We start from the raw sequence: 54,135 nt of genomic DNA on the forward strand, positions 1-54,135 counted from the left end.
GGCCAGATTGGTTTTCATAATACCTCCTGTGTTTTTGGGTATTATATAAAACTCCGACCTACTGGCTAATAACCCACACTGTAATTTCTTTTAAAAACACAATAAATTTTCAAAATTGGACCAGTGTGGATTTAAGCGAGCAGTTTAAATCTTTATGAACTAGCTTTCAAAGAGGTTGGTTTTTCGGGAAGTTTTTTGCCAGACCAGCATGTTGTTTTTTTTTCTGTAGTGCAGATTAGCTGGTACCTGCCCCTTCTTACCTCTTTGAGCAATGACTGTTTGAAATATGGTAAGCCCAGTTCAAAAACCCAGTAACGACCGTCTGCAAAAACGACTGAATTTTCAACGCCATCCGAAGCCACCAAGGATGCATCATTAAGTAGACGTTCTTCATAATGAAATGGTAATGAAAATGTCAGATATAACGCACAAAGTACAAAGATTCCTGTGAGACTAACTGCCAGTGAACCACAATAACCAGAATAAACATTTAAATTTCTTTTGATAAATTTCTCATGCAAGATTACAAGCAGACAGAATACACAAGCTACCAGCCCAAATCCTACATGCAGATAAAACTGTCTTATTTCATCATTCCAGACGATGTTGTCCCATTTCGTGCTTAAGATTGAACCCAACAAGGAGATAATAAAAGCGGCAATTTGAGAACTGATAAAGTAGGAGAAAGCTGACTTTGAAGTTATTTTTTTCATAGAAACAGGAACCTCTTTACCTCGTTCCTGATCAGAGAAAAGACACAAAACGCACCATGCGCAAAAAACTGCAAGTCCAGATGCAATAATCTCGCGTAAAAACATATTAAACGTTTCCGATAATGAATAAGTAATTACCATATCCTCTCCGTAAGTCTACATATAATTCACACGTGACAAATAATTAAAGGCATTGCTATTCTATCATTATGCATTGCGTTTAAAATCATTTCTAATTCAGCAGAGTAGCGATACAGGCATTTCGCTATCCTAAAATCTGGTAGCTTTCCATTTCCTTGCTGAGATAAATCAAAATAATTCTATTTATTGCCTATTCGGATGCTGCAAAACCTTATAAATCCGGATGTATATCACTTAACAGTGAACCATTCGGTGACTTGCTCTCCGTGAGGTCCACCGGGTTTATCCAGTAGGGAACATTCTGCTTTTACCGTTTACTGCATACGCGAGCAGGAATTCTGTTGCAGTTCTGCATTTGCCTGCTTTTCCAGTGCTGTCATAACCCGGCGGAGCATCGCCAGAGCCTGAACAGGCGAGCTCCCAAACTGCACTTTCACTTCATCCGTATCATGATCCTGAATCAGGTCGAGGATGTTCACTTCGATCCCTGCCCCGTTTTCATCTTTTGCCGTGCACTGAATACTTACCCGGGTCACCGAATCCGTCAGGACTGGCAGTGGGTTAGTCTTGTCTACGTTGATAAAAGCCTTCTTCATTGCCCTGTTTCCCCTTGTCCTGAAAAAGTTACCGACCCGTCCGGATGGAGGGGTCGGTCAGAAAATCATGCCTGTCCCTTATTCATCTTCTCAGCATGCTTACGCAGGTACTCTTTCAGGTCAGCATGAGCATTGATGATATCGTTCATTTCATCATTGGTCAGAACAAGCGTGTAAGTATCAGTGCTGACAGATTCACCTTCTTTAAGCTTGGCTTCTTCAGCAATACGTTCAAAAATCGGGATCGCGGTGTCGGCAATGACGGTCACGGTCTTTTTGTTCAGAACGCTGGACATGGATGGTGCTTTACCTGCCGGGTTCTGTTTAGGAGCGCTGTCCTTTGGAGCCGGAGCTGGTTCCTGTACCGGTGGCGTAACCAGCGTCTCTGTATTGCTTTCATCATTCAGTTGATCCGGTACCGGGGTGTTAACGGTAGCATTACCTGCCGGTTGCTCATCACCGGAGTTTTCCGGAGTCTGCGGATCTGCCATGCGCTCTTCTACCTTGGCAGCTTTGACGAATTTCAGCGTGTTTTTCGTCGCTTTACCATAGATGGAGATCGCCTTGTTGATGTTATCTACCGCATCCTCACCGCTGTACATATACTCGTCCAGCGCAACGTACATGCTCACCTGATCGCTCACAAGCATGGTCTGTAGTTCAGAAGGCAGGTCCAGTACGCGAACCATCTGGCGAAGATGCTGCTCTGATTTACCACGTTTTTTTGCCAGTTCCGCAAAGGTCTTAGGCTCTTCTTTATCTTCAACAAGACGCTTAATTGAAAGCGCTTCAGCTACGACAGACAGCGCCAGGTTGGAGTTGCCGGTCAGGGTGAAGAGTTCTGCTTTTGAAGCGCTACCGCGAAACTCTTCGCAGCGAATACGAGTAATGCGTTCACGCCCTTCTGCTTCCAGCTGGCGGTTTGCAATAGCGATGGAACGGATACGGCAAGCCCCCTGACGCAGTACAGGTACGCCATTAACCATCTGAACAACGATAGGCGTCACGCTGAACGGGTCTTCCATGTAGGCATCGGCCAGGCTGTTCAGGTGTTCCACAACGTGAGGCATTGAATAGTAGAGCTCGCCCATACCGGCCGTGCGGGTGTTAAAGCCTTCCTGCTCTACAACAACCGAAGGGTCAATGATAAGGCCGTTACCTTTACGGGCACCGTTACCAGTGCGTTCCAGGTAACCACGAAGGCTGATTTCGTTGCTGTTGTTTTTTACTTCAGTTTCGATTGCGGACATTTTTGTTCTCTCTTTTGGTTGGTTGTTTAACTGCGCTACAACACAACAATACCAGGTTCGACATTTTTTCTAATAGGTTGCACAGAAGAAAAAGTAACTTTTCTTAAAAAAAATTCCTGAGACAATACTACTCGATCCGTCCGTTTTAAATCTTCACAACAGTGGGCCGTTTTTACGTTTAAGCAAAATAGCTGGTTCAGAAGGTGAGTCGGAGAGAAAAGTTACTTTTCCGGTTGTCTGGGCCAGTGATGAGAGAGTGGCAGGACAGGAATGGCTAAACCGGTGCGGGTCTCTTGTAAGTCGCAGGGGATTGAGGAGATATAGAGGTAAACCGGTACGTTCAGTTTTTGGATTGAGCCGGGCTTTTGGCCCGGGCTTAAGGAAGCGGAAATTTGAACGAACTGGCAGGTAATGATTTATGCCGCCGACAGCTGGCCGTCAGTGCTTTGCTGTTCTGGTTTGACAGTTGGGGGATAACCGGCAGTTAGCCGCTGGCATTCCGCATCACAGAAAGCCCTGAGGTTGCTGAAGACGGACTCCATGAAATCAGCATGAGCATACGAGTCTACAGGACGTGTCTTGTTATCTTTCATCTTGTTCTCCTCAATCATTATTAAAACCAGCGGATTTAGTTCCTGGCGCTCCATCTGCTGACCGGCTTTCCCAGAGAGCAGCGATGTGTCGGGTTCTGTTTCTCATTTTATCGTTTTCATCGGGCCCATCCGGCCGTATAAGAGACCGATTTGGCATGTTTAAGAAACGTACTGGCGACATTAAAAGCTGAGGTTGGCTTTGGAATAAAAGGATACTTTTCCCGTTTGTCAGGTCTTTCGCTACCGCTGCACGATGATTCTGTCAGGCATTCTGCGCCCTCCTTGGCTGTACATCTTGAAACAAGCGGTGGGATGTTCCCTTCCCCCTGCTCACCGCAGAATAATTGGCAAGTCCCGACGGTCGTTCCGTACGAGCCGGGTCCAAATAATGAATAAATACAACGCCACTTCAATTGTATTGACAATAGAAGTTAGGAGGATCATAGTGTCATTCATGGTGCGGCTTTCGCACCACCGCCCCGGCGGTACCGGGCAGAACTGGAGTACCTCATGAAACTTTCCCGTCAGACGACTTCTGATACTTCTGTTGATGGCCGTTCACGCGCATATGCCTGGGGCCGTGTCCATTATTTCATTATCGAACATGCACCAATGGCTGAGCTGGTCGCTATTGACGAGCTGCTGGAAAAAGCTGGCTGGAGCAATGACGGCTGTCCGAACTATGAGAAAGATGACGAGTTTGGTAATGCTGGTTACAGCTGTGGTTACTGGATCGATATTGACAGCGTGGGAAGCTTCAAGGCTGACTACAAACGTCTTAAGGGTGAGATTAGTGCGCATATCGCCTCAAAGGCGGCAGAGGTGGAGATCCGCGTACTGGACTCGATGTCCGACAAAGAATGTAAAGATGTTGCCTCGGTGGCATGTACTGTTCGCCGTGACTTACGTACGCAGTCCGAATCGCTTCATTCACTGCGTACTATCGTAACGGTTGATCATTACAATCCCTATGTGATCACCAGCCGCCCGCTGAGCATTTCCGCCTGGACACTTATCCACGACTGTCTGAAAACCGGCACCATCAATGACGTCTGTTCACGGTTGAGTTCATTAATCCTGCACTCTGAAGCCGCGATTGCCCGTTGTAAGGGAAGCTCCGACTACTCTTCGGAACACGCTCAGCTATCGTTTTTTGCTGGTAACGACTATGTCACCAGACGCACCCTTGTTGATGCAGCTCACGAAGAGGCTCTGCGAATGAACCGCCGCTTTGATGAACGTATTGCAATGAACGCGGATTCTGATGCCAGAAGGCTCCAGTGCGAATTCAACCTGAGCAACCATGTCGTACAGCGTCGGACCGTTGAATCTGCTCATATCCAGGCAATCAACGAAGACGTCACCCGTTCACAGGCGGAACCACGCTGCCCTGGAAAGCTTCTTCTGAAAATGACCAGTCATGAGGAAGTGCGGGACTCACTGAGCACCTGTTAGTCCAGCGACACCCCCTGCGGCTCTACTACCGGGCCGCAGTCTGCTCCGGCCAGATGGTGCCAGTGGCGTAATGAATTTGTTTAATAAGGCTGAGTATGATGAATAAAGAACAACTAATCGACAAACTGGAACGCGTGGTATGTGGTCAGTACTCCTACGAAATGCAGGAGCTTGCGTATTCGGCCCTCTGCTGCATTAAAGGCACCCCGGACGACTGCGCTAAGTTCCCTGTTACGCGTCCGCTGCCTGACACCTTAGTGGACGTATGGGACGAGATCGGGCAATACCTTGGCACAGGCAAAGCCATTGAAACTCGCAGTTGCGGCGTTTCGCTTCTGCTTCATGGACACTGCTACGATTCAAATCATGTGCTGTACTGGCGCAATGCTGGCGCACTTCCAGCAGCTTGCGATACGCCACTGGCTGGTGGGTCTCGCAAACTGTTCACCTGCTCAGCCTGTGGAGTGGACGGTCTGGATGAACCACCTGAAACCAGTTGCCACTGCTGCACAGAGGGGGCCCACTGGATTGAGAGCAGGCTCTTCACCTCCGGGCAGGCAGACCCTGAAGAATTTAGACCCGTGGCGGTCGTGAAAGAGTGTGCAGGCTCAACGCCGGATGATCGGCTCATCTGGAGCGTGATTGAACAGCTCAACGGCGAACTGGCGGAAGGCGATAAACTATTTAAGCAACGCTGACAGATCACGTCAGCATTTATATCAGACGAACTCCAGAATAATTTAAAGCAACCATGAACATGAAAAAGCCCAAAGCTGCATTACAGAATGCCATGAAAGAAGATGTGCCAGCTGTGACACAGATTCAGATGCGATCTACGGTTTCCAGAAAGGTTCGCTATGTAAAACAGGCAAATCGAGAGGGTCTGAAATTATCTGAGTGGATGTCGCGGCATCTCGACGCTGTCTGTGATACCGCAGATGAGATTCATAAAGGCAAACGCTCAACTCCGGTTGCGCCTGGGAAGATTCCCCCTGAGGTATACCAGGTGATATACGATCAGTGCGGCGGGTTCGTGGAGTGTGATGCTAATGCCCAGGTAATCTGGGAAGCCTGCCGTGATGCCATTCTTAACGGAGACAAAGGGTAAACGGCAGGTATCGCCTGTCATTTTTACCCTTGTGAGGAAAATCCTGATGAACCATGAGAGCCGAACTGTATACCTGAACACGGCCATTGAGGCCCTGTTGAAAGCTGAGGCGGCTCTGAACGAGCTGGCATTAGCCTATGTACTCAAACCAGGTGAAAAGGCAAGCGCATGCCATCCCCGAACCGGTACGCTTTCCACAGCTTCCCAGGTAAGAAAACTTCGCCGTGTTCTAGAAAAAAACAAGTTATGACGGCCCTTATACGCTGGCATAATGTACCGTGCTTCGCTCATCCCAGCAGTATGGGTTTTAAACTCTTCCATTTTTAAGAGTACGGGAAGAGCCTTATTATTGTCGCATACCCTACGGATGCATTGCAGTTCAAACCGCTGTTCGGTGCAATTATTGCTGTATCCGGCGGATTTGAAAATGACAGAAATAGTGATGTAAAGCTCCGCCATTAAAGAAATGCCCCGTAGTTTGGCGAATCAACTTTCTGAATTATCTCGATGAACACCATTTAAGGAAATCGAATGTGTGATTTTTGCAGGGCTGACGAAAATTACTTTCATATGGCAGAATGCGTGTATGACCAACTGGTTAAAGAGTATCCCGTAATGTGGCTGCGGGATTCAACCCGGATCGGGGCCTGCTACCTCTGTCGAGAACTGCTGTCGCCGGAGGGGATGGTCCTGGCGATGCAGAGCGCTTTCCCTGCGAAGGGATGGCGGCTGCGTATTTGGTACAATGAAACCATTGACGAAGAGATAGAACCGCAGCGTGGAGACTGTATTGAGCTGTCCTCCAGGGCGGACGCTCTGCTGTCCTTCATGTCGTTCCAGGAAAAGGTTTAGCGCTGCGGCCCCCCTCACAAAAAGGCGCTTTCCGCGACAAATCTGGTACGACCGGACAACGTTGAGTCAATTCTTGCTTCCCCGCAGAAGAATCCCTATGAAGTAAAGTAGAGGTAGGCATTACGCCCACCAGCAAACCTGATAACTGTTCTTTGCGTAACATCCTCAAACTTCTGGTGCCTTCGTAGACTGCGATGCGAATGCCCATGAGCTGAATTCACCGTATCATTTGACCGGATGCAGCGAGAACAGAAATGACAATGTTTGAACGATTTGCCAGACGGCCATAAAACTCTACTGGGTACAGAATAAGGACTGACCGCAATGGCTACGTTCTATGAGCTACCGACCAGTGAGAAGTCCATTGTTTCCGGTACGTGCCCGGACGAGCACCGGTGAAATTTTTCCCGACTGGATTACGCTAAGGCTTTTGAACGGTTTGCGTGAAGTGGGACTCTTTGGGTCTGGTTCTTGATTTATACAAAAGGCTATATGCCACAAGACGGGAGGAAAAAAGGGTTTCCCCGACTGGAGAAACCCTTTCAAAAGGTGCCGATGGCATACTAATCCACACCCCGAAAAGAGGGGGTTGCCCCCCTCTTTGTCAGCTACTTACCGGATTCGTAGGCCAGGATAGCAGATACCTCCCTTGTTCCGTCTTTCATCCGCAACTCGCAAAGCGAGTTTCGTGTGAGCCAGGTGAATATCAACAGCGTTAAACAAACTATTAATATGCACAAAACAATGGGTTGGTTCGGCATTTTCATGGCCTTCTTCTCCTGTCAACGCAAAGCAGAAGTGTCACCATCGGTGCGAAACAGAGATGTCATGCTTTGGTTCAGAGAATGCGTTTGACCGCCTCGCTATATACTTCCGAGCGTTCTCTTTTCCCAACAGAAATCACGAAAACGACAACTTTCTCGTCTATAACCTGGTATACAAGGCGATAGCCTGAAGACCGGAGCTTAATCTTGTAACAATCAGGCATACCACGGAGCTTGTTTGCTTCAATCCGGGGTGACTCAAGTACTTCAACCAGCTTCTTTTTCAACTGTTCACGTACCGTCGAGCCCAGCTTTCGCCATTCCTTTAGTGCCCGCTCGTCAAAATCCAGAAAATACGCCATCAGAGTTCATCCAGCGTCACACGTACTGGCTTAGGATTACGAAGTCGTTCTTTCACTATCTCCACAAGTTCAGCATCTTCATCACTCAGGAGTGTCTGTTTGAACGGCAAGCGTTCATTGTCAGCGATATACTCGAGCATGAGACGAAGCGCTTCAGAAGGAGTTACGCCCATTTTTTCAAGCGCGGCGTAAGAACGCGCTTTAAGTTCATCGTCAATACGTAGGTTAATGCTACCCATGTCTTACACCCCTTGTAATTACAAATGTCATTACAAGTATCGCACTACAACATGCTTAGGGCAAGTCACGAAGTAAGTCAGAAAGTAGTCGTAAGAACGGTGATCACTGTCCGCTTTGTGCCAGAAGCGGACTTTTTAAAAATATTGCGTGCCCAACAATTGGGCGCAGGTCACATCAAGTACCCTCAGAATTATAGAGAATACCTGAAATTTTTGTAGAGCGAGGTTTGTTACCCTGCCCGACCAGCGACATGTGGTTAGTTTAGTGATCAGAAATGTCGAGCGTTTGGTCGTTCATTGACGCGGGATCTTCCAACGGTTCCACATGAGTGGTGATATGGATAAAAGGCAGTGCGGTGCGGATATCATTCTCTATACGCTCGGCCCAGTCGTGCCCATATTGAACAGTCCATCGCCCAGGAACTAGGATGTGCATTGTCATAAACGCCCGCCCGCCAGCCTGGCGTGTACGTAGTGCATGGAAATCAAGCCCCTGTTCACGATATCCTGCCAGCAGTGACTCGATTTTTTTGAGTTCTTCCGTGGGTAGCGATACGTCCATCAGACCTGCAGCTGAACGACTCATAAGCTGATAACCAGTCCAAACGATGTTGGCTGCGACCAGCAATGCAACGATCGGATCGACCCAAAACCAGCCGGTCAGATAAACCAGTCCGACACCAAAAATGACACCGACCGACGTCCAGACATCGGTCAGCAGGTGATGAGCATCTGCCTCAAGAGTGATAGAGTTGTGCTGCCTGCCAGCCCTTAACAAAATGCGAGCCGTCACAAAATTAAGGATTGATGCGACTGTTGAAACCAGTAATCCGAGACCAATCTCCTCAAGCGGCTGTGGAGTTAACATCCGCTCAACTGCGGTATAGGCGATACTGGCTGCCGCCAATAGGATCAGAAATCCTTCGAAAGCACTCGAGAAATATTCGGCTTTGCCGTGCCCATATGCATGGTTCTCATCGGCCGGAAGCGCAGCCAAGGTCAGCATCCAGAGCGCCATTAGGGCTCCTGCGAGGTTAACTACGGATTCGATGGCATCAGATAGCAGACCGACCGAACCGGTCATTTTCCACGCCACACCTTTGAGTCCGATAGTGGCAATAGCCGTGGCAATGGAAAGCCAAGCGTAGTGCGTCAGCGGACGAGGTAACCCTTTTGTTTTAGTCATTATTAACTTCCTAAAATAGGACGACTAACTCACATTTCTATCCATGATAGATAATTAAACAATCATTTCGCCATGAATATTTTTTCGTTTTTATTAAATTTAATTAAAAAGTCTCTGCAAGTGCTGTTTCATCTTCTAGTAAACTAAATTTTATTTTTAGGGTTTTCTTCAACTTGAAGTAATATTATCTCACAACAGATTAGTCACTTAGGTTAACTGAGCGGCTTTTATATTTTTCAATTAAAATATGCAAAACTCCCATTGCACCATGTGCATAAAAATAGACCTCAATGAAAGTAGTAAAGAACTTATGCCAGTGGATTACTGTTTCAGCCAGATTTGACTGCATGGTATTCAACAAGAACCATAGGCCACCTGAAAGTGCTACAATTAGCAATGCTAGAACTCCAAATCCTTGGATTGTACTGGCAATACCTCCCGAATGTGCATCGGGCAGTCGGAAACTAGTCAACGTTTTTATATCTTGCTTAATACCACTAAAGTCAAGCCCTACCCATGAAAAATAATAAGTAAAACCTCTTTGAGTAAGCATCCAACTTAACATAATAAAACCACAAATAATCAGTCCTAACCCTGAAATAATGTGCATCCAGGTTATAACTCCTTCAAGACTATGTTCACCAATTGCTTCGGTCTCTGTCAGATTAGAGTTAATAATTTGTGATAATATTAGAAATGCCACAATGATGTGAAGAATACGAAAAAAAGGAGCGTAATCATGGGGTAATAGATTCCAGAGTCGCAATTTCATTAATGAGTCCTTAGTAAATTTATCGATGATCTTAATCATACAAAAGAATTATTAGGATAACCTTAATTCTTAAAATTGCAGCAGGCATTAGTTCACCTCTGATATGGCCACTTGCGAAATGGGAATGGTAACTGTTATTACTATGTGTTTACTTGCTGTTCTTGTTACGCAGCCCCTTAAACACATTACTTTCAAATATGATTTCCTGCTGGGTTTAAATATGTGTCTTTCTATAGTGCGGCAACCTATTTTTACACCAACTCATGAATTAAATAAGAATCATAAATTAAATGAGAGGTTTAATTCTCTTGCTTAACGCGATGATATTAAATGGAAATTTTAATTTTTGTAATTTATTAAACAGTTAGAATGAGACATGGTAAATACGATCTTCCTTTAGATAATTCTGATAGCACTTTTTCTACTGGGCAGTCTGCAATGTCCGCTTCACGCCCTGAGACATTCGACAAGCTTTTTATGGCTTCAGTAAGGGCGAGTGTCTCGCTTCGAGAGCCAGCAAATATTTCGCTTCGTCATAACAGGTTCTGGCCTTCCAGCAGCGGTAAATGATCCTTATCCATTTGAACGCCAGTGCCCGGATCGCAGACTGATGAGATTTGCCCTTTTCTCTAAGGCCCTGATAATACAGTTTGGCCCAGTATGATGAATTAACCGTCTTGGCAGCCCATTCAACAAAGGTCTGCCTGACGAACTTGGCACATTGCCATCGCCAGTGAACCCATGATTTTTGGCCGCTTCGTTCGGTCACCGGTGCTATACCTGCGTAGTTTTGAATTTCTTCAGCGCTGTTAAACCGGTCACGATTATCACCAAGTGCAGCAAGCATCCGTGGGCCCATGCACGGTCCCATGCCCGGAAGTGATTTGAACAGCCCCGCATCTGGCAATGTGTCAAACAGCGTTTCGATTCGTTCGTCATAGGTTTTGATGATTTCACTCACGACTTTAATTTGTGTCGCCAGTGCTGCTGCCATCAAAGCATTAGCCTCTATAACACTCGGGTCTGTAGTCAATGGGATCGCATTATCAATACTCGCAACACGTTGCTCGGTAAGGGCCATAGCGCGACCACCTTTGGCATTCAGAAAGTTGCGGATCGTGTCGCGTCTGGCTCGTTTCAGTTGTTGCAGACTGGGCCACCGGATAATCAGCTCACACAACAGTAAGCTACCCCGATGTGAGAACCACTCCAGTGGCTGAGGATAATACTGTTTAAGCGTGTTGATTATCCGGTTCACAAAGCGTCGTTTATCTTCAACCAACTGACGACGTTGCTCAACCAGTTGCTGAAGTAAGCGAATATCCGCATTGTCGGGTTCAATAGCTTTTATCTTCTGGGGGTAACGCAGCATTAACTCTAATGCCAGCTCGGCATCCTGCGGATCATCTTTAGCGCCGCTGGGCGAGAAGGCTTGCCGATAACGAGCCAGGGACAATGCGTGGACGGGGAAAACGGTGATAAAGGGGTATTTTTGAAGAGCATATACCACGGGGCCCTTCTTCAGTTCGAGAGCTATTGCGATTCTACCTTTTACTTTCTGGTGTAACTCAGTAAGCCAGGCATCAAGCGCTTCTGCTGTATGTTCAATCACATCGAATACGCGTTCACCGTTTTTAAACTGAACACAGACATCGTGTTTTTTATCAGCCCAGTCCAGACCAACGTGCGCAGCAAATTGATTAGTCACAGTCATCACCAACTCCTTTTTATCGGGGATTGGTATGCATTCCACGCTCTTCGAAAGAAATATAGCCAGCAGTTTATCTGCATGCCCTGAGTATTCGTTAGCGAACGTGGAGCACCTACTGGCTCGAAAGAAAAGCGGCGATCATCACATGATTCTCGCTCAATATTCGTAACCAGTAAGCGCATACCCTGAATCACTTCAAAGTGTAATTCTCAGGGTACGAATGACTATATCTCGCTCTTAGCGGACATTAGCATAGGCTATTTACCATAACGCCGCATTACGCGTACCGCTCAGACGGCCTGAGCGCGTTTCTGACGTGTCCCCGTTAAAAACAGTAACAAACCACCCGAAAATGCACGCCAGAAACGCTACGTAAGAATCTATCCTATGACTGGATATGCACTCAACTGAATAACGCCTGGTTTCAGTCCATTTTATCGGGATCAGCCTTCTTTCTGGGTAATTTAGGGGGCTTCACTTGCTGATTACTTTGCGTGCGGCGCGTGAGCCAAGGATGGTCAGCTTTAGGTTTTACGTAGAATTTTGAGCGTAAATCAAAACGGGCATTATCCACACGTTCATGGACACTTTTTTCATCATCCAGTGGTATAGGCTCCGGGCCATCAACATATTTTTCCCATCCCAACGCTTTCCCATCATACAGAACCTTAATTTCACCGTTAAAGCTTTCGCATACCGTGACAACCGAATGCCGAAGTCGATATCCCCGGCCTTCACTGCGAATCTGAAACGCACTGCTTTTGTACTGGAAAGTGAGATTTTTGGAGAGAACGCGCTTCGCCTGGAGGCTGAAGATATAACCCAGTTCCTCTTCAGAATGGTGTACATCAAGATGGGCGTTATCAGCAATACGAGGCGGCGTAGCAAACCGGTTGTTATAGGCTTCAATAAAGGTCGGCAACCATGCGTTTGCTGTTTCAATATCACTGATACCCTGAAGCCGCATTTCTTTGACCAGCCTGTCCTGCAGTGTCTGATTGGCACGCTCTACCCGCCCTTTTGCCTGCGGGCTGTTGGCATGGATTGGCTCGATGCCCAGTGTCTTTATCGCACGTGTGAACTGAGTCAACTCTCCTTCCCGCTCCGGGTTATTTACTCTGAATATACTGTGTCTGTCAGAATAGAGAGCCAGTGGTACGCCATGATCATTAAGGTAACCCCGGAGGGTTTCCATGTAAGCCCGGGTTGTTTCTGCAGGAGCGAATCGTAGCGCCATCAGAGCGCTGGTAGCATCATCGATAAAGACTATCAGTGTGCATTTGGGGCCCCGACCTTCAAACCAGTCATGAGGCGAGCCATCAATCTGGATGAGTTCACCGTAGGATGGGCGCCGCATCCGGCGCTGATAAATTCGGGCAAACTTACGACGACGTTCGCGCCATATGCCCTCCTCTACCATCCACTTCCTGAGAGTTTCAATGGATAAACACAAGCCGTGTATCTCGCGCAATTTTTCGCACGCAAGCGTAGGTCCAAAATCAGCGTAGCGGCCTTTGAGGAGTGAAATTACTGTTGCTCTGAATTCGGTAGAAAAGGAATTATTGGGACGCTTTCCACGTCGGCGGGAAACTAGACCAGAAGGCCCTTCATTTCTATACCGTTGCACCAGACGTTTAACCTGCCGAATAGAAATGCCAATGCGTGCCGCAGCTTGTTCCTGAGTAATATGGCGATTAAGTGACTCCTGAATAATGTGAAGTCGGTCGAGTTCCTTATGACTCATCGTAACAGTCTCTTTGATCATGAAAAATCCCCCAGAGAATTGTCTGGGGACATTTTAGAATGGTTCAAAGGGGACATTACAGCTTGGTGTTAACAATGGCCTTCTTCTCCTTGCATTTAAGCAGGCAAGAGGCTACTCTGAATGTGACTAGCATACAGGGGCCTCGGGTTAATTGAAAAATTACTCGGGGCTTTCTGCTTTTACCACAGTCAAACAGTGTTACCGCTGGCTGGGGCAAAAGCCTCCAGCACCAGCGTTATTATACCACCCTGCCCTGATCAGCCAAACACCCCGCCTACATAAATTACTGATTTTTCATTTATTTGACATGATTCACTTCCGGTTGTCGGCGAAAGTCATTTTATACTAAAGAAAAGGGTAACGGGCAGCTGCTGGGTCGGAACATACAGTGCAGTTCCTGCCCGTTTAATTTCCGGATGCAATGGTAGGATCAGGAGGCACTGCTTCCGTTGATTAGGGAAATCTTATGTGCCTGAATACGGCTGTATTCGAGATGGGATGCAATATTACAGATGCGCTCCAGTCGATCATGCAGCCTCGTGTAGGTCAGTCGATGAATACCGGACATTTCATCAAGTAGCCAGCGCTTGATGTAAGGGTTACAGGAAAGCCGGGCAAGATCGTCGTCATCCACTTCGTCAAAGAACCAGTACTGCTCCATCGGGACTACCTGAAATATCCACGGCCGGGGATAGTCCCCTGTGACAACCAAAAACCATGCAAGAAAGCATAGACACAGCTCAACGACCATAAGCATCGAAAATTGCGAATAACTTAGACCGGGCACATAGGGTGAACTATCCGCAACATACCCCCTGAGCAATTCCGCCACAAGGTAGCCCAATAGCGTCAAGGCCAGCATCAGGGTCAGGATTAATCCCCCATTAAACGCTACCGAAGCCTTTTGAACCCGATCAGGTGCTGTCCGGCTGCGATAGTTGGTCACTACTCTTTCTACAAGTGCCCTTATGGCAGCCTGTTCTTTACTGACATCAGCTCCGGAAAAACCGGACGGGCTTTTATTTAATTCAGTCATACCCCACTCCTGTTATGTGCTCTACTTAACAAACACGTAGATCATACAGAGCTCACGGACGCACTCCTGCCAGATAAAGGAGGGAATTTGGCTGTAAGACGGTTAGCCAACAGTTCAGGTTATGCGTGGGATCCGCCCAGTCAGAAAGGATTCCGTTAATAACAGGCAAGGTTAAAGGCAGATGGACGGTGAAATTGTGGGTGCTAAAAGGGGGTATTACTCTTTTTCCTGCATAGCGGTTTTTTCAGCCCGGGTGGCCAGACGAACATTTCCGAAAGGCTCACGGACAAGCAGTGGCTTCTCCTTCTTCCAGCCCCTGATAGCCGTTTCTCCAAACCGACGTGGTGCATTGCCGTTCCAGCGAGCAATCACATGGTTATCATGAATTTCAATAATGACAACGGGGTGGACAATGACCGTTGAAATGGTGGTATTTCCCATTTTGGTACGGGTTACAGACCAAACCTGCATCCCGGATTCCAGCTGGCTGATTTTCATATTATATCCTTAAGCCATCACGAACTGCGCCACAAACAATTAATGTGGCGCAATTTACCATAAACAATAAACATCAGATACCCGTGAAAAGATTTCCCTTTATTTTAAAATTCTTCTGGAGAAAAAATGATATTTCCAGAAGAGGTCAGCGAAATTCAGAAACGGCCATCACAATGGTGCTGCGCTGACGCTGGCGTTCTGCCTTGCGCTGCCTGCGGCGATAGATCTGTTTTGCGCTGACGTAAGGGCAGTCCTCACGGGTATACCAGCAGCAGCCGCAAGGTTCGGGCCGGGGTTTTCCGGCAAGTCCAAATGGTTTCATCAAGTCACCTTTTTAATGTTTTTAATGGAAAGATACTTACCTAACCCATTGTTTTATAGGAAATAACGTTGTTGCATAAACAGATACAGATAACCCTCAGGAGAAAACATGCAAAGGTTATCAGTGATAACCGCGTCCAGATACCGAGTGTCAGTCTGTAAACGTTTTATCACCAGAAAATGTGCTGCCGCAGCCTTAATGCCAGAACTACCGTTTACAACATTATGTATACCCGCTTTGAATAACGAACGAGCATGAATTACCTTTTCCCGGGCCGCTTCGATCTCAGCATTAATAACGCATTGCCGCGCCTGGATGACTGCCTCTCCGGTTAAATCGCGGAAATTCATTAGAGATGTGATCATGATTGACTCTCCAGATTATGTGGAATCATTATAACAACTGGCACCACGCCACAAATAACCTGAGATAAATTCTTTGAAATATTCCTATATATAAGGAATTACAGTCGGAAAAGAAACAATGAAATAGCGCCGACCGCTTAAAATCGATAAATTAAAATGGACGGCACTGGAATGAAAAACTGAAAGTAGTAAGACCGTAATTATCCTTCACGGATGTAAGCTTTAAAAGAGGAGTACTGGCAAAGCTTTGCCAAGTACTTCGGCGGTTGTGTCTACGATTTTACGGATGTCATCGATCTGCGAAGGCTTATTCAACACCACCGTAAAAAGCTCTCCTTCGTTATCAGCCTGCTCGCAGTTTCCGTATCGGCTCCCGTCGTACAGCTGCACAATACGTGACATAGAAGACTTTGTTTGTTTCATGGCTTTGCACCTGCTTTTAGGCAGTTTGGTTACTGGTTATCAGAAGCTGGTTTCATGCGCTTCCGGCTGGGACACGAACTGGTATTTGACGCCGCCAGGCACACCTACTGCTTCGGCAATAGAGTCGCAAAGCCGCGATAAATCATTTAGTGTCATCGGATATTCAATATCTACTGAATATAAAGCACCTGCATTTTCAGCATCTTCGATGTTTTTATACTGGGCACTAAATATAGCAATGGTCTGAATTTCGTGGTTATGCATGAACCGGTCCTTATTAAATTATAAAAGCCACCCGAGAGTGGCCTGAGTGGAAACTTAAATCTGTGAAGTATATTTGAGAGATTTTTTGCGATCCAGATGCCGGGCAACAATGGTTCCGATAACAAGTAGCGTGATGACCGCACTGAAGAAGGTGCTGTCAGGGACGCCCTGGAAAAAATCACTGAAACTGTAAACAATAAAAATCAATGCGCAAAAATAGAAAACGATACGAACATAAGGGGTAAAAAACATTTTCATCGGTTGCCTTCCATTCAGGGAGAATTCTCAGTAATTACATCACACCTGAAGAGAAACTATTTTCGTATAAATGAGCATTTTCGACATATCAGAGGGGGGTTTTACTCATAAATGAGGTAGTAAGGGTCACACTTGAGATGAAAGTTACTTTCCTGGCTGCGAACGAACTATCTCAAATGTTAGAGGTGTGCGTTCGCCTTAAGAGCTTCATGCCCTGAGGAGCTCAACTTGAGCCGATAGTATAAACCTGGCTCCAGATGCCTTACTGGCTGGCATAACTCCACGAGGCCCAGCCGGAACAGGACCGGAGAGCTCCTGCACGTCACATCATCAGGATTCCCCATAAACGTACGCCGTTCTCTGGCCCGTCTGAAATTGCCAGAGATATCATAGATCGTGCCGGATGCCATCCGTCTTAACACGTAAATCTGCGCCCTTGTAAGCTTCTGGGCGGAACTGCTTAAACCTGACATACCTTCCCGGCCTTATATAAAACAATCCGCCAGCAGCTCGACTGGCGGACAATGTTTGACTGGAAACAGCAAGGACATACTATTTGCTGACAAGTTTGATATTGGTTTCACTCATTCGAAGTCGAAACTCCTGAAAACCCTGCTCTACCGCTAACTCCAGCCACTCAACGGGAATGGTATAGCTACAATCAGACCCACCCAAAGCGGCATCACAAGCGTAATCCCAGTCCTCATCCAGTTTTGGATTCATCCCCTGGGCGTAAGCCACAGTATCGCGGGATGCGGGAGAGCCCTCAAGCTCAGCATTAGTGATCAGGTATACACCATGACTGTGCGCGAGAAGCACTTTTGGCACCAGATGTGTGCTGGCAATTTTTGAGGATGAGGGAAAGAAAACCCTACCAGCTTTACGCGCCTCTTCTTCAGTCTGTCCCTCAGCGTTAAGGAGGGCTCCCCCCGGATAGCATGCCGGGTCATAGATCTGATCTGGGGTGACCGAAAACGTTTTTGCGGTGCGAATTTCTTCGATCAGTTTATTGATATCTGCCATTTCAAATACGAGAGTGGTCACAGGCTTACTCTCCCTCTTCAGTGGACAACATCAGATACTTTGTTGCCAGCAGAAGCTCTCCCACATCCTTGAGGGACAATTCAGCTTTGCCTTCTACGGCAAGCTGCAAGCGCTGTCGAATTGCATGAACAGAATCTGAAGATAAAGATGCCATTTTGCGCAAAACGGCATTAGCCTTTTCTACAGCAGGATACAGAATTTCTGAGTTGGTATTATCTTCGTCATTATCAAAGATAATTTCAGAATCCATATTGATGTTATCTTCAAGCCAGCTTGAAAGCACTTCAAGTAATGACATCACCTTTTCAATTTGCATATCGCCTCCTCTGTTAACATGAAACAAATATAACAAAGTGGCTTACCCGGCTAATAACCTGAGCAGAAAGTTTTCGAACTTAGTTTGAAAACAAGTTTTCTGCTCAGGTTAATGTTAAAGTCGCTGGGTAAAAGATAAAAGGCACTGAAGATGATTTAAGCATCAAACAGACTAAATAGGATTCCGTCTTTTATAACGCTTTTAAAATAGAATGAATGAAATATAAATTTTGCGTTTAAGAATGAACGCTGTAGAGGATGATTTATCCTGTGATATGCAGTTTGTGGCCTTTAAAAAGGCTTTATTATGGACTTGAATTGCAAAGAGAGCACCGACATTTTTCTGGGGGCTCCCGCAGAGAAAAAGCTGTGAGGTTATGAAGACGTATAGGAGGTATTCGGCGAAATACTGTATGGCCACAGGAGAGCTTCAGCACCCATATCCTGCCGCCTCGCTCGCCTGTGGTGATTTCAATATGTTCTACGTCATACCACGTAGTTGTATTTCTCACTTTGTTTATGCTTCCTGACACCGCGTGAACGCAATCTTCGTCTGGATGCGTTCATAGATGGAAAACTGCCTTTCAATGGAATCGGCATTAGACAGTAATTCATGAAGCTCAGCAGAATCTGTATCAGGAACGATAGCGACAGAAACTCCATATTTACGCCCAGTTCTGATCAGGTGCGCAAGTTTTTCCTTCTCTGATTCTGTGAGCATTGCCAGATCCCTTCCGGATACCTGCTCGATAAATGGACCAAGGTTTTTCGGAAAAAAGGGTTCGGCATCAGAATTATGTACCGGGAGCGTTTGCGGCTTATCGAAGCTATTGGACATGAAAAGAACCTTTATAGTTAGAGAGGTGGAGACTGAATGCGTAGCCCATTAAAATTAGTAGTGCCACACTCGAATGCTAATCATACTTTATGATGGCTATGGTAGGAATGGCCGTCAACTTAAACCGCCAGAAGCGAGCCATTCACCGTTAAAGTAACTTTCCCGTATGATGTTCTTTTTATGGAATGAGTTGTTCACACTCCTCTTTAAGAGCCGCCCTGGAACGAGATCGACAGACTTTGCTTAATGAAGAGCGTAATTGATGTTCATCAACCCCATCAGCGACAAACTGACCAATTTTCTTTTCAAGACGCTGCATTGCCTCATAAAGCTTGGCATCAGTATTATTTTTAAGAAACCTCAGTATATAATCAGCAATAATTTGAACAGGAGTAAAGTTACACATCATGTATCCTTAATAAGTTGTGTAAAAATAAAACCATAAAAAACATAATCAGAAGTAGATTATTATACTTGAGTAAGCTTTTCAGCTAACAAGCTGGAGAAGCAGATTCCGGTAAATTACTACATATTTGATAAAAGTTACTGAATAAAAAAGCCCAGCGTACCGGGCTTTCATTCAATTTGATTCTAAGAATCTGACTCGCCGCCTGATTTTTATACCAAGAAGAGCGAACAAAACGCCAACGAATGCGACGGGACTACCTACTTTAAGACAATTAACCGACGCTTTTGAAAAGGTATGTGATTTAGACATACGTTTTTGCTCATAACGAATCGCAAGTGGTGAGACGGATTTATCTAAAGCTGTCTTTTCCAATGCATAACGAACTTTCACGGGAATATTTGACTGTAATACACCAGACATATACGCCCTAACAACATTCTGTGTTAACTTCACATCTGGCTTGCCGAGTTTTATATGTAGTTGCGCCTTTAAATAGTTTACAGATACCTCTTCGCCTGAGGGCCAATTACTATCATTTAAATATGCGACAAGTTTATCGTATTTTTCATGTTTTACATATTTCTTGATAACCTTTACAGTCGAAGCTGAAGTGGCATCAGTCTCTTCCGAACCTAAAGCAGATGTAAAAACTGACAAGCCGATAAGAAAAGCGCCAGCAATTAGAAGCATCGGGAATATCTCACCTATTTCCTCCCCCTTTAAAATTTTAAAGGCAGTTGAAGAAACTACTAATAGCCCCATAATCCCTAATAGCAACTTAGAATATGTAGTTAGGAAGCCTCCAAATGCATCGCCAAAATCCGAAACCACTAACTTATCTTCACCTTCAGATGAATTGAAGAATGACAAGGGCACATCAATATCAAAGTCCAGAACTGAAGGTGAGAGGTGTAATGACAGCAACCACAAGCAAAGACCAAAAATCATTATCAGCAGGCCCGCACCAAATATCGCGAAACCTGAATTTCTAATCTTTATAGACCGGTGAAAAAGAAATGACAGTTCACGGGAAAAATCGTCACTACTCTTAAGGTTACGCACCATGATCTACCCCTTTTTGTGTCAGTCGGGTGCGCAAATTCTCACGCATGGCAAGAACCTGTTTTTCTGTTTCCCTGAGCTTAATAGCCCCTTCTCTCTGGATTTTAACAACATCGCCAACCGTCTGGATAAGCGTATCCTGCACCTCTTTAAGGGTGCTTATATCAATAACCAGCCGTTGGTTTGCTTTCATAGTTTCTACTGCATTGCGATGCAGTAATTTTGCATTACTACGGAGTAACTCATTGTGGCACTGTTGCAAATAGTCGGTGGTGATAAACTTATCATCCCCTTTTGCTGATGGAGCTGCACATGAACCCATTCAAAGGCCGGCATTTTCAGCGTGACATCATTCTGTGGGCCGTACGCTGGTACTGCAAATACGGCATCAGTTACCGTGAGCTGCAGGAGATGCTGGCTGAACGCGGAGTGAATGTCGATCACTCCACGATTTACCGCTGGGTTCAGCGTTATGCGCCTGAAATGGAAAAACGGCTGCGCTGGTACTGGCGTAACCCTTCCGATCTTTGCCCGTGGCACATGGATGAAACCTACGTGAAGGTCAATGGCCGCTGGGCGTATCTGTACCGGGCCGTCGACAGCCGGGGCCGCACTGTCGATTTTTATCTCTCCTCCCGTCGTAACAGCAAAGCTGCATACCGGTTTCTGGGTAAAATCCTCAACAACGTGAAGAAGTGGCAGATCCCGCGATTCATCAACACGGATAAAGCGCCCGCCTATGGTCGCGCGCTTGCTCTGCTCAAACGCGAAGGCCGGTGCCCGTCTGACGTTGAACACCGACAGATTAAGTACCGGAACAACGTGATTGAATGCGATCATGGCAAACTGAAACGGATAATCGGCGCCACGCTGGGATTTAAATCCATGAAGACGGCTTACGCCACCATCAAAGGTATTGAGGTGATGCGTGCACTACGCAAAGGCCAGGCCTCAGCATTTTATTATGGTGATCCCCTGGGCGAAATGCGCCTGGTAAGCAGAGTTTTTGAAATGTAAGGCCTTTGAATAAGACAAAAGGCTGCCTCATCGCTAACTTTGCAACAGTGCCCGTTTTTCCGATGTGCCGAAATGCCCGCTTACCAGGGTGTGCAGCTCATTCAGAATATAATCATACATCTGATAATGCGCTTTCCACGGCTCCTGTGTGGCATTGACATAAAACCCGGCACCCTGGCCGAGATCGTACTCTTTATCATCCGCCACCTGACTGCCGCGCGGACTGGTATCCGGCGCGACAATCACCAGGCCGTGTTCCGCTGCGTAACGCTGTGCCCCGGCTTTGGTGATAAAATTCTGCTCGTTGCAGGTCAGCCCGGAAAGCCAGTACAGCACAGGACATTTCTCTGTTTTTGCCTGCGGCGGCAGAAACACGGAAAAAGTCATCGGCGTGCCGGTCACCGCAGAGTGGTGACGCCAGACTTCCTGGCTGCCGCCGAAACAGACGTGATGTTCAATCCGTTCCATAGTATCTCCCTGAATACGTTATCAGTAATGAATGACTGTGCGGATGGATTTGCCGTCGTGCATCAAATCAAAAGCTTCATTGATTTTATCCAGTTCCATGGTGTGCGTGACAAACGGCGCCAGCTCGATTTTGCCGCTCATGGCATCTTCCACCATTCCCGGCAACTGGGTACGCCCTTTCACGCCGCCGAACGCCGTGCCTTTCCAGACCCGGCCGGTCACCAGCTGGAACGGACGGGTTGAAATCTCTTTTCCGGCACCCGCCACCCCGATAATTACCGACTGCCCCCAGCCACGGTGCGCACTTTCCAGCGCCGACCGCATCACATTGACATTGCCGATACATTCAAAGGTATGATCCACACCCCATTTGGTCATTTCGACCAGCACCTGCTGAACAGGTTTGTCATAATCATTGGGATTAATGCAGTCTGTGGCGCCGAACTGTTTTGCCAGCTCAAACTTGGATGGATTGGTATCGATGGCAAAGATGCGCCCCGCTTTTGCCTGACGTGCGCCCTGCACCACGGCCAGCCCGATACCGCCGAGGCCGAATACCGCCACAGAATCCCCTTCCTGTACCTTCGCGGTATTGTGTACCGCGCCGATCCCGGTGGTCACGCCGCAGCCGAGCAGGCAAACCTGCTCCGCATTGGCCTGCGGATTGATTTTCGCCAGTGATACTTCCGCCACAACGGTATATTCGCTGAATGTCGAGCAGCCCATATAGTGATAGAGCGGCTGACCGTTATACGAAAAACGGCTGGTGCCGTCCGGCATCACGCCTTTGCCCTGGGTTTCGCGGACGGCAACACAGAGGTTGGTTTTACCGGAGGTACAGAAATCACACTCGCCGCACTCGGCGGTGTACAGCGGGATCACATGGTCGCCCGGTTTCACACTGGTCACGCCCTCACCGACCTCAACCACCACCCCGGCACCTTCATGGCCGAGCACCACCGGGAACAGACCTTCCGGATCATCACCGGAAAGCGTGTAGGCATCGGTATGGCATACCCCGGTGTGACTGATTTTCACCAGCACTTCACCTTTCTTCGGCGGTGCCACATCAATTTCAACAATTTCAAGGGGTAAACCCGGCCCGAAGGCGACTGCTGCGCGTGATTTCATAACGGTTCCTCTGTGTCTGAGGCTTATCATGGCAGGCGATAAGCACGAATGCCGTCCACCATACCGCACAACAGCGCTGCCTGTATAGCGCCGGTCAGCAGGTGGCCGCCACCGGTGCCGGTTTTCTGATCAGCAGACAGATTGCCAGCAGCAGACCGTACAGTGCCGTGCCAATCAGCCACACCGTACCGTCCGCACTCTGCTGTGTCTGACTGAAAATAAAAGCAAACAGCAGCGGGCCCGCCACGCCGGTCAGATTGGTCAGGCTGACCAGCACACCCTGTAGTTTTCCCTGATTTGCCGCCGATGCCCCGGCAGAGATAATGCCCTGCAATGCAGGCAGTGCAATTCCGCCGCCTGCCAGCAGGATCAGGACCGGATACACCATCCATCCGGAAGTGATAGCAGACATCAGTAAAAACGCGGTGGCATCGGCAATAAATCCGGCGAAAATAATGGTTTTCTCACTCAGCCGTTTTGCCAGCGCCCCGGCAACCACCGCCTGAAACAGTGCATGCATCGCCCCGAGTCCCGCCAGTGAAAAACCGACCGCCGCGCTGTCCCAGGCAAAGCGGCTCTCCGTAAACAATACCCAGACAGTGGCCGGGATCTGCCCGATAAGCTGCGCGGTAAAAAAGACAAACAGCAACAGCGCCAGAGGTTTAAGCAGTGTGATAAAGCTGATACCTGCGCTTTCTTGTTTCTGCTCCGCCGGTTTTTCTTCTGTCTGTACCGCCGGTTTAAAGATAAAAAAGACCATCAGAAAGGTGCAGGCATTCAGTATTGCCGCAATGACAAACGGCAGATGCGGTGAGATATCCCCCGCCAGTCCGCCGATAGCCGGCCCGGCAATCAGCCCGGCACCAAAGGCCGCACCGAGACGGCCGAACCAGGCGGTACGCTCGCTGACCGCCGTGCTGTCCGCCACTACCGAAGCCGCAACCGCGCCGGTGGCACCAGTGATCCCGGAGATAATCCGCCCGAGATACAACATCCACAGCACATTGGACAGTGCCAGCAGTGTGTAATCAAACGCGGCACCCGCCAGGGATAACAGCAGCACCGGTCTGCGCCCCAGCTTATCTGACCATCTGCCCAGCAGCGGAGCAAAACAGACCTGCATCACCGCATACAGCGCCAGCAGAATGCCGTAATGGTTTGCCACATCCGCTTCCGGGAGATATTCCCGCAGCAGTGACGGTAATACCGGCATGATCAGACCAATTCCCATCGCGTCCAGCAGTGTAATCACCAGCGCGATGACAGCGGGTTTATTCATTTTTCAGATCCTGTGTTAATTCCCTATCATTGATAGAGTTGGAATATATCTCTATCAATGATAGAGTGTCAATCTGAAAATCGGAGGAGACGGTCATGGCACGGCTGAACAGAGAATCGGTTATTGATGCGGCACTGGAACTGCTGAATGAGACAGGGATTGACGGGCTGACGACCCGCAAGCTGGCGCAGAAGCTGGGAATAGAACAGCCGACACTTTACTGGCATGTGAAAAATAAACGGGCGTTACTGGATGCGCTGGCGGTGGAGATCCTGGCGCGTCATCATGATTATTCACTGCCTGCGGCGGGGGAATCCTGGCAGTCATTTCTGCGCAATAATGCAATGAGTTTCCGCCGGGCGCTGCTGCGTTACCGTGACGGGGCAAAAGTGCACCTCGGCACCCGCCCTGATGAAAAACAGTATGATACGGTGGAAACCCAGTTACGCTTTATGACAGAAAACGGCTTTTCACTGCGCGACGGGTTATATGCGATTTCAGCGGTCAGTCATTTTACCCTTGGTGCCGTACTGGAGCAGCAGGAGCATACTGCCGCCCTGACCGACCGCCCTGCAGCACCGGACGAAAACCTGCCGCCGCTATTGCGGGAAGCGCTGCAGATTATGGACAGTGATGATGGTGAGCAGGCCTTTCTGCATGGCCTGGAGAGCCTGATCCGGGGGTTTGAGGTGCAGCTTACGGCACTGTTGCAAATAGTCGGTGGTGATAAACTTATCATCCCCTTTTGCTGATGGAGCTGCACATGAACCCATTCAAAGGCCGGCATTTTCAGCGTGACATCATTCTGTGGGCCGTACGCTGGTACTGCAAATACGGCATCAGTTACCGTGAGCTGCAGGAGATGCTGGCTGAACGCGGAGTGAATGTCGATCACTCCACGATTTACCGCTGGGTTCAGCGTTATGCGCCTGAAATGGAAAAACGGCTGCGCTGGTACTGGCGTAACCCTTCCGATCTTTGCCCGTGGCACATGGATGAAACCTACGTGAAGGTCAATGGCCGCTGGGCGTATCTGTACCGGGCCGTCGACAGCCGGGGCCGCACTGTCGATTTTTATCTCTCCTCCCGTCGTAACAGCAAAGCTGCATACCGGTTTCTGGGTAAAATCCTCAACAACGTGAAGAAGTGGCAGATCCCGCGATTCATCAACACGGATAAAGCGCCCGCCTATGGTCGCGCGCTTGCTCTGCTCAAACGCGAAGGCCGGTGCCCGTCTGACGTTGAACACCGACAGATTAAGTACCGGAACAACGTGATTGAATGCGATCATGGCAAACTGAAACGGATAATCGGCGCCACGCTGGGATTTAAATCCATGAAGACGGCTTACGCCACCATCAAAGGTATTGAGGTGATGCGTGCACTACGCAAAGGCCAGGCCTCAGCATTTTATTATGGTGATCCCCTGGGCGAAATGCGCCTGGTAAGCAGAGTTTTTGAAATGTAAGGCCTTTGAATAAGACAAAAGGCTGCCTCATCGCTAACTTTGCAACAGTGCCTTCTGAAACGAAATTACAGATTACGGTTAAAATATAAAAAAAAGCCACCAATCCTGCCGGATACGGTGGCTTAAATACAGAATTAATTAATTTATTTCAGTATGTTATCACACATCAGCTGAAGTGTATTGATAAACCTTGCTGCATGAAAACCATCACAGACTGCATGATGAACCTGTACAGAAACAGGTAATAGTACGCGGTCACCTTCCTGCTGAAACTTTGCCATTGTAAAAACCGGGGAAAAATAATCATCATTTCCGGTGATATTCAGATTAAATCCGTCAAAACTCACCCAGGGTAACGATGATATATTCAGGTGATTCTCCGGTAAATTTCCCTGCGGAAACAACCTGGTATCATGCTGATATTCTGCTGTTACCGCGTTATAACCCGCCATAAACTCACTGAGATCCGGAAAATAACGGCAGGACAGTGCGGAGAATGTTTCGGTTTCTTTATGAAAGACAGTAAAGACCGGGTCTGACTGTTCCCAGTAAATCAGTTCATTATCTTTCATTGCCATCCGGAACTCCGGAAACTGATTAACAGCCCGGGAGATCAGGTAAATCATCAGCGGATAAAACTTATAACCGGTTTTCGCCAGTGCAGTACGCAAAGCGGTAATATCGAGTTTGGTGGTCAGGCTGAATCCGCATTTAATCTGCTGACGATAAAGGGCAAAATGTTCCCTGCGATTCCAGGTATTCAGGTCAATCCGGGTAAAATTCATGGTTATTCCTTCTGATTAATAGTGAAAAATATTAATAATCAGAAGGCAGTCTGGTTGTCTCAATGGGTAACATTCCGTCCTCCGTAAGCTGTCTGGTATTCAGTAATAATACCCGATACGGGCTTAATCTGTATTAAGCCCGGTTTTATTTATTCCGGCCACTCATCCGCAAATACATAGCGGATCAGTTCTGCGGATTCACGGGGCGGTGCTCTCAGCACATCCGCCATTAAATCAATTTCCATCTGACAGGTTTGCAGCTTGTCTTCCGCCAGCACATACGGATCATCCGTCAGGAAACTATCGCCGTATTTATCCACCGACCCCTGTATTTGTGCCGAAAATAATGACTGAATTTCATCAGCGGAATAATGCGCAACCGGAGCCCCTTCACCGGCTGAATTCACCAGATCCAGCAACGCTCTGTTACCGATAATAAAGTCACGGTACCCGGCGGAAGCCTTTTTCATATCCGGCGGGCCAGACACTTCCGGATGCAGCACACGAAAGCAGAAGTCACCGGAGGTATCCTGCGCCAGTGCTTTCTGCAAAAATTCCAGCCGCATTTTCCCGTAATTAATCACCGCGTCATCCCCCGCGAGATAAAGCAGTTTTTTAATATTTTCGGTGGCCCACTGTTGCAGGCGCATATAGTACTCTAAACAGGGCACTGTTGCAAATAGTCGGTGGTGATAAACTTATCATCCCCTTTTGCTGATGGAGCTGCACATGAACCCATTCAAAGGCCGGCATTTTCAGCGTGACATCATTCTGTGGGCCGTACGCTGGTACTGCAAATACGGCATCAGTTACCGTGAGCTGCAGGAGATGCTGGCTGAACGCGGAGTGAATGTCGATCACTCCACGATTTACCGCTGGGTTCAGCGTTATGCGCCTGAAATGGAAAAACGGCTGCGCTGGTACTGGCGTAACCCTTCCGATCTTTGCCCGTGGCACATGGATGAAACCTACGTGAAGGTCAATGGCCGCTGGGCGTATCTGTACCGGGCCGTCGACAGCCGGGGCCGCACTGTCGATTTTTATCTCTCCTCCCGTCGTAACAGCAAAGCTGCATACCGGTTTCTGGGTAAAATCCTCAACAACGTGAAGAAGTGGCAGATCCCGCGATTCATCAACACGGATAAAGCGCCCGCCTATGGTCGCGCGCTTGCTCTGCTCAAACGCGAAGGCCGGTGCCCGTCTGACGTTGAACACCGACAGATTAAGTACCGGAACAACGTGATTGAATGCGATCATGGCAAACTGAAACGGATAATCGGCGCCACGCTGGGATTTAAATCCATGAAGACGGCTTACGCCACCATCAAAGGTATTGAGGTGATGCGTGCACTACGCAAAGGCCAGGCCTCAGCATTTTATTATGGTGATCCCCTGGGCGAAATGCGCCTGGTAAGCAGAGTTTTTGAAATGTAAGGCCTTTGAATAAGACAAAAGGCTGCCTCATCGCTAACTTTGCAACAGTGCCGCGCGACGAGCAGCAGCACCAGGAGCAGAAGCACGTCGAGAAAAAGCAACAGCAGATCGAGCAGCGCCCACGGCGGGCCGCTCGCATCGGATAAGTCGAAAAATCCGGCTAAAGTGGCCGAGCTGCACATCAGGCCGCGCGGTTTTCCTCCCTGATCGCCGGCGCGGTTTCTTCCTCCCTGAACCGCATGCAGACTTGCCGCCTCGGACACCCCGAGGCGGTTTTTTTTCGCCTCGCTCGAGCATCGCCGCATCCGACGATGCCGAGACGACCAGGCCGCGCACGTCGAGCTGCAGCATCGCCATTGCCGACGATGGCACCAGGTCGCCGGCGGTGGCCACCGACCTCGAGCTCGCATCGCCACATCCGACGATGCGCGCCGGCGTCGACCATCGCCAGGTCTGACGATGGCGGCCGCCCTGCCCTGGATCTCGCATCGCCATTTCTGGCGATGAGATCCACGGAGCGGCCATTTAGACCCGCCAATAACGACCCGGCCAAGATAAATCGCATGACGGCCTTTTTGGCCGGGGGTAGCATGACCGGACACTTTGCGTATGCCCAAAGGAGCCCGCAAGTATGCGCAGGACGAAGCCAGTAGCCGCGCCGATGGTGGCGCGGGTCTATCTGCGCGTCAGCACCGACGCGCAGGACTTGGAACGCCAAGAGGCGATCACTACGGCCGCGAAGGCCGCCGGCTACTACGTCGCCGGCATCTACCGTGAGAAGGCATCCGGCGCACGCGCCGACCGGCCTGAGCTGCTGCGCATGATCGGCGACCTACAGCCCGGCGAGGTGGTCATTGCCGAGAAGATCGACCGCATCAGCCGCCTACCTTTGCCCGAGGCCGAGCGCCTGGTGGCCTCGATACAGGCCAAAGGCGCAAGCCTGGCCGTCCCTGGCGTGGTCGATCTATCCGACCTGGCGGCCGAGGCCCAGGGCGTCGCCAAGATCGTGCTGGAAGCCGTGCAGATCATGCTTTTTCGCCTGGCCTTGCAGATGGCCCGCGACGACTACGAGGACAGGCGCGAACGCCAGCGCCAAGGCATTGAGTTGGCCCGCCAGGCCGGGCGGTACAAGGGCCGCCGTGCTGATCCGAAGCGCCGCGCCCAAGTTGTCGCGCTGCGCAAGTCCGGCTACAGCATCAACAAGACCGCCGAGCTGGCCGGGTACAGTGCGGCCCAGGTGAAACGGATATGGGCCGAGGTCAGCCAGGCCGAAGCGAAGCAGCACGGCGCGTTCGTGGAGGACGCATTGACGGAAGCCGATGCCCTGGCCGCTGTCGGCCAGGATGAGCGCCAGGAGGAAAGGGCATGAAGAAGCCGAACCAAGACGACGAGCCGTTTTTCATCACCGAGGAGATTGCGGCCGAAATGATCGCCGGCGGCTATGAGTTCGAGCTGCCGCCCATTCCTTGCACCATCCGCCTACGCGACGTGCTGGAGCGCATGACCGATGCTGAGCTAGCATTGCAGCCGGGCGAGATCGCCGACCAGGAGCGTGAACGCTGCCGGCGCAAGCCGTGTTCAACCTCATGATCTGGTCATGGTATTTTTCATGGCACTGAGCCTGATAGTTCTTGCAAATTGTTGTCACTAAAGGGTTTTGTGTGCTTGTTTACAATCGAGTGGGAGTGACGGGCACTGGCTGGCAATGTCTAGCAACGGCAGGCATTTCGGCTGAGGGTAAAAGAACTTTCCGCTAAGCGATAGACTGTATGTAAACACAGTATTGCAAGGACGCGGAACATGCCTCATGTGGCGGCCAGGACGGCCAGCCGGGATCGGGATACTGGTCGTTACCAGAGCCACCGACCCGAGCAAACCCTTCTCTATCAGATCGTTGACGAGTATTACCCGGCATTCGCTGCGCTTATGGCAGAGCAGGGAAAGGAATTGCCGGGCTATGTGCAACGGGAATTTGAAGAATTTCTCCAATGCGGGCGGCTGGAGCATGGCTTTCTACGGGTTCGCTGCGAGTCTTGCCACGCCGAGCACCTGGTCGCTTTCAGCTGTAAGCGTCGCGGTTTCTGCCCGAGCTGTGGGGCGCGGCGGATGGCCGAAAGTGCCGCCTTGCTGGTTGATGAAGTACTGCCTGAACAACCCATGCGTCAGTGGGTGTTGAGCTTCCCGTTTCAGCTGCGTTTCCTGTTTGCCAGCCGGCCCGAGATCATGGGGTGGGTGCTGGGCATCGTTTACCGCGTCATTGCCACGCACCTGGTCAAGAAAGCGGGCCATACCCACCAAGTGGCCAAGACGGGCGCGGTCACCCTGATCCAGCGTTTTGGATCGGCGCTCAATCTGAATGTTCACTTCCACATGCTGTTTCTCGACGGTGTGTATGTCGAGCAATCCCACGGCTCAGCGCGTTTCCGCTGGGTCAAGGCGCCGACCAGCCCAGAGCTCACCCAGCTGACGCACACCATCGCCCACCGGGTGGGTCGCTATCTGGAACGGCAAGGCCTGCTGGAACGGGATGTCGAAAACAGCTATCTGGCCTCGGATGCGGTGGATGACGACCCGATGACACCCCTGCTGGGGCACTCGATCACTTACCGTATCGCTGTCGGTTCACAGGCGGGGCGAAAGGTGTTCACTTTGCAAACTCTGCCGACCAGTGGTGATCCGTTCGGTGACGGGATTGGCAAGGTAGCCGGGTCCAGCCTGCACGCCGGCGTGGCGGCCAGGGCCGATGAACGCAAGAAGCTCGAACGGCTGTGCCGGTACATCAGCCGCCCGGCGGTATCCGAGAAGCGGCTGTCGTTAACACGAGGCGGCAACGTGCGCTACCAGCTCAAGACGCCGTACCGGGACGGCACCACGCACGTCATTTTCGAACCATTGGATTTCATTGCAAGGCTGGCCGCCCTGGTACCGAAGCCCAGAGTCAACCTAACCCGCTTCCACGGGGTGTTCGCACCCAACAGTCGGCACCGGGCGTTGGTCACGCCGGCAAAACGGGGCAGGGGCAACAAGGTCAGGGTGGCTGATGAACCGGCAACACCAGCACAACGGCGAGCGTCGATGACATGGGCGCAACGGCTCAAGCGTGTTTTCAATATCGACATCGAGACCTGCAGCGGCTGCGGCGGCGCCATGAAAGTCATCGCCTGCATTGAAGACCCTATAGTGATCAAGCAGATCCTTGATCACCTGAAGCACAAAGCCGAAACCAGCGGGACCAGGGCGTTACCCGAAAGCCGGGCGCCACCGGCTGAGCTGCTCCTGGGTCTGTTTGACTGACGAGCCTGAAGGCCAACGATACCAATCAAAATGCTGCGTTCACAGCGCCGCGGCAGGGATCCGCCGTGCTGGTTGTCGGAAAAGGAGCCGCTAGTGGGAAAGAGGAGGGTAAATTTTCAGCGTTGCTGGCTCCCCGTCAGCCGGATTGGGTTGCATCGCAGGGGTGTCGAAAGAGTCAACTGCGGTCCAAAGCTGTTGGACTTGGGTGAAAAGGGCGTTTATTCTTCCTATACGTTGTCGGCAGCGGGCCAAAAAGGAATACGTCCATGCCCATCGAGGTGAAACCGGCTGTGAGCGCGGGTTCAAGCATATAGCCCGACAGGCGCGTATCCTTGCCGATCACGACACGATGGCGGTGGTCACCGCGACGAAAGACACGGCCAGCCGCCATGCCGACGCGCAAGGCGGTTTCCGCCGTCATCGCGCCTTCGTTGGCTTTGCCACGAATACCGTCTGTGCCGAAATATTTGCGCACCATAAGGTCGATTATCCTGTCGTCGGGTCGCCCTCAAAGGGGACATGCCTGCTGAACCGCGAATATAGAGAAATATCCCGAATGTGCAGTTAACGAATTCTTGCGGTTTCTTTCAGCGCCGCCAATACCGCCAGCCCGTCGCGCAAGGGGCGCGGCTCGTGTGTGCGGATGAAGTCAGCTCCACCTGCGGCGGCGGCAAGCTCTGCAGCGAGTGTCGCGGCCCCGACATCCCCCGGACCACGGCCTGTGAGCGCGCGCAGAAAGGATTTGCGCGAAACAGACAGAAGCACCGGCAAATCGAAGCGCAGCCGCAATTCATCGAACCGCGCCAGCACCGAGAGCGAGGTTTCGGGAGCAGCCCCCAGAAAAAACCCCATGCCGGGATCAAGGACAAGGCGGTTGCGTTTGATACCGGCACCCGTCAGCGCCGCGATGCGCGCGTCAAAGAACGCCGCAATGTGATCCATGATGTCGCCAGCGGGTGCCTCGCGCCGATCTGCCTGCCCGTCTTGCACCGAATGCATAACGACGAGTTTGGCAGATGATTTCGCCAATTGCGGATAGAACGCAGCGTCTGGAAAACCGCGAATATCATTGAGATAGGCCACACCACGCGACAAGGCATAGGCTTGCGTCGCGGGTTGATAACTGTCGAGCGAGACGGGAATGCCATCTGCCTTGAGCGCGTCCAGCACCGGCGCGATACGCGCGATTTCTGTGTCGGACGAAACAGGCGCGGCGTCGGGATTGCTGGATGCCGGACCGAGGTCGATCACATCTGCCCCCTCGGCCATCAGCTTACGCGCCTGCGCAATGGCTGCGTCTGGCGCCAGATACCGGCCTCCATCGGAGAAACTGTCCGAGGTTATGTTGACGATGCCGAAAATGATGAGCGATTTATTCATGGGGGCTTCTATAATAATAATAATCGAGCATGAGTCTCATACGGATGCTCGGGTCGAAAGGGAATCCCCAGGCGAGTAACCTGTTTGCGGTGATCCATTAGCTGCAGGAGCAGAATAGCATACATCTGGAAGCAAAGCCAGGAAAGCGGCCTATGGAGCTGTGCGGCAGCGCTCAGTAGGCAATTTTTCAAAATATTGTTAAGCCTTTTCTGAGCATGGTATTTTTCATGGTATTACCAATTAGCAGGAAAATAAGCCATTGAATATAAAAGATAAAAATGTCTTGTTTACAATAGAGTGGGTATCGGAGACGAAGAAGGACAAGGTACATGCTGACCGATACCAAGCTGCGCAATCTCAAGCCCAGGGACAAACTCTACAAAGTGAATGACCGGGAAGGTCTCTATGTGGGGGTCGCCTCAGAAAACGGAATCTATGGTCACTCCCGTTTTTGCAACACCGATTTTGACGACAAGTTGGCTTGCTTGAATCTATCCTGCGTCTGAATGGGATTTTATTCCCGCGCCTCGATGAGTTCCGCGCCTGATGAACCTCCAGAAAATATACGGCTTCAATGAGCCTTTCCGTTTTACAGGTTCCTCAACAGGCCGGTGGGCCGTTAGTATCATCAATATCAGTATTCGCAAAACCAGATGAATGATTGTTTAAACTGGTGTATTTCTGCCTTTATGCTTCGTAAGTTTGCTGTCGCGCCGTCAGTGCCCAGGCTATTCTGGCCAGCTTGTTTGCCAGAGCACAGGTGACGACAAAGTTGCTTTTCCGACACAACAACTCCCTGACCCAGTCGGCCAACTTGCCAGACTGGTGTTCCAGTTTTTGTATGAATACCCTGGCACACTGAACCAACAAAGTTCGGATCTTTTTGTTGCCCCGCTTGCTAATCCCTAACAATGTCGTCCGACCTCCCGTGCTGTACTGTCGGGGTACCAGCCCTGTTGCCGCCGCAAAGTCACGGCTGCTGGCGTACTGCTTCCCGTCGCCAATCTCAGTTGAAATAGTACTGGCAGTCAGCGTTCCAACGCAGGGAATACTCAGCAAGCGCTGTCCAACCTCATCTTCGTCCAACTTTCGTTTCAACTGAGATTCCAGATCTTTAATCTGCTCAACAAGATAGTGATAATGCTGTTGTAATTTCAGCAGTAACTGGCTGAGATAAAGAGGCAAACTACTGTCCTCAAGAAGGGTACTCAGTCGACTAATAACGGCAGCACCTCGCGGAACGCTGATACCAAATTCCAGCAGAAAAGCATGCATCTGATTAGTTGTTTTCACCTTATCCTGAACCAGGGATTCACGGACACGATGCAGAGCTCGCATTGCCTGCTGAGATTCGGTTCTGGGCTGCACGAAACGCATAGATGGACGTGATGCTGCTTCACAGATAGCTTCAGCATCAACGAAGTCATTTTTGTTGCTTTTAACGAATGGGCGGACAAATTGCGGTGATATCAGCTTTGGAAAATGCCCTAACTCTTCCAGCTTGCGTGCCATAAAGTGAGAACCGCCACAGGCTTCCATCGCGATGGTTGTTGCCGGGCATGTCGCCAGAAATTCGATTAGCTTTGGTCGGGTGAATTTTTTACGGTAAACGGCCTTCCCACGATGATCCTGACAATGAATATGGAAAGAGTTCTTACCCAGATCGATACCAATAAGCGCAATGTTTTCCATGATGGTTCTCCGAATGAAAGCCTGTCCTCAGCATAGTACTGGGAAGGAGGGAGTGACCATCTCATTAAATAAAGCACGCTAAGCCGGTTGCAGCGGTCGTAGCGGCCTGAACTTGCCCGCGCCGATCTTGGCGCTGCTGCGCCAGAGGTAATCGCCGGTGAGGTTGATGTGCTCCCAACCGAGCGGCGACAGGTACTGCAACAGCGCGTCATCAATGGCATGGCCGTTGCCACGCAGCGCGTGCGCAGCCCGTTCCAGATAGACCGTGTTCCACAACACGACGGCAGCCGTTACCAGATTGAGGCCGCTAGCCCGGTAGCGCTGCTGCTCGAAACTGCGGTCGCGGATTTCACCCAGGCGGTTGAAAAACACTGCCCTGGCCAGCGCATTGCGCGCCTCGCCCTTGTTCAGGCCGGCATGCACGCGGCGGCGCAGTTCCACGCTTTGCAGCCAGTCCAGGATGAACAGCGTGCGCTCGATGCGGCCCAGCTCGCGGAGCGCCACGGCCAGGCCGTTCTGGCGTGGGTAGCTGCCGAGCTTTCGGAGCATCAGGGAGGCCGTCACCGTGCCCTGCTTGATCGAGGTGGCCAGCCGCAGGATTTCGTCCCAATGGGCGCGGACGTGCTTGATGTTGAGCGTGCCGCCGATCATGGGTTTCAGCGCGTCATAGGCGGCGTCGCCCTTCGGGATGTAGAGCTTGGTGTCGCCCAGGTCGCGGATGCGCGGCGCGAAGCGGAAGCCCAGGAGGTGCATCAGGGCGAAGACGTGATCGGTGAAGCCCGCCGTGTCGGTGTAATGCTCCTCGATCCGCAAGTCGGACTCGTGGTACAGCAGGCCGTCGAGCACGTAGGTCGAATCGCGCACGCCGACGTTCACGACCTTGGTGTGAAATGGCGCGTACTGGTCAGAAATGTGGGTGTAGAACGTCCGCCCTGGGCTGCTCCCGTATTTCGGGTTGATGTGGCCGGTGCTCTCGGCCTTGCTGCCGGTGCGGAAGTTCTGGCCGTCCGACGATGAGGTGGTGCCGTCGCCCCAGTGCTCGGCGAAGGGATGGCGGAACTGTGCGTTGACCAGATCGGCCAGCGCCGCCCCGTAGGTTTCGTCGCGGATGTGCCAGGCTTGCAGCCAAGCCAGCTTGGCGTAGGTCGTGCCGGGGCAAGACTCCGCCATCTTGGTCAGGCCCAGGTTGATCGCGTCGGCGAGGATCGTGGTCAGCAACAGGTTCTTGTCTTTGGCCGGGTCGCCCGATTTCAGATGCGCGAAATGCCGAGTGAAGCCCGTCCATTCGTCCACCTCCAGCAGCAGTTCGGTGATCTTGACGTGCGGCAGGATCATTGCCGTCTGGTCGATCAGCGCTTGGGCGGTGTCGGGTACCGCCGCGTCGAGCGGCGTGATCTTCAAGCCTGACTCGGTGATGATGGCGTCCGGCAGCTCGTTGGCCGTCGCCATACGGTTGACGGTGGCAAGCTGTGTTTCCAGCAGCGTCAGCCGGTCGTTCAGGTACCGGTTGCAGTCGGTGGCCACGGCCAGCGGCAATTCGCTGGCCTGCTTGAGGCTGGCGAATTTCGCGGGCGGCACCAGGTAGTCCTCGAAGTCCTTGAACTGGCGCGACCCCTGCACCCAGATGTCGCCGGAACGCAACGCGTTCTTCATCTCCGACAGCGCGCACAGTTCGTAGTAGCGCCGGTCGATGCCGGTGTCGGTCATGACCAGCTTCTGCCAGCGCGGCTTGATGAACTCGGTCGGCGCGTCGGCGGGCACCTTGCGGGCGTTGTCGCTGTTCATGCCGCGCAGCACCTCGATGGCGTCGAGCACGTCCTTCGCGGCGGGAGCGGCCCGCAGCTTGAGCACGGCAAGGAATTCCGGCGCGTAGCGGCGCAGCGTGGCGTAGCTTTCGCCGATGCGGTGCAGGAAATCGAAGTCCTCGGGCTGCGCAAGCTTCTGCGCTTCGGTGACGCTCTCGGCGAAGGCATCCCAGGACATGACGGCCTCGATGGCGGCGAACGGATCGCGGCCCGCCTGCTTGGCCTCGATCAGCGCCTGGCCGATGCGGCCGAACAGCCGCACCTTGGCGTTGATCGCCTTGCCGGACGCCTGGAATTGCTGCTGATGCTTGTTCTTGGCGGCGTTGAACAGCTTGCCCAGGATGCGGTCGTGCAGGTCGATGATTTCGTCGGTGACGGTGGCCATGCCCTCGATGGCAAGCGCCACCAGGGTGGCATAGCGTCGCTGCGCCTCGAACTTGGCCAGGTCGGCGGGCGTCATCTGGCCACCCTCACGGGCGATCTTGAGCAGGCGGTTCTGGTGCACCGACCGCTCGATGCCAGAAGGCAGGTCGAGCGCCTGCCACGCTTTGAGGCGTTCGATGTGTTCCAGCATGTGCCGCGAATTCGGTTTGACGGGCGATTGGCGCAGCCAGGCCAGCCAGGTCGTTTTGCCGTTGTCCCGACGCTTGAGCAGATCGTCGAGGCGGCGGCGATGCGCGTCCGACAGCGGTTCGGCCAAGGCATCGTAGATGCGCCGGTTGGCGCGGGTGATTGCTTCGGCGCTCGCCCGCTCGACGGCGTTGAGGGCAGGCAGAATGACCGACTGCTGCCGCAGGTGCTCGATCAAGGTGCTGGCCAGCACGATGCCCTTGTCGGTCTGCAAGGCCATCTCGGTCAGCAACTGGACGGCCTGCCGGTAGTGGCCCATGGTAAAGGGCTGGAAGCCGAACACCGTTTGCAGTTCGACCAGGTGCTCGCGCCGGGTCTGCTCCCGCTGCCCGTATTCGTCCCAGCTTTCGACGCTGACCTTGAGCTGGTCGGCGACCAGTTTCAACAAGGGCGGAAACGGCGGCTCATCGACGCCCAGGATGACACCAGGAAAGCGCAGGTAACAGAGCTGCACGGCGAAGCCCAGCCGGTTGGCCGGGCCGCGCCGCTGCCGGATGATGGAGAGGTCGGTTTCGCTGAACGTGTAGTGACGGATCAACTCATCCTTGGTGTCCGGCAACGCCAGCAGGCTTTCGCGCTCGGCGGCGGACAGGATTGAACGACGTGGCATATTTACTGATCCGTTCTCAAGTATTGATACAGGGTTTCGCGACTGATTCCGAATTCACGAGCCAGCTTGGCACTGTTGCAAAGTTAGCGATGAGGCAGCCTTTTGTCTTATTCAAAGGCCTTACATTTCAAAAACTCTGCTTACCAGGCGCATTTCGCCCAGGGGATCACCATAATAAAATGCTGAGGCCTGGCCTTTGCGTAGTGCACGCATCACCTCAATACCTTTGATGGTGGCGTAAGCCGTCTTCATGGATTTAAATCCCAGCGTGGCGCCGATTATCCGTTTCAGTTTGCCATGATCGCATTCAATCACGTTGTTCCGGTACTTAATCTGTCGGTGTTCAACGTCAGACGGGCACCGGCCTTCGCGTTTGAGCAGAGCAAGCGCGCGACCATAGGCGGGCGCTTTATCCGTGTTGATGAATCGCGGGATCTGCCACTTCTTCACGTTGTTGAGGATTTTACCCAGAAACCGGTATGCAGCTTTGCTGTTACGACGGGAGGAGAGATAAAAATCGACAGTGCGGCCCCGGCTGTCGACGGCCCGGTACAGATACGCCCAGCGGCCATTGACCTTCACGTAGGTTTCATCCATGTGCCACGGGCAAAGATCGGAAGGGTTACGCCAGTACCAGCGCAGCCGTTTTTCCATTTCAGGCGCATAACGCTGAACCCAGCGGTAAATCGTGGAGTGATCGACATTCACTCCGCGTTCAGCCAGCATCTCCTGCAGCTCACGGTAACTGATGCCGTATTTGCAGTACCAGCGTACGGCCCACAGAATGATGTCACGCTGAAAATGCCGGCCTTTGAATGGGTTCATGTGCAGCTCCATCAGCAAAAGGGGATGATAAGTTTATCACCACCGACTATTTGCAACAGTGCCCCCGAACGGACGTTAGATTTCGAGTTCTAGGCGTTCTGCGATGAAGGTTGGATCCCAGCCGGGATTGAAAGTGTCGACGTGGGTGAATCCGAGCCGCTCGTATAGGCCACGCAGGTTCGGGTGGCAGTCGAGCCGCAGCTTGGCGCACCCCTGCGTTCGCGCGGCATGGCGGCAAGCCTCGATCAGCGCGGAGCTGACACCCCGGCCCGCATGTGTCCGTCGCACCGCGAGCTTGTGCAGATATGCGGCCTCCCCCTTGAGGGCGTCGGGCCAGAACTCGGGATCCTCGGCCGACAAGGTGCAACAGCCGACGATGCCGTCGCTGCAACTCGCGACTAGGAGCTCGGATCTCAGGACGAAGGTCTCCGCGAATGTCCGGTCGATCCGCGCGACGTCCCAGGCGGGCGTTCCCTTGGCGGACATCCACGCCGCAGCGTCGTGCATCAGCCGCACAACCTCGTCGATATCACCCGAGCAGGCGACCCGAACGTTCGGAGGCTCCTCGCTGTCCATTCGCTCCCCTGGCGCGGTATGAACCGCCGCCTCATAGTGCAGTTTGATCCTGACGAGCCCAGCATGTCTGCGCCCACCTTCGCGGAACCTGACCAGGGTCCGCTAGCGGGCGGCCGGAAGGTGAATGCTAGGCATGATCTAACCCTCGGTCTCTGGCGTCGCGACTGCGAAATTTCGCGAGGGTTTCCGAGAAGGTGATTGCGCTTCGCAGATCTCCAGGCGCGTGGGTGCGGACGTAGTCAGCGCCATTGCCGATCGCGTGAAGTTCCGCCGCAAGGCTCGCTGGACCCAGATCCTTTACAGGAAGGCCAACGGTGGCGCCCAAGAAGGATTTCCGCGACACCGAGACCAATAGCGGAAGCCCCAACGCCGACTTCAGCTTTTGAAGGTTCGACAGCACGTGCAGCGATGTTTCCGGTGCGGGGCTCAAGAAAAATCCCATCCCCGGATCGAGGATGAGCCGGTCGGCAGCGACCCCGCTCCGTCGCAAGGCGGAAACCCGCGCCTCGAAGAACCGCACAATCTCGTCGAGCGCGTCTTCGGGTCGAAGGTGACCGGTGCGGGTGGCGATGCCATCCCGCTGCGCTGAGTGCATAACCACCAGCCTGCAGTCCGCCTCAGCAATATCGGGATAGAGCGCAGGGTCAGGAAATCCTTGGATATCGTTCAGGTAGCCCACGCCGCGCTTGAGCGCATAGCGCTGGGTTTCCGGTTGGAAGCTGTCGATTGAAACACGGTGCATCTGATCGGACAGGGCGTCTAAGAGCGGCGCAATACGTCTGATCTCATCGGCCGGCGATACAGGCCTCGCGTCCGGATGGCTGGCGGCCGGTCCGACATCCACGACGTCTGATCCGACTCGCAGCATTTCGATCGCCGCGGTGACAGCGCCGGCGGGGTCTAGCCGCCGGCTCTCATCGAAGAAGGAGTCCTCGGTGAGATTCAGAATGCCGAACACCGTCACCATGGCGTCGGCCTCCGCAGCGACTTCCACGATGGGGATCGGGCGAGCAAAAAGGCAGCAATTATGAGCCCCATACCTACAAAGCCCCACGCATCAAGCTTTTGCCCATGAAGCAACCAGGCAATGGCTGTAATTATGACGACGCCGAGTCCCGACCAGACTGCATAAGCAACACCGACAGGGATGGATTTCAGAACCAGAGAAAGAAAATAAAATGCGATGCCATAACCGATTATGACAACGGCGGAAGGGGCAAGCTTAGTAAAGCCCTCGCTAGATTTTAATGCGGATGTTGCGATTACTTCGCCAACTATTGCGATAACAAGAAAAAGCCAGCCTTTCATGATATATCTCCCAATTTGTGTAGGGCTTATTATGCACGCTTAAAAATAATAAAAGCAGACTTGACCTGATAGTTTGGCTGTGAGCAATTATGTGCTTAGTGCATCTAACGCGCTGATCACCGGCGGTTGAAAACCGTCCGGTGGATTGGCAGGTTATGCTCCTTCATTTCATTTCTGGTTTCCTATAGGGCAACCAGGCTGTCCTTGCCGGCGCTGGGAACGCAGACGATGGCATCAAATGCCTCGCTCAAATTCGTTTCTACAGAGGCGCTTTGGGACCGCATTCGCTTTGCTTCCATGGGGTCATCTGTCAATGTCAGGCATGAATCCTCCTTACCACAGGCATCGATGACATACTGTTCCACACTATCCTCACGGATTGCATCGGCAGGCGTGGTCACAACAGAGAATCCAAGAGGACTGTCGGGCGATGGGAAATGCATTTCCGGCACGGTGAGTCCAAGATGGGTGAATGCAATCGCACGGTAATCCCCCTCCTCCCTCTCTGCGAGATGCTGTCCCATGGGAACAGCCGTAAGCTCGCCTGAAAAGGAAACTGGAGTTTTTTGTAAATGATTGTTGTGCGCCAGCAGAATTATCCTTACATCCGGATTCGCTCGAACCATTCCATCCACCACGCCCGCCATATACGAGTCACGTACGGAAGTATCTCCCTCAAGAGAGGTACCATCGAAGAAAGCTTTCATTACACGCAAGGTTTCCAACGTATACTCTATCGACTCTATTCGATCAGAGGCTTTTCGGAAAAAATCGCTGTTGACGTGATTTTTCAGGACAGGGGCAAGCGACGCCAAACGGAGCTTCAATCTGGTTACCCCTGAGATAGCTTTCTCCTGCTGAGCCGTTTCCAACTCCCCCCATTTTGCCGATGAAATAACCGCCGACTGGCCATCAATGGACGTCAACAACTGAGTCAGCGCATCAACGTGGGGTTTCATGAGGTGGTCGATGACCTGGATAATTTCGGCCAATTGCGCTAGGTCGTCCCTTGGATTCAAGGTGTTGGGTAAATCGATTCCGACTAACTGCAGTTTTCTTCCTGATTCGCGTAGATATGATTTAACCCAAATCAGCACTGAGCCATACAAAGAAAAGGTCAGGGTATCCGAAAATCGCTCAAGTTCATGAGCACCGGCTGTTGAGTTGAGCCATTCAGATAGCCGGGATGCCTGAATCGCCCCACATTCCAAACCAATCGCATTAAGCATGCTTCCTCCACAATGGAGAGGCCCAGTTACAGGACGTTGCATAACTGCCAGCCGCGACCATTGAGGTCGCGGCATTTCTCTCATGACCGCTTTTGGCGCAATCCGAGCGATCTACTCGGCAGCTGTCGGCCCTTGGGGTCTTGTTTAGGGAACTGGCTCAGATGTTCGTGAGTGATCTTCCAGACATTCGCTTCTCTACGAAGGATAGTTGTTCCTCGCCCACCGCCTTCCAGAGCGCTACCATTTAAAATTGCCCTCCACCGGAAGTGATAGGTGCATCCGGCACAATCTTTCGACTGGGCAACCCACTCCAGGTTTTCTAACCAATAATTTTCAAGAGGAAATTTTTTCCAGGTTTCCTCAAAGGCTTGCCGTATCTGCTTCAGTCCACAAAATGATCCGTCATTGAACCAGAATATCGCATTTGGTGAAATTAACGGCACCAACTGATCGAAGTCGTGCATATTAATCAGTTTGCTCGACTTCACGCGGGATCCAGAACCAGGCGACATAGAGGGCCCGTAGGAAGAGAATCGTCAGCGCCGTTCCCACGACGATGCCGCCCATCATTGCGTAGGCACGATTGCCAGCATGAACTGGCAAAGCGCCGAAGTGCTTGCCAGCCTGGACACGTTTAACCTGACCGAGAGGTACGGTTGCGATGCGGAGATCATATTTGTTAATTAACGCGCTTGCTTAATTAACAATGGCCACGGGATTCTACTCGGAATCCCTTCAAGGCGAGGGGCGAAAATCGGCCCCAGGCGGCGAGTGGGCTAAGCAATTTGTGGCATCCGCGACGCGAATAAAGACCAGTGCGGTCATCGGCTACAGTCGGTTCCATGCGCCATGATGGCACTGCCGGCAGGCGACGTTAATCGATGATCTCGGCACCTTCTGCGTTCAGACGCGCCAGGCCCTCCTTCATTTCCCGCAGCCGCTGGGCCGTGTGTGCTTGCCACTTCGTCACTTCAGCAATTACGCGCAATGGATCGCGGGAGCGATAAGACAGGGTCGGGTTACCCGGGAACTTCTTATCCGTCAGGTTCGGATCCTCCTCGATGGCGCCGGTCGGTTCGACGACATAAATTCGTTCCGTTCCGCTGCCACCCGCCAATTCGGCGCCCCAGATCGCCGCATCGAGCGTGCCTGTAAAATACACCCACGACAGGGATTTCGCGTCTGTGAAATTCGATCGATAACCGACGGCGATCAGATCACCGGGTGCAAGAGCGGCTTTGGTTCCATGGAAGAACGACTGGGCAAACATGGTTGCGGTAGCAGACATAGAGTCCCCCTTGATGTTAAGCGCTTCTGTTCACAGTGTCGCGGGGCCCGTATTTTCGGCGGGGCGCACCCTGGATACATAGTCGTTGATAGGGTGCGGGCGAGCATCCCGCATGCCATGCGTCGGATCAGGGCGAGCCAAAGTGCCGTTGAAGATAGTCGACACCGAACGAAACGATATCCCGCGCTTCGAACAAGTAGCAGTGCGCCTGACCGACCAAGCCCTCCCGATGGCGTCGCAGCTCCACATAGGCATTGGTAATTGTCTCGACGGCGTCCGGCTCTCCTTCGATAGCGAAACAATCGAGAATGCCGTTGGAGTCGAAATCCTCGGCGCGTTTCCATCTCACTCCGCCGTCCTCGCTGCGGATCGGCATTTCGTAGCTCACGCGTCGCTTGTTCGGGATGCGGGCAATGGCCTCGGCGTAGTGCAGGACGGTAACGGAATCGAGCGGGGCTCCGAGCAACAGAACCTTTCCGGCACGCTCGACGAAACGCTCCAGCGGCGATCCAGGTCCGAAAGCCTGCCCAAGTTCGTGAGGCCGCGTCAGAGTGCCGGCCAGAGGCCCTACCGCGACCATCGAGGCATCCGGGTGCGCGCTGCGCCGGGCGCCGGGTGTCTGGAGGAGGAACCGGTTGAGCAGGCCGAAGCCGCGATACGTGCCTGATATGGCTGGATCGAACGGCGGCCATCGGTGGCGCAGTTCCGCATCCATCCGTGCGCCATTGAGCGTTTCTTCGTAAGGCGACCGGTCCCACGAGGCGTATCCCATCAAGCTTCCAGTGGGGCCGACGGCATCGAGCAGGGCAGACACTATCGATGCTGCGCCTCCATCGACGGGGCCGATCGCCTTCAGCGATGCGTGAACCATGACGAGAGCGCCGGATTGGACACCCAGCCGTGAAAGGTCCGCCGCAATTGTTTCCCTTGTGTTCATTCCGCTGCCATCCTCTATATCCTGCATTCCCCAAGTGGCGTGTCGTTTGAGGTGAAGATAGCCTGTATCCGAGCGCTAGACAAGGATTTTCTGCCGCAAGCGGCACCTGCGGTCGCGCAGACTGCTGGATCTGGACGGATCAGACCGCGAAGCCGCTGTTTCCTTGCCCAGGGGCGGCGTTTTTCAGCGCAGCGGACAGATCTGTCCAGCCGCTTTCGTTCAGTTTGAGCGTGGATCGCGATCATGCGCATAGCGGTGGCGCTCGCAATCGGCGGATAGCGGCGAGGATGGCGCGTACCATCGTGCCGGTGACAGCGACCTCGGCCAGCTGGAAGGTGATGGTGCGGGCGTGACGGACCACACGTGCCCCGATCTTGATCAGCTTCAGTTGCAGGCTGGTCAACGACCAGTCGGCCATGGCCTCGGGCAGCTCGATGCAGCGCAAGAAGGTGGCCAGGTTGTACGCCAGGGCGTGCAGTTGCAGCCGCACCTCATTGTCGCGGAACTTCCGGCACGACAGCCGCGTCCAGCGAAAGGCGTATTTGCCCTCTTTGATGTGCTGCTCGGCGGTGCCGCGCTGGTTGTAGAACCGCACCACCCAGTCCGGCTCCATCGGCAGGTTGGTGACGATGAAGCCGACACGCGGGAACAGTTCGCCCGGATGCCATTCGATCTTGGCGATCACCCGGCGTTCCTTGTCCCAGGACGCCGCCTGATACTCGAATTCCTCGAAGAACCGCTTGACCTTGGTCAGTGACGGCCGCCCGACAGGGCGCGTTAGCCGATGCGCGATCTTGTCCTTGAGGACCGCGTTTGCGGGCAGCCGGATGGCGTAGAAGAACCGCGCTTCTTCCAATCGCTCATAGATCGCCGGGATCGCGTAGGCAGCATCGGCCCGGAAGAACCTGCCACCAAGGTCGCGCTCCGCGTAGCGCGCAATTACGGGGTCGAGAACATCACGCCAGCCATCGGCGCTGTGGACGTTGCCATGGCGCAGGGCGCAGCGTTCCAGCATCCCGAACTGGTTGAACAGAAAGTTGGGGTGATAGCAGCTACAGTCGAAATGGCCATTCCAGGCGGACCCTTCCTGGTCGCCATGGGTCGGGCTGACCGAGCTGTCCATGTCCAGAACGATGTACTTCAGCCCGTTACGGTCATGGAACCGGTCGATCCATTGCCCGTTCAGGTCGGCCAGCGCGGCACGGTTCCCGGCCAGAGCCAGCGTCTCGGTCTCGAACCGTCCCATCTGCGATGCCGAGGCCGCTTGTGCATCGACCGCTCTGCCGCCGACAACTTGGCGCATGACCGGATCGCAGGCGAGACGGTTGGCGTCGTTGACATCCTCGTATCCGGCCAGCCGCCCAAAGACTGATTGCCGGAACAGGCCGTCGAGCCGATGGACCGTGTTCTTGCCAGAGCGAGTATCGCGCAGCGCCGCTGACGCCAAATCGGACAACCCGAGCGCGTCATCAAGCTCGCGCATCACCAGAAGGCCGCCGTCGGAACTGAGCTGCGTGCCGCGAAATTCCAGCCGCACGCGAGGGTCGAAATCCACCCGATCTGCCCGTTGCAAGCCCGCACCCTCTGGGTGATCCATGAAACGCGCCCCTCGCAGCCTTCAACACCATGTTTTATATAGGAAATATAATGGTCAGGACAGCGAAATCAGCGCCTTACTTGGGAAATGTGGGTTAAAATCATGCCTCTCGACAAAATAGCGAATAAGACTAGCTCTAGCCAGTGAGAACTCCGCGACAAAGTGAGCACCCTCGCCAATGCCGACAATTCGGGCGCCCTCAACTACGGGATTAAGAATCTCAAACTCATTGAACTCCAGCTTTTGAGGCTGTAAAAGTGTTCTGGTCGTTCTCCATGTCATTTTTTTATCCTTTTGCGTTTATTGCTGAAATCGTCATACTTTCGCTTCGCCAATAACCAGGCTCACAGAGCATAACGCCCCAGTTAACCGACATCAACGTGCGCAGCACGTTGATGTCCGGTTGAACGCCCGGTTAGGCTGACGACAGATGCGAAGGCAGATGAGAACACGCCGAGATACCAGTTGGTAGAGATGGTGCAGCCATTCATGACCACTTCCCCTTGATTTTGAAGCTTTGAACAGTGCGCAGGCTTTCGAACGCCTGGCGTGTTTGGACCATGTACACCGCAGGGCCGTCAGGTGTGAGGATGTTTTTTTCTTGAACGAACCCGGCCTTCTCGTAGCAGCGAATGGCGCGATGGTTGCTAGGAGATGGATCGGTTTGGATTTTCGTTACGGCCGGGTCGCTAAACAGGAGTTCAACGAGCGAGCGTACGAGCTTTGTACCCAACCCCTTGTTTAACTGTGATGGATTAGCCAAAGACTGGTCAATCCCGCGGACCCCTGGATCAGTTTCGTCTTCCCACCATCCATCGCCACTTCCAAGTGCGATGTAGGATTGGGCGTAGCCGATGGGTTCGTCATCTAGCATTGCGATGTAAGGCACTACAGCTTGCTTTGCCAGAACTTCGGGCGAATAGTGTTCTAAGACTTCGTCAAGAGTTGGGCGTTCATCCTCGCCGCCCCACCACTCGACTATGTGGGGGCGGTTCAGCCAAGCATGGAGCATTGGCAGATCGTTCTCGGCCATGACTCGTAGAACTATTGCGGCATTGTTGGCGGACATGAGATGTTGATTCCGTGCGGGCCTAACTTTGTTTTAGGGCGACTGCCCTGCTGCGTAACATCGTTGCTGCTCCATAACATCAAACATCGACCCACGGCGTAACGCGCTTGCTGCTTGGATGCCCGAGGCATAGACTGTACAAAAAAACAGTCATAACAAGCCATGAAAACCGCCACTGCGCCGTTACCACCGCTGCGTTCGGTCAAGGTTCTGGACCAGTTGCGTGAGCGCATACGCTACTTGCATTACAGCTTACGAACCGAACAGGCTTATGTCCACTGGGTTCGTGCCTTCATCCGTTTCCACGGTGTGCGTCACCCGGCAACCTTGGGCAGCAGCGAAGTCGAGGCATTTCTGTCCTGGCTGGCGAACGAGCGCAAGGTTTCGGTCTCCACGCATCGTCAGGCATTGGCGGCCTTGCTGTTCTTCTACGGCAAGGTGCTGTGCACGGATCTGCCCTGGCTTCAGGAGATCGGAAGACCTCGGCCGTCGCGGCGCTTGCCGGTGGTGCTGACCCCGGATGAAGTGGTTCGCATCCTCGGTTTTCTGGAAGGCGAGCATCGTTTGTTCGCCCAGCTTCTGTATGGAACGGGCATGCGGATCAGTGAGGGTTTGCAACTGCGGGTCAAGGATCTGGATTTCGATCACGGCACGATCATCGTGCGGGAGGGCAAGGGCTCCAAGGATCGGGCCTTGATGTTACCCGAGAGCTTGGCACCCAGCCTGCGCGAGCAGCTGTCGCGTGCACGGGCATGGTGGCTGAAGGACCAGGCCGAGGGCCGCAGCGGCGTTGCGCTTCCCGACGCCCTTGAGCGGAAGTATCCGCGCGCCGGGCATTCCTGGCCGTGGTTCTGGGTTTTTGCGCAGCACACGCATTCGACCGATCCACGGAGCGGTGTCGTGCGTCGCCATCACATGTATGACCAGACCTTTCAGCGCGCCTTCAAACGTGCCGTAGAACAAGCAGGCATCACGAAGCCCGCCACACCGCACACCCTCCGCCACTCGTTCGCGACGGCCTTGCTCCGCAGCGGTTACGACATTCGAACCGTGCAGGATCTGCTCGGCCATTCCGACGTCTCTACGACGATGATTTACACGCATGTGCTGAAAGTTGGCGGTGCCGGAGTGCGCTCACCGCTTGATGCGCTGCCGCCCCTCACTAGTGAGAGGTAGGGCAGCGCAAGTCAATCCTGGCGGATTCACTACCCCTGCGCGAAGGCCATCGGTGCCGCATCGAACGGCCGGTTGCGGAAAGTCCTCCCTGCGTCCGCTGATGGCCGGCAGCAGCCCGTCGTTGCCTGATGGATCCAACCCCTCCGCTGCTATAGTGCAGTCGGCTTCTGACGTTCAGTGCAGCCGTCTTCTGAAAACGACAGCTACCCCCGGCCAAAAAGGCCGTCATGCGATTTATCTTGGCCGGGTCGTTATTGGCGGGTCTAAATGGCCGCTCCGTGGATCTCATCGCCAGAAATGGCGATGCGAGATCCAGGGCAGGGCGGCCGCCATCGTCAGACCTGGCGATGGTCGACGCCGGCGCGCATCGTCGGATGTGGCGATGCGAGCTCGAGGTCGGTGGCCACCGCCGGCGACCTGGTGCCATCGTCGGCAATGGCGATGCTGCAGCTCGACGTGCGCGGCCTGGTCGTCTCGGCATCGTCGGATGCGGCGATGCTCGAGCGAGGCGAAAAAACCGCCTCGGGGTGTCCGAGGCGGCAAGTCTGCATGCGGTTCAGGGAGGAAGAAACCGCGCCGGCGATCAGGGAGGAAAACCGCGCGGCCTGATGTGCAGCTCGGCCACTTTAGCCGGATTTTTCGACTTATCCGATGCGAGCGGCCCGCCGTGGGCGCTGCTCGATCTGCTGTTGCTTTTTCTCGACGTGCTTCTGCTCCTGGTGCTCCTGGTGCTGCTGCTCGTCGCGCGGCACTGTTGCAAAGTTAGCGATGAGGCAGCCTTTTGTCTTATTCAAAGGCCTTACATTTCAAAAACTCTGCTTACCAGGCGCATTTCGCCCAGGGATCACCATAATAAAATGCTGAGGCCTGGCCTTTGCGTAGTGCACGCATCACCTCAATACCTTTGATGGTGGCGTAAGCCGTCTTCATGGATTTAAATCCCAGCGTGGCGCCGATTATCCGTTTCAGTTTGCCATGATCGCATTCAATCACGTTGTTCCGGTACTTAATCTGTCGGTGTTCAACGTCAGACGGGCACCGGCCTTCGCGTTTGAGCAGAGCAAGCGCGCGACCATAGGCGGGCGCTTTATCCGTGTTGATGAATCGCGGGATCTGCCACTTCTTCACGTTGTTGAGGATTTTACCCAGAAACCGGTATGCAGCTTTGCTGTTACGACGGGAGGAGAGATAAAAATCGACAGTGCGGCCCCGGCTGTCGACGGCCCGGTACAGATACGCCCAGCGGCCATTGACCTTCACGTAGGTTTCATCCATGTGCCACGGGCAAAGATCGGAAGGGTTACGCCAGTACCAGCGCAGCCGTTTTTCCATTTCAGGCGCATAACGCTGAACCCAGCGGTAAATCGTGGAGTGATCGACATTCACTCCGCGTTCAGCCAGCATCTCCTGCAGCTCACGGTAACTGATGCCGTATTTGCAGTACCAGCGTACGGCCCACAGAATGATGTCACGCTGAAAATGCCGGCCTTTGAATGGGTTCATGTGCAGCTCCATCAGCAAAAGGGGATGATAAGTTTATCACCACCGACTATTTGCAACAGTGCCATTTCTTTTCTCATTCCTTCAACACTAAAAGCTCCTTTAAAAAGGTTGCAGGGGGCGCATGATGGAAATAAGTTTTCTATAGCATGCAGTTCAGGGTGCATAACCTTACCCGTACTTCGGGCAACATGAGTTACGCCGCTGCCGACAGGGGCTCTCACCAGTTCAAAGTCGCGTCGAACAGGCTCAACATGATCGGCATGCCACCCTTTTTCAGGAAGCTTGCAACCACAATAGGCACAACGCCCCCCAAATTTCATTCGCAGCTCAGCTCGCTGTATTTTAGAGATCTTATTTTTAGGTTTTGAGAACCTACCATCAGGTGATTCAGCTTTGGATAACTTTGCTGAGGGCTCAGGTAATTCAACTAAATTCCCGTTGATATTTATCACCTTGACCATATCATTTTCCGCCTTTACTAAGCTCACGGGCACAGGAACTGGCTTAAGTAACCGCTAAAGATAACAGCCACTGACTGCATCTACCCAGACCTTCTGTTTATACTCAATAGGCCACCCCTCTTTATCTGCCCGGATGACGCAATCATTTACCGTGGTGCGTGACCGGATACGAACATCAAGCGGAAGCGAATCGTTATCCACACGAGCCTGTGCCTCATTTAAAATGCGTAAAAACATCTCTTTGGTCATTCAGATACCCCCTCAACTTTGCGAATTTTGATCAGATGAGGGCGACTCAGTTTACAAAGTTGTTCTGTCGCTTCATCAATCGAATTGAACCGATGAGCCTCTTCGATATTTAAAGTCCAGTATTTCGCTTTCCCTTCTCCCAGATCGGACTCAAAATAATTTCGCTTTACATCCATTTTTTTAGGCCTGCCATTTATCTTGACGACATTATGTCTGTCATCAAAAAGAAATTCGTCCCCCTCAAAAGTGATTAATACAAATGGCCCCTCAGGCTTGGAAGTCCGGGAACTTTCCATTTTCAAAGTCATACTTCAGCCTCTCGATAGAACTCATGAAACGTCAAATTAAAATGGACTCACACCACACTGATTCAGTATTCCTCCTGAACCCCATTAGGCTCTGTTGTGATTTCATATTTAATTCCGCCAGGTGCTCCCACAGCGTCCGCGACCGACTCACACAGCAGCGAGAGATCGTTGAGGGTCATTGGGTGTTCAATGTCCAGCGTGAAGAGTTTCCCGGCTTGCTTGGCGGCTGTCTTGTCAGCATGTTCGGCATTAAAAAGGTATACGGTGTGTTTTTCCTGAGCGGGTGTATTTTGATTTTGCATTGATGATCCTTTTGTTTAGTTCCCCGATTCCGGGGGTGAGTGAATTAATTTAAATTTATATTCGTCTGGTTTAATTAGAACGTTTCCACGCTATGCGTAAACAGGTAATGCAAGGGCTGTATCAACAGGATTAAAGTTACTTTTCTGGATGCAGCAACGCTTGGACATGATGTCCACATTACATCACGATCAAAGCTAAGTTTTTTTTGTATAACCCCTCCATTTTCGTGTGTTTCGCGTTTCAGACGCTTATACGACCTGCTTGACCATCCTCATCAGAAGGCGGTTTAACAGTCCTTTCGCTGTCGGGCGATTGCTATCGACATAGTAAAAACCTGTTTTGGTCGTACCGTGAGCACTGCTCAGCACCCTCAGTTCCCAGATAACGTCACGGATAACGCCGCCATTTTCTGGCTTAAGGCATTCAGATAAATGGCGCATGAAACGAGCTCTTACGGCACGGTAATAGCGGAACTCCTCTGGCTGGTTAGTATTTTCTTTCACCCGGAGTCGCTGGTTACACAGAGTTAGAACTGCATCCATCATTCCCGCCTTCAGCTTCGCCTGGATCGCACCTTGTTGCTGTTCCCTCTCACCTTCGAGTAACGTTAAAATTCTTTCTCCGAGTGCCGTCTTGTTGTGTACGTGCAACTGAACACAGGCAGCTACGCATGCCCAGAATCTGAACTTTTTTATCTGTCCACGCAATTTCCGGGCTACAACCTGACGGTATGCAGAATCACTGAGTATTTTAAAACGCCGACTGGCAACCAGCTCTGGAAGCGACACTCTGTCGCCTATCCCCAGGCGGGAAAAGGTTTGTCCCCGCTGTGCGAGACGATGATAGACAGCGCCCTTGCCTTTTGAAATTCGGACCGCGCCATAACGAAGAAGATACTGAGCAGCAGTCGTTGGAGTAAACTCACCGTCAGCGATGCGCTGGCGTAACCCGTCGTATTCATGCCAGATAATCCAGGACGCCGTATCTTCTTCAACAGTCAGCTCATCCTCTTCCTCGAATGCCACGACGACAGAACTGCTCTCTCCGGTCTTTAGGCTACGTGAAGCCCTGGGGTCAGCCTGCCCGTCAAAATAGGTCATCAGCGGCAACGTATCAGTCAGTCCATCATAAGCTGTACCGAACCGGCCTCCGGGCAGTTTCATCCAGAGTGGAGCTGGCATTGGTGTACGGGGCACAGGCTGCATGTCAGGCTCATCCTCAAGAAGGTCCAGATCGGCCTCTTCCCAGACCCTGCGATAGATCTCAATTGCCCGAAACGGGCGAGGGTTGAAACAGTGCAACGACCAGAGGAAATCAACGTGGATCACGTTTGCTTCCTGTACAAGCCGAAATTGTGGCTCAGCCATACGACGGTTATAAGCCGTATCGTCAACCTCGCCGGAAAGTAGCTTTCTGCGATGCTCTGCCGCACGTCTTGCTTCAACATAATCAAGGCTGCAACAGGCATGAAAAAGACGTTCAGTCAGGGACGAAGAAAAGATATTGGGTTGAAGACGCACATATCCGCCTTCGAACACTTTACGACCGATATAATCCCGCAGGCTCCAGTCGTACTGGATCTTAGAAAGAAATCGCTGAAGACGACTCAGGCCAGCCTGATAACCGTATTTCTCCGGGTCAGTTCGAAGGAGCGTTTCCATTGAATGGTCAACCCCTACTGCTGTGCAAAATGAGCACCCTATAATTCTGATCATTTAGAAATTTTTTTGCGTTTAAAATCAATGAATTGAAAGATTTCATTTTTCTAAGTCTGATAAAACAGATGAAAACCCAACTGACTATACTCATAAAACTCAATCTTTGCGCTGCTGTACGATACCAGTAATTACAGGTGCCGAGTTTAACATCATGAAAAGTAGCCCAATAATGAATGACGCAACGCCAGCTGCGGTGCCTAACTTCTGACTGAACACCATTGAAACAAAGTACATATTTGGGATAAAAACGGACATAGCAATCACGAAAAGTAACTTATTCAGATAATTATTTATTCGGGTCTTAACCTCAACTCTATCATAAAAAGCCATCGAAACGTAAGCAGTTATCAGTGAATAAAAAGACCATGTCATATAGTTAACCGATTCATTAAATGCCTCTCGCAAAAGCAAAGCACTTTCTGTCATTCCCTACCTCATTAAATCAATAGAAAATAAATCTGAATAATTTATTTTTAAAAGAAAAGAGGCTTTGTTGAATAAATCAGATTTCGGGTAAGTCTCCCCCGTAGCGGGTTGTGTTTTCAGGCAATACGCACGCTTTCAGGCATACCTGCTTTCGTCATTTTGTTCAGCGCTCGTACCAGGGCCATAGCCTCCGCAACCTGACCATCGTAGTCACGCAGCGTCAGTGAACCCCCGAACAGCTGTTTTACCCGGTACATCGCCGTTTCCGCTATCGAGCGACGATTGTAATCTGTTGTCCATTTCCACCGCGCATTACTCCCGGTCAGCCGCTGATTCGCAACAGCACGGTTACGGTCTGCATATTCACCGGGCCAGTAACCCGCACCTTTTCGGGGCGGGATAAGCGCGCTGATTTTCTTACGCCGCAGTTCATCGTGACAGAGCCGGGTATCGTAAGCGCCATCGGCGGCGGCTGACCTGATTTTCCGGTGGGTTTGCCGGATTAACCCGGGGAAGGCCTCTGAGTCCGTAACGTTGTTCAGCGACAGGTCAGCGCAGATGATTTCATGTGTTTTACTGTCAACGGCGAGATGCAGCTTACGCCAGATACGGCGGCGTTCCTGGCCATGCTTTTTGACTTTCCACTCGCCTTCACCGAAGACCTTCAGCCCGGTGGAATCAATTACCAGGTGTGCGATTTCACCCCGGGTGGGCGTTTTGAAACTGACATTAACCGACTTTGCCCGCCTGCTGACACAGCTGTAATCCGGGCAGCGTAGCGGAACGTTCATCAGAGAAAAAATGGAATCAATAAAGCCCTGCGCAGCGCGCAGGGTCAGCCTGAATACGCGTTTAATGACCAGCACAGTCGTGATGGCAAGGTCAGAATAGCGCTGAGGTCTTCCCCGTGATGAAGGCGTTGCCGACTCATACCAGGCCTGAATAGCTTCATCATCCAGCCAGAAAGTTATGGAGCCACGGTTGATGAGGGCTTTATTGTAGGTGGGCCAGTTGGTGATTTTGAACTTTTGCTTTGCCACGGAACGGTCTGCGTTGTCGGGAAGATGCGTGATCTGATCCTTCAACTCAGCAAAAGTTCGATTTATTCAACAAAGCCCCTGCCAATTACTATTACGTAGTTCATTTCACCTGAAACACGATCCGTGAGTAATTGAATGGAAATATCAGTCGCTCGCGTGGCCTGGCTAGCAGAAATTTTTGCATGTAAGAAAGCTCCCTTTCGAAAGTTGGCCGGAGTCAAACCTGTAATATCCTCGGAGCTAAAATTAAGTGAAGATAGAGTTGAAAATAAATCACAGCTAATGACTTCAGTATTATTAGACATAACCCGGCTCCGCTCATATTCATGTTAAGGTAATTATATCAGGTTGATAGCATTACCTAAGGAAGGTGCGAATAAGCAGGTCATTTCTTCCCAAGCTGACTCGCTGATTAAAATTTCGCGGATCTGGGCCGATTTTTTTCCCGCAAACACATCGAATCAGCCTATTTAGGCTATTTTTTCCACCATTTCTGGCGTTATTTCCGGTTTTTACTGAGATCTCTCCCACTGACGTATCATTTGGTCCACCCGAAACAGGTTGGCCAGGGTGAATAACATCGCCAGTTGGTTATCGTTTTTCAGCAGCCCCTTGTATCTGGCTTTCACGAAGCCGAACTGCCGCTTGATGATGCGAAACGGGTGCTCCACCCTGGCACGGATGCTGGCTTTCATGTATTCGATGTTGATGGCCGTTTTGTTCTTGCGCGGATTCTGCTTCAAGGTTTTTACCTTGCCGGGACGCTCGGCGATCAGCCAGTCCACATC

General features: G+C 51.8%; 67 protein-coding genes and 8 pseudogenes (2 of these 75 running past the window's edge). 17 read left to right on the plus strand and 58 right to left on the minus strand.

Features of this window, described 5'->3' with window-relative positions; genetic code table 11:
• The 5 genes from NMD08_RS26455 to NMD08_RS26475 all read right to left on the minus strand — a co-directional run.
• Positions 1-18, minus strand: partial view of a hypothetical protein gene (locus tag NMD08_RS26455; RefSeq protein ID WP_000856246.1) — the 5' portion only. It extends 279 nt beyond the left edge of the window; 18 of the gene's 297 nt are visible here — the first part of the coding sequence; the start codon lies at positions 16-18; its stop codon lies off the left edge, out of view.
• Positions 19-152: 134 nt separating this feature from the next.
• Complete coding sequence (locus tag NMD08_RS26460) at positions 153-854, minus strand: hypothetical protein (RefSeq protein WP_004248818.1); 702 nt, start codon at positions 852-854, stop codon at positions 153-155.
• Positions 855-1,168: 314 nt separating this feature from the next.
• Positions 1,169-1,450: a hypothetical protein gene (locus tag NMD08_RS26465; protein ID WP_000708863.1), complete on the minus strand. Its 282-nt coding sequence runs from the start codon at positions 1,448-1,450 to the stop codon at positions 1,169-1,171.
• Positions 1,451-1,515: 65 nt separating this feature from the next.
• On the minus strand, positions 1,516-2,700 hold the full coding sequence (locus NMD08_RS26470; protein WP_001272971.1) for a hypothetical protein: 1,185 nt from the start codon (positions 2,698-2,700) through the stop codon (positions 1,516-1,518).
• 416 nt (positions 2,701-3,116) lie between these two features.
• Entirely contained in the window at positions 3,117-3,293 is a 177-nt protein-coding gene (locus NMD08_RS26475; protein WP_001371930.1) for a hypothetical protein, read from the minus strand.
• A gap of 510 nt (positions 3,294-3,803) precedes the next feature.
• On the opposite strand from NMD08_RS26475, the gene NMD08_RS26480 reads away from it, so the two are divergent.
• From NMD08_RS26480 to NMD08_RS26500, 5 genes are all read left to right on the plus strand, one after another.
• The gene (locus NMD08_RS26480) at positions 3,804-4,748 is read left to right on the plus strand and encodes a DUF5417 domain-containing protein (protein WP_000778029.1); all 945 of its coding nucleotides are present in this window, start codon (positions 3,804-3,806) and stop codon (positions 4,746-4,748) included.
• A 95-nt stretch (positions 4,749-4,843) separates the two neighbouring features.
• Entirely contained in the window at positions 4,844-5,446 is a 603-nt protein-coding gene (locus tag NMD08_RS26485) for a hypothetical protein (RefSeq protein ID WP_012695474.1), read from the plus strand.
• Positions 5,447-5,505: 59 nt separating this feature from the next.
• The gene (locus NMD08_RS26490; RefSeq protein ID WP_000743059.1) at positions 5,506-5,856 is read left to right on the plus strand and encodes a hypothetical protein; all 351 of its coding nucleotides are present in this window, start codon (positions 5,506-5,508) and stop codon (positions 5,854-5,856) included.
• A 46-nt stretch (positions 5,857-5,902) separates the two neighbouring features.
• Positions 5,903-6,106, plus strand: coding sequence for a hypothetical protein (locus NMD08_RS26495; protein WP_001015183.1), 204 nt, complete (start codon positions 5,903-5,905; stop codon positions 6,104-6,106).
• A gap of 281 nt (positions 6,107-6,387) precedes the next feature.
• Positions 6,388-6,708 (plus strand): hypothetical protein, encoded by a 321-nt coding sequence (locus NMD08_RS26500; RefSeq protein WP_000332796.1) that lies wholly within the window; start codon positions 6,388-6,390, stop codon positions 6,706-6,708.
• Positions 6,709-7,316: 608 nt separating this feature from the next.
• Here the strand turns inward: NMD08_RS26500 and NMD08_RS26505 are convergent.
• From NMD08_RS26505 to relB, 3 genes are all read right to left on the minus strand, one after another.
• Complete coding sequence (locus NMD08_RS26505) at positions 7,317-7,475, minus strand: type I toxin-antitoxin system Hok family toxin (RefSeq protein WP_001447866.1); 159 nt, start codon at positions 7,473-7,475, stop codon at positions 7,317-7,319.
• A gap of 71 nt (positions 7,476-7,546) precedes the next feature.
• Entirely contained in the window at positions 7,547-7,834 is a 288-nt protein-coding gene (gene relE, locus NMD08_RS26510; RefSeq protein WP_000323025.1) for a type II toxin-antitoxin system mRNA interferase RelE, read from the minus strand.
• A complete protein-coding gene (gene relB / locus NMD08_RS26515) occupies positions 7,834-8,073 on the minus strand; it encodes a type II toxin-antitoxin system antitoxin RelB (RefSeq protein WP_000534858.1) in 240 nt (79 codons plus the stop codon). The genes relE and relB overlap by 1 nt, the downstream gene beginning before the upstream one ends.
• A 24-nt stretch (positions 8,074-8,097) precedes the next feature.
• On the opposite strand from relB, the pseudogene NMD08_RS26520 reads away from it, so the two are divergent.
• Positions 8,098-8,214, plus strand: a pseudogene (locus tag NMD08_RS26520) (hypothetical protein); the annotation flags it as partial.
• A gap of 121 nt (positions 8,215-8,335) precedes the next feature.
• Here NMD08_RS26520 and NMD08_RS26525 read toward each other — a convergent pair.
• From NMD08_RS26525 to NMD08_RS26605, 17 genes are all read right to left on the minus strand, one after another.
• Entirely contained in the window at positions 8,336-9,259 is a 924-nt protein-coding gene (locus NMD08_RS26525; protein WP_000167917.1) for a cation diffusion facilitator family transporter, read from the minus strand.
• A 199-nt stretch (positions 9,260-9,458) separates the two neighbouring features.
• The gene (locus NMD08_RS26530) at positions 9,459-10,031 is read right to left on the minus strand and encodes a cytochrome b/b6 domain-containing protein (protein ID WP_001515348.1); all 573 of its coding nucleotides are present in this window, start codon (positions 10,029-10,031) and stop codon (positions 9,459-9,461) included.
• Between the two features lie 475 nt (positions 10,032-10,506).
• Positions 10,507-11,745 carry an IS110-like element ISEsa2 family transposase gene (locus tag NMD08_RS26535; RefSeq protein WP_000219087.1) on the minus strand — a complete coding sequence of 413 codons (1,239 nt, stop codon included), beginning with the start codon at positions 11,743-11,745 and terminating at the stop codon, positions 10,507-10,509.
• Positions 11,746-12,166: 421 nt separating this feature from the next.
• The gene (locus NMD08_RS26540; RefSeq protein ID WP_000589001.1) at positions 12,167-13,507 is read right to left on the minus strand and encodes an ISNCY family transposase; all 1,341 of its coding nucleotides are present in this window, start codon (positions 13,505-13,507) and stop codon (positions 12,167-12,169) included.
• Positions 13,508-13,937: 430 nt separating this feature from the next.
• Positions 13,938-14,543 carry a hypothetical protein gene (locus NMD08_RS26545; RefSeq protein WP_000137794.1) on the minus strand — a complete coding sequence of 202 codons (606 nt, stop codon included), beginning with the start codon at positions 14,541-14,543 and terminating at the stop codon, positions 13,938-13,940.
• A 216-nt stretch (positions 14,544-14,759) separates the two neighbouring features.
• On the minus strand, positions 14,760-15,041 hold the full coding sequence (locus NMD08_RS26550; protein ID WP_000703842.1) for a hypothetical protein: 282 nt from the start codon (positions 15,039-15,041) through the stop codon (positions 14,760-14,762).
• 145 nt (positions 15,042-15,186) lie between these two features.
• On the minus strand, positions 15,187-15,363 hold the full coding sequence (locus NMD08_RS26555; RefSeq protein WP_000802040.1) for a hypothetical protein: 177 nt from the start codon (positions 15,361-15,363) through the stop codon (positions 15,187-15,189).
• Positions 15,364-15,416: 53 nt separating this feature from the next.
• Entirely contained in the window at positions 15,417-15,728 is a 312-nt protein-coding gene (locus NMD08_RS26560) for a hypothetical protein (RefSeq protein ID WP_000633161.1), read from the minus strand.
• A 222-nt stretch (positions 15,729-15,950) separates the two neighbouring features.
• Complete coding sequence (locus NMD08_RS26565) at positions 15,951-16,151, minus strand: hypothetical protein (protein WP_000814953.1); 201 nt, start codon at positions 16,149-16,151, stop codon at positions 15,951-15,953.
• 39 nt (positions 16,152-16,190) lie between these two features.
• Positions 16,191-16,415 carry a hypothetical protein gene (locus NMD08_RS26570; protein WP_000551490.1) on the minus strand — a complete coding sequence of 75 codons (225 nt, stop codon included), beginning with the start codon at positions 16,413-16,415 and terminating at the stop codon, positions 16,191-16,193.
• Positions 16,416-16,469: 54 nt separating this feature from the next.
• The gene (locus NMD08_RS26575; RefSeq protein ID WP_000781547.1) at positions 16,470-16,673 is read right to left on the minus strand and encodes a hypothetical protein; all 204 of its coding nucleotides are present in this window, start codon (positions 16,671-16,673) and stop codon (positions 16,470-16,472) included.
• A 552-nt stretch (positions 16,674-17,225) separates the two neighbouring features.
• Positions 17,226-17,717: a DUF3085 domain-containing protein gene (locus NMD08_RS26580; protein ID WP_001371932.1), complete on the minus strand. Its 492-nt coding sequence runs from the start codon at positions 17,715-17,717 to the stop codon at positions 17,226-17,228.
• Between the two features lie 4 nt (positions 17,718-17,721).
• Positions 17,722-18,033: a DUF957 domain-containing protein gene (locus NMD08_RS26585; RefSeq protein ID WP_001165367.1), complete on the minus strand. Its 312-nt coding sequence runs from the start codon at positions 18,031-18,033 to the stop codon at positions 17,722-17,724.
• A 516-nt stretch (positions 18,034-18,549) separates the two neighbouring features.
• Complete coding sequence (locus tag NMD08_RS26590) at positions 18,550-18,870, minus strand: hypothetical protein (protein ID WP_000071366.1); 321 nt, start codon at positions 18,868-18,870, stop codon at positions 18,550-18,552.
• A gap of 178 nt (positions 18,871-19,048) precedes the next feature.
• Positions 19,049-19,276, minus strand: coding sequence for a hypothetical protein (locus NMD08_RS26595; protein WP_000336109.1), 228 nt, complete (start codon positions 19,274-19,276; stop codon positions 19,049-19,051).
• A gap of 174 nt (positions 19,277-19,450) precedes the next feature.
• Positions 19,451-20,344 (minus strand): hypothetical protein, encoded by an 894-nt coding sequence (locus NMD08_RS26600; RefSeq protein ID WP_000252081.1) that lies wholly within the window; start codon positions 20,342-20,344, stop codon positions 19,451-19,453.
• On the minus strand, positions 20,334-20,663 hold the full coding sequence (locus NMD08_RS26605) for a toxic anion resistance protein (RefSeq protein ID WP_004248813.1): 330 nt from the start codon (positions 20,661-20,663) through the stop codon (positions 20,334-20,336). Before NMD08_RS26605 ends, NMD08_RS26600 begins: the two co-directional genes overlap by 11 nt.
• Here NMD08_RS26605 and NMD08_RS26610 point away from each other — a divergent pair.
• Positions 20,654-21,358, plus strand: coding sequence for an IS6-like element IS26 family transposase (locus tag NMD08_RS26610; protein ID WP_001067855.1), 705 nt, complete (start codon positions 20,654-20,656; stop codon positions 21,356-21,358). The genes NMD08_RS26605 and NMD08_RS26610 overlap by 10 nt on opposite strands.
• A 45-nt stretch (positions 21,359-21,403) precedes the next feature.
• On the opposite strand, the pseudogene NMD08_RS26615 reads toward NMD08_RS26610, so the two are convergent.
• From NMD08_RS26615 to tet(D), 3 genes and pseudogenes are all read right to left on the minus strand, one after another.
• Positions 21,404-21,826: pseudogene (locus tag NMD08_RS26615) on the minus strand (alpha/beta hydrolase-fold protein); the annotation flags it as partial.
• A gap of 21 nt (positions 21,827-21,847) precedes the next feature.
• Positions 21,848-22,957: an S-(hydroxymethyl)glutathione dehydrogenase/class III alcohol dehydrogenase gene (locus NMD08_RS26620; RefSeq protein ID WP_000842134.1), complete on the minus strand. Its 1,110-nt coding sequence runs from the start codon at positions 22,955-22,957 to the stop codon at positions 21,848-21,850.
• A 94-nt stretch (positions 22,958-23,051) separates the two neighbouring features.
• Positions 23,052-24,236: a tetracycline efflux MFS transporter Tet(D) gene (gene tet(D), locus NMD08_RS26625; protein ID WP_001039466.1), complete on the minus strand. Its 1,185-nt coding sequence runs from the start codon at positions 24,234-24,236 to the stop codon at positions 23,052-23,054.
• 95 nt (positions 24,237-24,331) lie between these two features.
• Here tet(D) and tetR(D) point away from each other — a divergent pair, with 95 nt between their 5' ends.
• Together tetR(D) and NMD08_RS26635 are read left to right on the plus strand one after the other, a co-directional pair.
• On the plus strand, positions 24,332-24,988 hold the full coding sequence (gene tetR(D) / locus NMD08_RS26630) for a tetracycline resistance transcriptional repressor TetR(D) (protein ID WP_000113282.1): 657 nt from the start codon (positions 24,332-24,334) through the stop codon (positions 24,986-24,988).
• 11 nt (positions 24,989-24,999) lie between these two features.
• Positions 25,000-25,704, plus strand: coding sequence for an IS6-like element IS26 family transposase (locus NMD08_RS26635; RefSeq protein WP_001067855.1), 705 nt, complete (start codon positions 25,000-25,002; stop codon positions 25,702-25,704).
• 143 nt (positions 25,705-25,847) lie between these two features.
• Here NMD08_RS26635 and NMD08_RS26640 read toward each other — a convergent pair whose 3' ends face one another.
• Together NMD08_RS26640 and NMD08_RS26645 are read right to left on the minus strand one after the other, a co-directional pair.
• A complete protein-coding gene (locus NMD08_RS26640) occupies positions 25,848-26,489 on the minus strand; it encodes a type A-2 chloramphenicol O-acetyltransferase CatII (protein ID WP_001011939.1) in 642 nt (213 codons plus the stop codon).
• A gap of 149 nt (positions 26,490-26,638) precedes the next feature.
• The gene (locus tag NMD08_RS26645) at positions 26,639-27,139 is read right to left on the minus strand and encodes a hypothetical protein (RefSeq protein ID WP_001239317.1); all 501 of its coding nucleotides are present in this window, start codon (positions 27,137-27,139) and stop codon (positions 26,639-26,641) included.
• 79 nt (positions 27,140-27,218) lie between these two features.
• Here NMD08_RS26645 and NMD08_RS26650 point away from each other — a divergent pair, with 79 nt between their 5' ends.
• The 5 genes from NMD08_RS26650 to NMD08_RS26670 all read left to right on the plus strand — a co-directional run bounded on the left by NMD08_RS26650 (position 27,219) and on the right by NMD08_RS26670 (position 31,217).
• Complete coding sequence (locus NMD08_RS26650; protein WP_001067855.1) at positions 27,219-27,923, plus strand: IS6-like element IS26 family transposase; 705 nt, start codon at positions 27,219-27,221, stop codon at positions 27,921-27,923.
• A 5-nt stretch (positions 27,924-27,928) separates the two neighbouring features.
• Positions 27,929-28,069 (plus strand): hypothetical protein, encoded by a 141-nt coding sequence (locus NMD08_RS26655; protein ID WP_001044210.1) that lies wholly within the window; start codon positions 27,929-27,931, stop codon positions 28,067-28,069.
• A gap of 485 nt (positions 28,070-28,554) precedes the next feature.
• Positions 28,555-29,292: a recombinase family protein gene (locus tag NMD08_RS26660; RefSeq protein WP_001446887.1), complete on the plus strand. Its 738-nt coding sequence runs from the start codon at positions 28,555-28,557 to the stop codon at positions 29,290-29,292.
• A complete protein-coding gene (locus tag NMD08_RS26665) occupies positions 29,289-29,513 on the plus strand; it encodes a hypothetical protein (protein ID WP_000743213.1) in 225 nt (74 codons plus the stop codon). Before NMD08_RS26660 ends, NMD08_RS26665 begins: the two co-directional genes overlap by 4 nt.
• 210 nt (positions 29,514-29,723) lie before the next feature.
• Positions 29,724-31,217, plus strand: a complete 1,494-nt coding sequence (locus NMD08_RS26670; RefSeq protein WP_001120888.1) for an IS91-like element ISVsa3 family transposase — start codon at positions 29,724-29,726, stop codon at positions 31,215-31,217.
• Positions 31,218-31,452: 235 nt separating this feature from the next.
• Here NMD08_RS26670 and glmM read toward each other — a convergent pair.
• A pseudogene (gene glmM / locus NMD08_RS26675) lies at positions 31,453-31,695 on the minus strand (phosphoglucosamine mutase); the annotation flags it as partial.
• Positions 31,696-31,781: 86 nt separating this feature from the next.
• Positions 31,782-32,597 (minus strand): sulfonamide-resistant dihydropteroate synthase Sul2, encoded by an 816-nt coding sequence (gene sul2, locus NMD08_RS26680; RefSeq protein WP_001043260.1) that lies wholly within the window; start codon positions 32,595-32,597, stop codon positions 31,782-31,784.
• A 329-nt stretch (positions 32,598-32,926) separates the two neighbouring features.
• Here sul2 and NMD08_RS26685 point away from each other — a divergent pair.
• Positions 32,927-33,031, plus strand: a pseudogene (locus tag NMD08_RS26685) (Arm DNA-binding domain-containing protein); the annotation flags it as partial.
• 253 nt (positions 33,032-33,284) lie between these two features.
• Here NMD08_RS26685 and NMD08_RS26690 read toward each other — a convergent pair.
• The 15 genes and pseudogenes from NMD08_RS26690 to aac(6')-IIc form a co-directional block, all read right to left on the minus strand.
• Positions 33,285-34,289, minus strand: coding sequence for an IS110-like element IS5075 family transposase (locus NMD08_RS26690; RefSeq protein ID WP_000427619.1), 1,005 nt, complete (start codon positions 34,287-34,289; stop codon positions 33,285-33,287).
• 78 nt (positions 34,290-34,367) lie between these two features.
• The gene (locus NMD08_RS26695; RefSeq protein ID WP_042863651.1) at positions 34,368-37,334 is read right to left on the minus strand and encodes a Tn3 family transposase; all 2,967 of its coding nucleotides are present in this window, start codon (positions 37,332-37,334) and stop codon (positions 34,368-34,370) included.
• Between the two features lie 2 nt (positions 37,335-37,336).
• Positions 37,337-37,402: pseudogene (locus NMD08_RS26700) on the minus strand (helix-turn-helix domain-containing protein); the annotation flags it as partial.
• A 52-nt stretch (positions 37,403-37,454) separates the two neighbouring features.
• Positions 37,455-38,159, minus strand: a complete 705-nt coding sequence (locus NMD08_RS26705; RefSeq protein ID WP_001067855.1) for an IS6-like element IS26 family transposase — start codon at positions 38,157-38,159, stop codon at positions 37,455-37,457.
• A 75-nt stretch (positions 38,160-38,234) separates the two neighbouring features.
• The gene (locus NMD08_RS26710; RefSeq protein ID WP_000376623.1) at positions 38,235-38,735 is read right to left on the minus strand and encodes a GNAT family N-acetyltransferase; all 501 of its coding nucleotides are present in this window, start codon (positions 38,733-38,735) and stop codon (positions 38,235-38,237) included.
• A 127-nt stretch (positions 38,736-38,862) separates the two neighbouring features.
• Positions 38,863-39,702, minus strand: coding sequence for a sulfonamide-resistant dihydropteroate synthase Sul1 (gene sul1, locus NMD08_RS26715; protein WP_000259031.1), 840 nt, complete (start codon positions 39,700-39,702; stop codon positions 38,863-38,865).
• Positions 39,696-40,043, minus strand: coding sequence for a quaternary ammonium compound efflux SMR transporter QacE delta 1 (locus tag NMD08_RS26720; RefSeq protein WP_000679427.1), 348 nt, complete (start codon positions 40,041-40,043; stop codon positions 39,696-39,698). Before NMD08_RS26720 ends, sul1 begins: the two co-directional genes overlap by 7 nt.
• Positions 40,044-40,225: 182 nt before the next feature.
• Positions 40,226-41,266: pseudogene (ere(A), locus tag NMD08_RS26725) on the minus strand (EreA family erythromycin esterase); the annotation flags it as partial.
• A gap of 86 nt (positions 41,267-41,352) precedes the next feature.
• Positions 41,353-41,760 (minus strand): nuclear transport factor 2 family protein, encoded by a 408-nt coding sequence (locus NMD08_RS26730; protein ID WP_063613390.1) that lies wholly within the window; start codon positions 41,758-41,760, stop codon positions 41,353-41,355.
• Positions 41,761-42,146: 386 nt separating this feature from the next.
• A complete protein-coding gene (arr, locus tag NMD08_RS26735; protein ID WP_012695486.1) occupies positions 42,147-42,560 on the minus strand; it encodes an NAD(+)--rifampin ADP-ribosyltransferase in 414 nt (137 codons plus the stop codon).
• Positions 42,561-42,687: 127 nt separating this feature from the next.
• Complete coding sequence (gene aac(3)-IIg / locus NMD08_RS26740) at positions 42,688-43,497, minus strand: aminoglycoside N-acetyltransferase AAC(3)-IIg (protein WP_012695485.1); 810 nt, start codon at positions 43,495-43,497, stop codon at positions 42,688-42,690.
• A gap of 241 nt (positions 43,498-43,738) precedes the next feature.
• Positions 43,739-45,094 (minus strand): IS1380-like element IS1247 family transposase, encoded by a 1,356-nt coding sequence (locus NMD08_RS26745; RefSeq protein WP_006473457.1) that lies wholly within the window; start codon positions 45,092-45,094, stop codon positions 43,739-43,741.
• Between the two features lie 93 nt (positions 45,095-45,187).
• Positions 45,188-45,376 (minus strand): annotated as a pseudogene (locus NMD08_RS26750) (erythromycin esterase family protein); the annotation flags it as partial.
• Between the two features lie 83 nt (positions 45,377-45,459).
• Positions 45,460-45,585, minus strand: coding sequence for a hypothetical protein (locus NMD08_RS26755; RefSeq protein ID WP_022646489.1), 126 nt, complete (start codon positions 45,583-45,585; stop codon positions 45,460-45,462).
• Positions 45,582-46,163 carry an aminoglycoside N-acetyltransferase AAC(6')-IIc gene (gene aac(6')-IIc, locus NMD08_RS26760; RefSeq protein ID WP_012695484.1) on the minus strand — a complete coding sequence of 194 codons (582 nt, stop codon included), beginning with the start codon at positions 46,161-46,163 and terminating at the stop codon, positions 45,582-45,584. Before aac(6')-IIc ends, NMD08_RS26755 begins: the two co-directional genes overlap by 4 nt.
• Positions 46,164-46,325: 162 nt before the next feature.
• Here aac(6')-IIc and intI1 point away from each other — a divergent pair, with 162 nt between their 5' ends.
• Together intI1 and NMD08_RS26770 are read left to right on the plus strand one after the other, a co-directional pair.
• On the plus strand, positions 46,326-47,339 hold the full coding sequence (intI1, locus tag NMD08_RS26765) for a class 1 integron integrase IntI1 (protein WP_000845048.1): 1,014 nt from the start codon (positions 46,326-46,328) through the stop codon (positions 47,337-47,339).
• A 435-nt stretch (positions 47,340-47,774) separates the two neighbouring features.
• Positions 47,775-47,948 carry a hypothetical protein gene (locus NMD08_RS26770; RefSeq protein ID WP_247180393.1) on the plus strand — a complete coding sequence of 58 codons (174 nt, stop codon included), beginning with the start codon at positions 47,775-47,777 and terminating at the stop codon, positions 47,946-47,948.
• Between the two features lie 35 nt (positions 47,949-47,983).
• On the opposite strand, the gene NMD08_RS26775 is transcribed toward NMD08_RS26770, so the two are convergent.
• The 11 genes and pseudogenes from NMD08_RS26775 to NMD08_RS26825 form a co-directional block, all read right to left on the minus strand.
• Complete coding sequence (locus NMD08_RS26775) at positions 47,984-48,133, minus strand: hypothetical protein (RefSeq protein ID WP_370620232.1); 150 nt, start codon at positions 48,131-48,133, stop codon at positions 47,984-47,986.
• 5 nt (positions 48,134-48,138) lie between these two features.
• A pseudogene (locus NMD08_RS26780) lies at positions 48,139-48,842 on the minus strand (IS6-like element IS26 family transposase).
• An 11-nt stretch (positions 48,843-48,853) separates the two neighbouring features.
• Entirely contained in the window at positions 48,854-49,303 is a 450-nt protein-coding gene (locus NMD08_RS26785; RefSeq protein WP_000241453.1) for an HNH endonuclease, read from the minus strand.
• Between the two features lie 54 nt (positions 49,304-49,357).
• Positions 49,358-49,552 (minus strand): hypothetical protein, encoded by a 195-nt coding sequence (locus NMD08_RS26790; RefSeq protein ID WP_000159617.1) that lies wholly within the window; start codon positions 49,550-49,552, stop codon positions 49,358-49,360.
• Entirely contained in the window at positions 49,549-49,860 is a 312-nt protein-coding gene (locus tag NMD08_RS26795; RefSeq protein WP_000172888.1) for a hypothetical protein, read from the minus strand. The genes NMD08_RS26790 and NMD08_RS26795 overlap by 4 nt, the downstream gene beginning before the upstream one ends.
• 62 nt (positions 49,861-49,922) lie before the next feature.
• Positions 49,923-50,162 (minus strand): hypothetical protein, encoded by a 240-nt coding sequence (locus NMD08_RS26800; RefSeq protein ID WP_001180999.1) that lies wholly within the window; start codon positions 50,160-50,162, stop codon positions 49,923-49,925.
• A 249-nt stretch (positions 50,163-50,411) separates the two neighbouring features.
• On the minus strand, positions 50,412-51,824 hold the full coding sequence (locus NMD08_RS26805; RefSeq protein WP_022646499.1) for a hypothetical protein: 1,413 nt from the start codon (positions 51,822-51,824) through the stop codon (positions 50,412-50,414).
• A 153-nt stretch (positions 51,825-51,977) separates the two neighbouring features.
• Entirely contained in the window at positions 51,978-52,307 is a 330-nt protein-coding gene (locus tag NMD08_RS26810; protein ID WP_000140246.1) for a hypothetical protein, read from the minus strand.
• A gap of 116 nt (positions 52,308-52,423) precedes the next feature.
• Positions 52,424-53,392: an IS5-like element IS903B family transposase gene (locus NMD08_RS26815; protein WP_072223036.1), complete on the minus strand. Its 969-nt coding sequence runs from the start codon at positions 53,390-53,392 to the stop codon at positions 52,424-52,426.
• 17 nt (positions 53,393-53,409) lie between these two features.
• Positions 53,410-53,652, minus strand: coding sequence for a hypothetical protein (locus NMD08_RS26820; protein WP_370620233.1), 243 nt, complete (start codon positions 53,650-53,652; stop codon positions 53,410-53,412).
• A 207-nt stretch (positions 53,653-53,859) separates the two neighbouring features.
• Positions 53,860-54,135, minus strand: partial view of an IS5-like element ISKpn26 family transposase gene (locus NMD08_RS26825; protein ID WP_000019448.1) — the end only. The gene runs 705 nt beyond the window's last position; the window shows 276 of its 981 coding nt (coding positions 706-981); the start codon falls outside the window, past its right edge; its stop codon occupies positions 53,860-53,862.

The sequence above is a fragment of the Citrobacter meridianamericanus genome (genome assembly GCF_041320245.1).
GTDB classification, from domain to species: domain Bacteria; phylum Pseudomonadota; class Gammaproteobacteria; order Enterobacterales; family Enterobacteriaceae; genus Citrobacter; species Citrobacter meridianamericanus.

Excerpts from the sequence above, each read along its gene's own strand:
- NMD08_RS26460 (WP_004248818.1), bottom strand. The coding sequence starts at position 854 with ATGGTAATTACTTATTCATTATCGGAAACGTTTAATATGTTTTTACGC.
- NMD08_RS26465 (WP_000708863.1), bottom strand. The coding sequence starts at position 1,450 with ATGAAGAAGGCTTTTATCAACGTAGACAAGACTAACCCACTGCCAGTC.
- NMD08_RS26470 (WP_001272971.1), bottom strand. The coding sequence starts at position 2,700 with ATGTCCGCAATCGAAACTGAAGTAAAAAACAACAGCAACGAAATCAGC.
- NMD08_RS26475 (WP_001371930.1), bottom strand. The coding sequence starts at position 3,293 with ATGAAAGATAACAAGACACGTCCTGTAGACTCGTATGCTCATGCTGAT.
- NMD08_RS26480 (WP_000778029.1), top strand. The coding sequence starts at position 3,804 with ATGAAACTTTCCCGTCAGACGACTTCTGATACTTCTGTTGATGGCCGT.
- NMD08_RS26485 (WP_012695474.1), top strand. The coding sequence starts at position 4,844 with ATGATGAATAAAGAACAACTAATCGACAAACTGGAACGCGTGGTATGT.
- NMD08_RS26490 (WP_000743059.1), top strand. The coding sequence starts at position 5,506 with ATGAAAAAGCCCAAAGCTGCATTACAGAATGCCATGAAAGAAGATGTG.
- NMD08_RS26495 (WP_001015183.1), top strand. The coding sequence starts at position 5,903 with ATGAACCATGAGAGCCGAACTGTATACCTGAACACGGCCATTGAGGCC.
- NMD08_RS26500 (WP_000332796.1), top strand. The coding sequence starts at position 6,388 with ATGTGTGATTTTTGCAGGGCTGACGAAAATTACTTTCATATGGCAGAA.
- NMD08_RS26505 (WP_001447866.1), bottom strand. The coding sequence starts at position 7,475 with ATGAAAATGCCGAACCAACCCATTGTTTTGTGCATATTAATAGTTTGT.
- relE (WP_000323025.1), bottom strand. The coding sequence starts at position 7,834 with ATGGCGTATTTTCTGGATTTTGACGAGCGGGCACTAAAGGAATGGCGA.
- relB (WP_000534858.1), bottom strand. The coding sequence starts at position 8,073 with ATGGGTAGCATTAACCTACGTATTGACGATGAACTTAAAGCGCGTTCT.
- NMD08_RS26525 (WP_000167917.1), bottom strand. The coding sequence starts at position 9,259 with ATGACTAAAACAAAAGGGTTACCTCGTCCGCTGACGCACTACGCTTGG.
- NMD08_RS26530 (WP_001515348.1), bottom strand. The coding sequence starts at position 10,031 with ATGAAATTGCGACTCTGGAATCTATTACCCCATGATTACGCTCCTTTT.
- NMD08_RS26535 (WP_000219087.1), bottom strand. The coding sequence starts at position 11,745 with ATGACTGTGACTAATCAATTTGCTGCGCACGTTGGTCTGGACTGGGCT.
- NMD08_RS26540 (WP_000589001.1), bottom strand. The coding sequence starts at position 13,507 with ATGATCAAAGAGACTGTTACGATGAGTCATAAGGAACTCGACCGACTT.
- NMD08_RS26545 (WP_000137794.1), bottom strand. The coding sequence starts at position 14,543 with ATGACTGAATTAAATAAAAGCCCGTCCGGTTTTTCCGGAGCTGATGTC.
- NMD08_RS26550 (WP_000703842.1), bottom strand. The coding sequence starts at position 15,041 with ATGAAAATCAGCCAGCTGGAATCCGGGATGCAGGTTTGGTCTGTAACC.
- NMD08_RS26555 (WP_000802040.1), bottom strand. The coding sequence starts at position 15,363 with ATGAAACCATTTGGACTTGCCGGAAAACCCCGGCCCGAACCTTGCGGC.
- NMD08_RS26560 (WP_000633161.1), bottom strand. The coding sequence starts at position 15,728 with ATGATCACATCTCTAATGAATTTCCGCGATTTAACCGGAGAGGCAGTC.
- NMD08_RS26565 (WP_000814953.1), bottom strand. The coding sequence starts at position 16,151 with ATGAAACAAACAAAGTCTTCTATGTCACGTATTGTGCAGCTGTACGAC.
- NMD08_RS26570 (WP_000551490.1), bottom strand. The coding sequence starts at position 16,415 with ATGCATAACCACGAAATTCAGACCATTGCTATATTTAGTGCCCAGTAT.
- NMD08_RS26575 (WP_000781547.1), bottom strand. The coding sequence starts at position 16,673 with ATGAAAATGTTTTTTACCCCTTATGTTCGTATCGTTTTCTATTTTTGC.
- NMD08_RS26585 (WP_001165367.1), bottom strand. The coding sequence starts at position 18,033 with ATGCAAATTGAAAAGGTGATGTCATTACTTGAAGTGCTTTCAAGCTGG.
- NMD08_RS26590 (WP_000071366.1), bottom strand. The coding sequence starts at position 18,870 with ATGTCCAATAGCTTCGATAAGCCGCAAACGCTCCCGGTACATAATTCT.
- NMD08_RS26595 (WP_000336109.1), bottom strand. The coding sequence starts at position 19,276 with ATGTGTAACTTTACTCCTGTTCAAATTATTGCTGATTATATACTGAGG.
- NMD08_RS26600 (WP_000252081.1), bottom strand. The coding sequence starts at position 20,344 with ATGGTGCGTAACCTTAAGAGTAGTGACGATTTTTCCCGTGAACTGTCA.
- NMD08_RS26610 (WP_001067855.1), top strand. The coding sequence starts at position 20,654 with ATGAACCCATTCAAAGGCCGGCATTTTCAGCGTGACATCATTCTGTGG.
- NMD08_RS26605 (WP_004248813.1), bottom strand. The coding sequence starts at position 20,663 with ATGGGTTCATGTGCAGCTCCATCAGCAAAAGGGGATGATAAGTTTATC.
- NMD08_RS26620 (WP_000842134.1), bottom strand. The coding sequence starts at position 22,957 with ATGAAATCACGCGCAGCAGTCGCCTTCGGGCCGGGTTTACCCCTTGAA.
- NMD08_RS26635 (WP_001067855.1), top strand. The coding sequence starts at position 25,000 with ATGAACCCATTCAAAGGCCGGCATTTTCAGCGTGACATCATTCTGTGG.
- NMD08_RS26640 (WP_001011939.1), bottom strand. The coding sequence starts at position 26,489 with ATGAATTTTACCCGGATTGACCTGAATACCTGGAATCGCAGGGAACAT.
- NMD08_RS26645 (WP_001239317.1), bottom strand. The coding sequence starts at position 27,139 with ATGCGCCTGCAACAGTGGGCCACCGAAAATATTAAAAAACTGCTTTAT.
- NMD08_RS26650 (WP_001067855.1), top strand. The coding sequence starts at position 27,219 with ATGAACCCATTCAAAGGCCGGCATTTTCAGCGTGACATCATTCTGTGG.
- NMD08_RS26660 (WP_001446887.1), top strand. The coding sequence starts at position 28,555 with ATGCGCAGGACGAAGCCAGTAGCCGCGCCGATGGTGGCGCGGGTCTAT.
- NMD08_RS26665 (WP_000743213.1), top strand. The coding sequence starts at position 29,289 with ATGAAGAAGCCGAACCAAGACGACGAGCCGTTTTTCATCACCGAGGAG.
- NMD08_RS26670 (WP_001120888.1), top strand. The coding sequence starts at position 29,724 with ATGCCTCATGTGGCGGCCAGGACGGCCAGCCGGGATCGGGATACTGGT.
- sul2 (WP_001043260.1), bottom strand. The coding sequence starts at position 32,597 with ATGAATAAATCGCTCATCATTTTCGGCATCGTCAACATAACCTCGGAC.
- NMD08_RS26690 (WP_000427619.1), bottom strand. The coding sequence starts at position 34,289 with ATGGAAAACATTGCGCTTATTGGTATCGATCTGGGTAAGAACTCTTTC.
- NMD08_RS26695 (WP_042863651.1), bottom strand. The coding sequence starts at position 37,334 with ATGCCACGTCGTTCAATCCTGTCCGCCGCCGAGCGCGAAAGCCTGCTG.
- NMD08_RS26705 (WP_001067855.1), bottom strand. The coding sequence starts at position 38,159 with ATGAACCCATTCAAAGGCCGGCATTTTCAGCGTGACATCATTCTGTGG.
- NMD08_RS26710 (WP_000376623.1), bottom strand. The coding sequence starts at position 38,735 with ATGGACAGCGAGGAGCCTCCGAACGTTCGGGTCGCCTGCTCGGGTGAT.
- sul1 (WP_000259031.1), bottom strand. The coding sequence starts at position 39,702 with ATGGTGACGGTGTTCGGCATTCTGAATCTCACCGAGGACTCCTTCTTC.
- NMD08_RS26720 (WP_000679427.1), bottom strand. The coding sequence starts at position 40,043 with ATGAAAGGCTGGCTTTTTCTTGTTATCGCAATAGTTGGCGAAGTAATC.
- arr (WP_012695486.1), bottom strand. The coding sequence starts at position 42,560 with ATGTCTGCTACCGCAACCATGTTTGCCCAGTCGTTCTTCCATGGAACC.
- NMD08_RS26745 (WP_006473457.1), bottom strand. The coding sequence starts at position 45,094 with ATGGATCACCCAGAGGGTGCGGGCTTGCAACGGGCAGATCGGGTGGAT.
- NMD08_RS26755 (WP_022646489.1), bottom strand. The coding sequence starts at position 45,585 with ATGAATGGCTGCACCATCTCTACCAACTGGTATCTCGGCGTGTTCTCA.
- intI1 (WP_000845048.1), top strand. The coding sequence starts at position 46,326 with ATGAAAACCGCCACTGCGCCGTTACCACCGCTGCGTTCGGTCAAGGTT.
- NMD08_RS26770 (WP_247180393.1), top strand. The coding sequence starts at position 47,775 with ATGGCGATGCTGCAGCTCGACGTGCGCGGCCTGGTCGTCTCGGCATCG.
- NMD08_RS26785 (WP_000241453.1), bottom strand. The coding sequence starts at position 49,303 with ATGGTCAAGGTGATAAATATCAACGGGAATTTAGTTGAATTACCTGAG.
- NMD08_RS26790 (WP_000159617.1), bottom strand. The coding sequence starts at position 49,552 with ATGACCAAAGAGATGTTTTTACGCATTTTAAATGAGGCACAGGCTCGT.
- NMD08_RS26795 (WP_000172888.1), bottom strand. The coding sequence starts at position 49,860 with ATGACTTTGAAAATGGAAAGTTCCCGGACTTCCAAGCCTGAGGGGCCA.
- NMD08_RS26800 (WP_001180999.1), bottom strand. The coding sequence starts at position 50,162 with ATGCAAAATCAAAATACACCCGCTCAGGAAAAACACACCGTATACCTT.
- NMD08_RS26805 (WP_022646499.1), bottom strand. The coding sequence starts at position 51,824 with ATGGAAACGCTCCTTCGAACTGACCCGGAGAAATACGGTTATCAGGCT.
- NMD08_RS26810 (WP_000140246.1), bottom strand. The coding sequence starts at position 52,307 with ATGACAGAAAGTGCTTTGCTTTTGCGAGAGGCATTTAATGAATCGGTT.
- NMD08_RS26820 (WP_370620233.1), bottom strand. The coding sequence starts at position 53,652 with ATGTCTAATAATACTGAAGTCATTAGCTGTGATTTATTTTCAACTCTA.